The sequence below is a fragment of the Pseudomonas helleri genome, from assembly GCF_001043025.1.
GTDB lineage: Bacteria > Pseudomonadota > Gammaproteobacteria > Pseudomonadales > Pseudomonadaceae > Aquipseudomonas > Aquipseudomonas helleri.
Genome location: NZ_JYLD01000016.1, coordinates 1 through 57,671 on the forward strand (window position 1 = coordinate 1; position 57,671 = coordinate 57,671).

Annotated in this window: 50 protein-coding genes and 1 pseudogene (1 of these 51 running past the window's edge); 29 read left to right on the plus strand and 22 right to left on the minus strand. The window is 59.6% G+C overall.

Annotated features, from left to right (window positions below):
* Positions 1-2,496: RHS repeat-associated core domain-containing protein (locus tag TU84_RS21315; protein WP_048372623.1), on the plus strand; the 2,496-nt coding region annotated here is incomplete at its 5' end.
* Positions 2,497-2,552: 56 nt separating this feature from the next.
* Here TU84_RS21315 and ssuD read toward each other — a convergent pair.
* On the minus strand, positions 2,553-3,698 hold the full coding sequence (ssuD, locus tag TU84_RS21320) for an FMNH2-dependent alkanesulfonate monooxygenase (protein ID WP_048372625.1): 1,146 nt from the start codon (positions 3,696-3,698) through the stop codon (positions 2,553-2,555).
* Between the two features lie 10 nt (positions 3,699-3,708).
* Positions 3,709-4,272 carry an FMN reductase gene (msuE, locus tag TU84_RS21325; RefSeq protein ID WP_048372627.1) on the minus strand — a complete coding sequence of 188 codons (564 nt, stop codon included), beginning with the start codon at positions 4,270-4,272 and terminating at the stop codon, positions 3,709-3,711.
* A gap of 406 nt (positions 4,273-4,678) precedes the next feature.
* On the opposite strand from msuE, the gene TU84_RS21330 reads away from it, so the two are divergent.
* Positions 4,679-5,779, plus strand: coding sequence for a polyamine ABC transporter substrate-binding protein (locus TU84_RS21330; protein ID WP_048372629.1), 1,101 nt, complete (start codon positions 4,679-4,681; stop codon positions 5,777-5,779).
* A 108-nt stretch (positions 5,780-5,887) separates the two neighbouring features.
* Here TU84_RS21330 and alr read toward each other — a convergent pair whose 3' ends face one another.
* Both alr and TU84_RS21340 read right to left on the minus strand, forming a co-directional pair.
* Positions 5,888-7,120 carry an alanine racemase gene (gene alr, locus TU84_RS21335; RefSeq protein WP_048372631.1) on the minus strand — a complete coding sequence of 411 codons (1,233 nt, stop codon included), beginning with the start codon at positions 7,118-7,120 and terminating at the stop codon, positions 5,888-5,890.
* Between the two features lie 121 nt (positions 7,121-7,241).
* Positions 7,242-8,612, minus strand: a complete 1,371-nt coding sequence (locus TU84_RS21340; RefSeq protein ID WP_048372633.1) for an aminotransferase-like domain-containing protein — start codon at positions 8,610-8,612, stop codon at positions 7,242-7,244.
* Positions 8,613-8,744: 132 nt separating this feature from the next.
* Here TU84_RS21340 and TU84_RS21345 point away from each other — a divergent pair, with 132 nt between their 5' ends.
* The 14 genes from TU84_RS21345 to TU84_RS21410 all read left to right on the plus strand — a co-directional run bounded on the left by TU84_RS21345 (position 8,745) and on the right by TU84_RS21410 (position 25,187).
* Positions 8,745-10,031 carry a hydroxymethylglutaryl-CoA reductase, degradative gene (locus TU84_RS21345; protein ID WP_048372634.1) on the plus strand — a complete coding sequence of 429 codons (1,287 nt, stop codon included), beginning with the start codon at positions 8,745-8,747 and terminating at the stop codon, positions 10,029-10,031.
* 132 nt (positions 10,032-10,163) lie between these two features.
* Positions 10,164-10,628 carry a hypothetical protein gene (locus TU84_RS21350; RefSeq protein ID WP_048372636.1) on the plus strand — a complete coding sequence of 155 codons (465 nt, stop codon included), beginning with the start codon at positions 10,164-10,166 and terminating at the stop codon, positions 10,626-10,628.
* Complete coding sequence (locus tag TU84_RS21355) at positions 10,625-12,013, plus strand: tripartite tricarboxylate transporter permease (protein WP_048372638.1); 1,389 nt, start codon at positions 10,625-10,627, stop codon at positions 12,011-12,013. Before TU84_RS21350 ends, TU84_RS21355 begins: the two co-directional genes overlap by 4 nt.
* Before the next feature lie 68 nt (positions 12,014-12,081).
* Positions 12,082-13,032, plus strand: a complete 951-nt coding sequence (locus TU84_RS21360) for a LysR family transcriptional regulator (RefSeq protein WP_048372640.1) — start codon at positions 12,082-12,084, stop codon at positions 13,030-13,032.
* 300 nt (positions 13,033-13,332) lie between these two features.
* Entirely contained in the window at positions 13,333-15,831 is a 2,499-nt protein-coding gene (locus tag TU84_RS21365) for a TonB-dependent receptor plug domain-containing protein (RefSeq protein WP_053225287.1), read from the plus strand.
* A 95-nt stretch (positions 15,832-15,926) separates the two neighbouring features.
* Entirely contained in the window at positions 15,927-17,387 is a 1,461-nt protein-coding gene (locus TU84_RS21370) for an FAD-dependent oxidoreductase (RefSeq protein ID WP_048372644.1), read from the plus strand.
* Positions 17,384-18,358: an ABC transporter permease gene (locus TU84_RS21375; protein WP_048372645.1), complete on the plus strand. Its 975-nt coding sequence runs from the start codon at positions 17,384-17,386 to the stop codon at positions 18,356-18,358. The genes TU84_RS21370 and TU84_RS21375 overlap by 4 nt, the downstream gene beginning before the upstream one ends.
* Positions 18,355-19,266: an ABC transporter permease gene (locus TU84_RS21380; RefSeq protein WP_048372647.1), complete on the plus strand. Its 912-nt coding sequence runs from the start codon at positions 18,355-18,357 to the stop codon at positions 19,264-19,266. The genes TU84_RS21375 and TU84_RS21380 overlap by 4 nt, the downstream gene beginning before the upstream one ends.
* Positions 19,263-20,276, plus strand: coding sequence for an ABC transporter ATP-binding protein (locus TU84_RS21385; RefSeq protein ID WP_048372649.1), 1,014 nt, complete (start codon positions 19,263-19,265; stop codon positions 20,274-20,276). Before TU84_RS21380 ends, TU84_RS21385 begins: the two co-directional genes overlap by 4 nt.
* Positions 20,266-21,252, plus strand: coding sequence for an ABC transporter ATP-binding protein (locus tag TU84_RS21390; protein WP_048372650.1), 987 nt, complete (start codon positions 20,266-20,268; stop codon positions 21,250-21,252). The genes TU84_RS21385 and TU84_RS21390 overlap by 11 nt, the downstream gene beginning before the upstream one ends.
* 17 nt (positions 21,253-21,269) lie before the next feature.
* Positions 21,270-22,838, plus strand: coding sequence for an ABC transporter substrate-binding protein (locus tag TU84_RS21395; RefSeq protein WP_048372653.1), 1,569 nt, complete (start codon positions 21,270-21,272; stop codon positions 22,836-22,838).
* Positions 22,838-24,097 carry an acyl-CoA thioesterase/bile acid-CoA:amino acid N-acyltransferase family protein gene (locus TU84_RS21400; protein ID WP_048372654.1) on the plus strand — a complete coding sequence of 420 codons (1,260 nt, stop codon included), beginning with the start codon at positions 22,838-22,840 and terminating at the stop codon, positions 24,095-24,097. Before TU84_RS21395 ends, TU84_RS21400 begins: the two co-directional genes overlap by 1 nt.
* Positions 24,094-24,609, plus strand: coding sequence for a CMD domain protein (locus TU84_RS26385; RefSeq protein ID WP_048372657.1), 516 nt, complete (start codon positions 24,094-24,096; stop codon positions 24,607-24,609). Before TU84_RS21400 ends, TU84_RS26385 begins: the two co-directional genes overlap by 4 nt.
* Positions 24,606-25,187, plus strand: a complete 582-nt coding sequence (locus TU84_RS21410; RefSeq protein ID WP_048372659.1) for a peroxidase-related enzyme — start codon at positions 24,606-24,608, stop codon at positions 25,185-25,187. Before TU84_RS26385 ends, TU84_RS21410 begins: the two co-directional genes overlap by 4 nt.
* A 255-nt stretch (positions 25,188-25,442) precedes the next feature.
* On the opposite strand, the gene TU84_RS26685 is transcribed toward TU84_RS21410, so the two are convergent.
* The 3 genes from TU84_RS26685 to TU84_RS26330 all read right to left on the minus strand — a co-directional run bounded on the left by TU84_RS26685 (position 25,443) and on the right by TU84_RS26330 (position 26,980).
* A complete protein-coding gene (locus TU84_RS26685) occupies positions 25,443-25,964 on the minus strand; it encodes a hypothetical protein (RefSeq protein WP_048372661.1) in 522 nt (173 codons plus the stop codon).
* Positions 25,965-26,174: 210 nt separating this feature from the next.
* On the minus strand, positions 26,175-26,813 hold the full coding sequence (locus TU84_RS21420; protein WP_088500284.1) for a helix-turn-helix domain-containing protein: 639 nt from the start codon (positions 26,811-26,813) through the stop codon (positions 26,175-26,177).
* Positions 26,814-26,818: 5 nt separating this feature from the next.
* Entirely contained in the window at positions 26,819-26,980 is a 162-nt protein-coding gene (locus tag TU84_RS26330; protein WP_164488153.1) for a hypothetical protein, read from the minus strand.
* A 317-nt stretch (positions 26,981-27,297) separates the two neighbouring features.
* On the opposite strand from TU84_RS26330, the gene TU84_RS21425 reads away from it, so the two are divergent.
* The 7 genes from TU84_RS21425 to TU84_RS21460 all read left to right on the plus strand — a co-directional run bounded on the left by TU84_RS21425 (position 27,298) and on the right by TU84_RS21460 (position 34,433).
* Positions 27,298-28,335 carry an isopenicillin N synthase family dioxygenase gene (locus tag TU84_RS21425; RefSeq protein ID WP_048372663.1) on the plus strand — a complete coding sequence of 346 codons (1,038 nt, stop codon included), beginning with the start codon at positions 27,298-27,300 and terminating at the stop codon, positions 28,333-28,335.
* Between the two features lie 28 nt (positions 28,336-28,363).
* A complete protein-coding gene (locus tag TU84_RS21430) occupies positions 28,364-29,179 on the plus strand; it encodes a MetQ/NlpA family ABC transporter substrate-binding protein (RefSeq protein WP_048372665.1) in 816 nt (271 codons plus the stop codon).
* Positions 29,176-30,156 carry a methionine ABC transporter ATP-binding protein gene (locus tag TU84_RS21435; protein WP_048372667.1) on the plus strand — a complete coding sequence of 327 codons (981 nt, stop codon included), beginning with the start codon at positions 29,176-29,178 and terminating at the stop codon, positions 30,154-30,156. Before TU84_RS21430 ends, TU84_RS21435 begins: the two co-directional genes overlap by 4 nt.
* Entirely contained in the window at positions 30,153-30,824 is a 672-nt protein-coding gene (locus TU84_RS21440; protein WP_048372669.1) for a methionine ABC transporter permease, read from the plus strand. Before TU84_RS21435 ends, TU84_RS21440 begins: the two co-directional genes overlap by 4 nt.
* 124 nt (positions 30,825-30,948) lie before the next feature.
* On the plus strand, positions 30,949-31,974 hold the full coding sequence (locus TU84_RS21445; protein ID WP_048372671.1) for a GlxA family transcriptional regulator: 1,026 nt from the start codon (positions 30,949-30,951) through the stop codon (positions 31,972-31,974).
* Positions 31,975-32,549: 575 nt separating this feature from the next.
* Complete coding sequence (locus TU84_RS21455; protein WP_323370618.1) at positions 32,550-33,353, plus strand: porin family protein; 804 nt, start codon at positions 32,550-32,552, stop codon at positions 33,351-33,353.
* Between the two features lie 24 nt (positions 33,354-33,377).
* Positions 33,378-34,433, plus strand: a complete 1,056-nt coding sequence (locus tag TU84_RS21460; protein WP_048372675.1) for a linear amide C-N hydrolase — start codon at positions 33,378-33,380, stop codon at positions 34,431-34,433.
* A 23-nt stretch (positions 34,434-34,456) separates the two neighbouring features.
* Here the strand turns inward: TU84_RS21460 and TU84_RS21465 are convergent, their stop codons facing one another.
* Positions 34,457-35,305 (minus strand): LysR substrate-binding domain-containing protein, encoded by an 849-nt coding sequence (locus TU84_RS21465; RefSeq protein ID WP_048372677.1) that lies wholly within the window; start codon positions 35,303-35,305, stop codon positions 34,457-34,459.
* A 171-nt stretch (positions 35,306-35,476) separates the two neighbouring features.
* Here TU84_RS21465 and TU84_RS21470 point away from each other — a divergent pair, with 171 nt between their 5' ends.
* Positions 35,477-36,967 carry an MFS transporter gene (locus TU84_RS21470; protein WP_048372678.1) on the plus strand — a complete coding sequence of 497 codons (1,491 nt, stop codon included), beginning with the start codon at positions 35,477-35,479 and terminating at the stop codon, positions 36,965-36,967.
* A gap of 423 nt (positions 36,968-37,390) precedes the next feature.
* Here the strand turns inward: TU84_RS21470 and TU84_RS21475 are convergent, their stop codons facing one another.
* Positions 37,391-37,852, minus strand: coding sequence for a MarR family winged helix-turn-helix transcriptional regulator (locus TU84_RS21475; RefSeq protein WP_048372680.1), 462 nt, complete (start codon positions 37,850-37,852; stop codon positions 37,391-37,393).
* 62 nt (positions 37,853-37,914) lie between these two features.
* On the opposite strand from TU84_RS21475, the gene TU84_RS21480 reads away from it, so the two are divergent.
* Complete coding sequence (locus TU84_RS21480) at positions 37,915-39,051, plus strand: FAD-dependent oxidoreductase (protein ID WP_048372682.1); 1,137 nt, start codon at positions 37,915-37,917, stop codon at positions 39,049-39,051.
* Between the two features lie 108 nt (positions 39,052-39,159).
* Here the strand turns inward: TU84_RS21480 and TU84_RS21485 are convergent, their stop codons facing one another.
* Positions 39,160-41,601, minus strand: a complete 2,442-nt coding sequence (locus tag TU84_RS21485) for a TonB-dependent siderophore receptor (RefSeq protein ID WP_048372683.1) — start codon at positions 41,599-41,601, stop codon at positions 39,160-39,162.
* Between the two features lie 291 nt (positions 41,602-41,892).
* Between TU84_RS21485 and TU84_RS21490 the strand changes: the two genes are divergently transcribed.
* The 3 genes from TU84_RS21490 (at position 41,893) to TU84_RS21505 (ending at position 46,287) form a co-directional block, all read left to right on the plus strand.
* The gene (locus TU84_RS21490; RefSeq protein WP_048372685.1) at positions 41,893-42,930 is read left to right on the plus strand and encodes an ABC transporter substrate-binding protein; all 1,038 of its coding nucleotides are present in this window, start codon (positions 41,893-41,895) and stop codon (positions 42,928-42,930) included.
* 573 nt (positions 42,931-43,503) lie between these two features.
* The gene (locus TU84_RS21500; protein ID WP_048372689.1) at positions 43,504-44,283 is read left to right on the plus strand and encodes a hypothetical protein; all 780 of its coding nucleotides are present in this window, start codon (positions 43,504-43,506) and stop codon (positions 44,281-44,283) included.
* A gap of 174 nt (positions 44,284-44,457) precedes the next feature.
* Entirely contained in the window at positions 44,458-46,287 is a 1,830-nt protein-coding gene (locus tag TU84_RS21505; protein ID WP_048372690.1) for a hypothetical protein, read from the plus strand.
* 38 nt (positions 46,288-46,325) lie between these two features.
* On the opposite strand, the gene TU84_RS21510 is transcribed toward TU84_RS21505, so the two are convergent.
* The 3 genes and pseudogenes from TU84_RS21510 to TU84_RS21520 all read right to left on the minus strand — a co-directional run.
* Positions 46,326-47,291 carry a FecR family protein gene (locus TU84_RS21510; protein WP_048372693.1) on the minus strand — a complete coding sequence of 322 codons (966 nt, stop codon included), beginning with the start codon at positions 47,289-47,291 and terminating at the stop codon, positions 46,326-46,328.
* A complete protein-coding gene (locus TU84_RS21515; RefSeq protein ID WP_048372695.1) occupies positions 47,284-47,817 on the minus strand; it encodes an RNA polymerase sigma factor in 534 nt (177 codons plus the stop codon). The genes TU84_RS21510 and TU84_RS21515 overlap by 8 nt, the downstream gene beginning before the upstream one ends.
* A gap of 111 nt (positions 47,818-47,928) precedes the next feature.
* Positions 47,929-48,285 (minus strand): annotated as a pseudogene (locus tag TU84_RS21520) (glyoxalase superfamily protein); the annotation flags it as partial.
* 213 nt (positions 48,286-48,498) lie between these two features.
* On the opposite strand from TU84_RS21520, the gene TU84_RS21525 reads away from it, so the two are divergent.
* Positions 48,499-48,984, plus strand: coding sequence for an AAA family ATPase (locus tag TU84_RS21525; protein ID WP_048372698.1), 486 nt, complete (start codon positions 48,499-48,501; stop codon positions 48,982-48,984).
* Between the two features lie 218 nt (positions 48,985-49,202).
* Here the strand turns inward: TU84_RS21525 and TU84_RS21530 are convergent, their stop codons facing one another.
* From TU84_RS21530 to TU84_RS21570, 9 genes are all read right to left on the minus strand, one after another.
* Positions 49,203-49,781 carry a flavin reductase family protein gene (locus tag TU84_RS21530; protein WP_048372700.1) on the minus strand — a complete coding sequence of 193 codons (579 nt, stop codon included), beginning with the start codon at positions 49,779-49,781 and terminating at the stop codon, positions 49,203-49,205.
* A gap of 119 nt (positions 49,782-49,900) precedes the next feature.
* Complete coding sequence (locus tag TU84_RS21535; RefSeq protein ID WP_048372702.1) at positions 49,901-50,752, minus strand: urea carboxylase-associated family protein; 852 nt, start codon at positions 50,750-50,752, stop codon at positions 49,901-49,903.
* A 14-nt stretch (positions 50,753-50,766) separates the two neighbouring features.
* Positions 50,767-51,432, minus strand: a complete 666-nt coding sequence (locus TU84_RS21540; RefSeq protein ID WP_241486426.1) for a GntR family transcriptional regulator — start codon at positions 51,430-51,432, stop codon at positions 50,767-50,769.
* A gap of 17 nt (positions 51,433-51,449) precedes the next feature.
* Positions 51,450-52,958, minus strand: a complete 1,509-nt coding sequence (locus tag TU84_RS21545; protein WP_048372705.1) for an amino acid ABC transporter permease/ATP-binding protein — start codon at positions 52,956-52,958, stop codon at positions 51,450-51,452.
* Between the two features lie 83 nt (positions 52,959-53,041).
* The gene (locus tag TU84_RS21550) at positions 53,042-53,887 is read right to left on the minus strand and encodes an ABC transporter substrate-binding protein (RefSeq protein WP_048372708.1); all 846 of its coding nucleotides are present in this window, start codon (positions 53,885-53,887) and stop codon (positions 53,042-53,044) included.
* Between the two features lie 305 nt (positions 53,888-54,192).
* Positions 54,193-54,813, minus strand: coding sequence for a TetR/AcrR family transcriptional regulator (locus tag TU84_RS21555; protein ID WP_048372709.1), 621 nt, complete (start codon positions 54,811-54,813; stop codon positions 54,193-54,195).
* A 115-nt stretch (positions 54,814-54,928) separates the two neighbouring features.
* Positions 54,929-56,017, minus strand: coding sequence for an endonuclease/exonuclease/phosphatase family protein (locus TU84_RS21560; protein ID WP_048372713.1), 1,089 nt, complete (start codon positions 56,015-56,017; stop codon positions 54,929-54,931).
* 50 nt (positions 56,018-56,067) lie between these two features.
* Positions 56,068-56,778: a purine-nucleoside phosphorylase gene (gene deoD, locus TU84_RS21565; protein WP_048372714.1), complete on the minus strand. Its 711-nt coding sequence runs from the start codon at positions 56,776-56,778 to the stop codon at positions 56,068-56,070.
* Positions 56,779-56,780: 2 nt separating this feature from the next.
* On the minus strand, positions 56,781-57,671 hold the 3' portion of the coding sequence (locus tag TU84_RS21570) for a phosphopentomutase (protein ID WP_048372715.1). It continues 351 nt past the right edge of the window; 891 of the gene's 1,242 nt are visible here — the last part of the coding sequence; its start codon lies beyond the right edge, outside the window; its stop codon occupies positions 56,781-56,783.

Consider the following 57,671-nt stretch of genomic DNA (forward strand, 5'->3'; position numbering starts at 1 on the left):
CTGCTGACCACGAGCGTGGATGCCGGCTGGCGGCTTGCCTGTCATGACGCCGCCGGGCAGTTGCGTGATAGCTGGGACGGGCGCGACACCCATCGGCGCTTTACCTACGATGAACTGATGCGACCAGTGAATGTGTTCGAACACGAACCGCCGCTGTGCGTGGAGCGTTTTACCTACGCGGGTGCCGACGAAGAAGACGCCCGCCACAACCGCTGCGGACAACTGCTTCGCCACGATGATCAGGCGGGCAGCCTGTGGCATGACGCATTTGCCCTCAGCGGGCAGCCGCTGAGCGAAGCCCGGCAATTCTGCACCGCACTGACGCCGCCCGAGTGGCCCGAGTCTGAAGCCGATCTCGAAGACACGGCTTACACCACACGCTGGCGTCACGATGCGCTGGGCGCTGTTATCGAGCAGACCGACGCCCTTAAGCATGTGCAGCGTTTTGAATTTGATGTGGCCGGGCAACCTTTTGCATCCTGGCTGGACGACGTTGCCCTGCTCAAAAGCACGACCTACAGCGCTTTGGGTCGAGTAGAAACTGAGCAGGTAGGCAACGATGTGACGACCACGGCCTATTACTCGGCGCGGGACGGCCTGCTGTCCAGCCTCAAGGCCAAAAGATCAGACGGTAAGACGCTACAGGACCTGCACTACCAGTACGATCCGGTAGGCAACATCACCCGCATCGAAGACCTTGCGCAGCCGGTGCAATGGTTTGCCGGGCAGCGTATTCAGGCAGTCAGTACGTACGCCTATGACACGCTCTATCAATTGATCAGCGCCACCGGTCGCGAAAACGCCAGCCAAACCATCGGCCCGAACCTGCCGGGGCTGGAGATTTTCGGCCCGGTAGATGACAGCCGTTGGCGCACTTACAGTCAGACCTACAGCTACGATAGCGGCGGCAACCTGACCCGGCTCAAGCACGCTGCCGGGACTGGCAATAGCTACACCCGCGAAATGGTCGTCGACGCACGCAGCAACCGCAGCCTGTTCAAGGACGGCTCACCTATAGAATTTGCAAAAGCGTTTGATGCCAACGGCAATCTCCAGGCTTTGGCCCCAGGCCAACTTATGCAGTGGGACAGCCGCAACCAGTTGCAGCACGTAACGCAGGTGCAGCGCGAAGATCCCGATGGTCAGGACGACGATACGGAAACCTACATTTATGACGGCGGCGGCCAGCGCGTGCGTAAAGTGCGCCGTGCCAAAACCCGTGTCGGTGAACAGATCAGCGAAGTGCGCTACTTGCCGGGGCTGGAGATCCGCAGCCGCACATCGGGCGAGCAATTGCACGTGGTGCTTGCCCAAGCGGGGCGTAATGCCGTGCGTTTGTTGAACCGGGAAAATGGCCAGCATCAACACCGTTACAGCGTGAACGACCACTTGGGCAGCAGCACGCTGGAGCTGGATCAAAACGGCGAGTTGCTGAGTCAGGAAAGTTACTACCCCTACGGCGGGACGGCCTGGTGGGCGGCAAAAAGTTCACTGGAAGCCCGCTACAAGGTGATTCGTTATTCGGGTAAAGAGCGAGATGCGACCGGGTTGTATTACTACGGCTTCCGTTATTACGCACCGTGGTTGCAGCGCTGGATTAATCCGGACCCGATGGGCGAAGTCGATGGTTTGAATGTATTTCGATTTGTTCTCAATTCACCTTTGTCATGGATGGATTCTGCAGGGGCAATCTCCTTACCTGTCAACGATGCGATAGAACAAGGTGTTCGATTAAAACGCTCTTCAATAGCGTTTGTTGCAAGAGGGCTGCAAGAGTTTGAAGCGCTCGGCGAAACGGGGAGCGAATTGGCAGGAAAACTTCGTGACGCGCAAACGATGGCGGTCGATATTCTGAGCTCAGCGATTGAAAGTGTATCCAGTCCCCAGCAAAGCAAAGTTGCTCATGCAGCGATGTCGCTTTTTCTGGGCGGCACGGCTGTGAGTGGTCGGACTCAAACAGAGTTGCGTGAGGGCTTCGAAAAACTGAAAAGCATGCAACTATCACGGATCGAAAAGGGTAAAGATCGGATAGTGATCTATGAAGAAGACAGCAAAACTGATGCCTTTGTGGTTAAAGTCGACACTGAACGTCGAATCTTTATTAAACAATCCACTATCCAGACCAGTGATATAACGTCGCTGGCCAGGCAGTTAATTCATGAGGAGTCGCATCTTGAACTGGGAACTTATGACGCCTTTTATATGCCGGTAAAGAATTTTGGTTACCCGGATAGTGATGAAGCATTGTTTGATACGCTTAAAACAGCTATGGCTATAAGTCGTGACGTGGGCAGCAAAGGAGAAAATAGTAAAGCGGTACGCAATGTTGAAAAATACAGGGAGGTGATGGCTAAAATGCCGACACCTGTCGCAGGAAGTTGTACGGAAACTGCAGCAAATCATTGGGTATTTCTTAATAATGCGGATTCTTGGGCGCATCTCGCTATAGGCATGGCAAAGCCAAGTGTAATTTCTAAATATGGCCCTAAAAAATAACCGAGGCGCTTCGGGGTTGAACTAGCCGGATATTATCCGGCTAGATGCAGGTTCGATCAGGGTTTGGCCTGGCCTGGCAGCACATCATTGGCGATCATTTCGCCAAAGGGCCCGGTCAGGTTGGTGATGCCGCGACCCGCCAGGCTGGCGTAAGGTTCTGGCAGCAGCGGGAACACCAGTTCGGCAAAGCGATAGGCTTCTTCCAGGTGCGGATAACCCGAGAAGATAAAGCTTTCGATGCCCAGGTCGGCGTATTCCTTGATGCGTTCTGCCACCTGTTGCGGGTTGCCCACCAGCGCGGTGCCGGCGCCGCCGCGAACCAGGCCGACGCCTGCCCACAGGTTGGGTGAGATCTCCAAATTGTCGCGCCGCCCGTCGTGCAGCGCAGCCATGCGCCGCTGGCCTTCGGAATCAAAGCGCGAGAAGGACTTTTGCGCGGCGGCTATGGTTTCGTCGCTGATGTGTTCGATCAGGGTGTCGGCGGCTTTCCAGGCTTGCTCCTCGGTTTCACGGACAATCACGTGCAGACGAATGCCAAAGCGTACGGTGCGGCCCAAGCGTGCTGCGCGTTCACGCACATCGGCGATTTTCTCGGCCACGGCTGCAGGCGGTTCGCCCCAGGTCAGGTACACGTCAACCTGCTCGGCGGCCAGGTCATGAGCAGCGTCGGACGAACCGCCGAAATACAGCGGCGGATAGGGTTTTTGTACCGGCGGGTACAGCGCCTTGGCGTTCTGCACGTGCAAGTGCTTGCCTTCAAAGTCGACCGACTCGCCTTGCAGCACCCGGCGCCAGATTTTCAGAAACTCATCCGACACTTCGTAGCGTTCGCTGTGGCTGAGGAAGCTGCCATCACCGCGGTTTTCATCCGGGTCGCCGCCGGTCACCACGTTAATTAACAAGCGCCCGCCGGACAGCCGGTCCAGGGTGGCCGCCATGCGCGCCGACACGGTCGGCGAGATGATCCCCGGACGAATCGCCACCAGATAACGCAGGCGCTCGGTCAACGGTACCAATGCCGAGGCGATGACCCACGAGTCTTCGCAGGAGCGTCCCGTCGGGATCAAAACGCCGTAGTAGCCCAGGTCATCAGCCGCCTGGGCGACTTGTTTGAGGTAGTTGAGCGTGACCGGGCGAGCACCTTTGGTGGTGCCCAGAAAGTGGCCGTCACCGTGGGTGGGGAGGAACCAAAACACATTCATGAAGAAGTCCTTAAGCGATTTTCAGCAAAGGTGTGGCCGAGGCGCCAAACAGCGGCGCGGCACGTTCTGCAGCAAGGCGGATACGAGCCTGCAAGGGCTCGCTGATTATTTGGTAATTGGCGAAATCAGACTCGGTGGCATACACGCCGATCGGCAGCGTCAACGCCTGGAAAAAGCTGAACAGCGGACGCAACTGGTGTTCGAGCACCAGCGCATGGCGATCGCTGCCACCGGTGGCGGCCAGCAACACCGGGGTGTCGATCAGGCCGTTGATATCCACCAGATCGAACAGGTGCTTGAGCAGGCCGGGGTAGGAGCCGCGATACACCGGGGTGGCGATGATCAGCAGGTCAGCGTTTTCAATCGCCTGGATCTCGGCATCGACCTCAGGGCTCAGTTCCTGGCGTGACAAGGCGCCGCCCAGTTGCCGGGCAATAGTGCCCAGCTCAATCAAGCGGCTTTCGATAGTGAGCCGGGTTTGCAGTTCATCGAGAATGGCCTTGGCCAACACCAGAGTGCGCGAAGGGCTGTACGCCCCACCCGAAACGACGACGACTTGCAGCGCGTTAGACATGTTCGAATCCTTGGCTAGTGTTCAGCAGACTGTGGACAGGTACTCCCTGTCAGCAATCTCCGTACCAACAGGCAACCCCCTGTAATTCGGGGGGTTGGCCTGAGGCGGGCAAGGCGGGAGCTGTTGATTGAGTGGTTAAGTGCAGATTTGCTGTTTGATTTGCAACAGTTGCTGGATGAACACTTGGGCGATGCAAGAGGGCGATGGCGGACATAGATTCGGACACAAACAATGGCCGTAACGATCCCTTTTTGGCCTGCCTACCCCTGTGAACCGCTCCAGCGGTCGGCAAGAATCAAATCAACTTATAAGAGTTGTCTTCCTGACCCTTGCCCTTTTTGCGGGCTGCTGCCGTGTACAAAACATAACAACTATCGATCTCACGCCAAAGATGGGGAATACATTCATGAGCACGATCAAACGCTTACTGGGCGCCACGGTATGTGGGTTATCACTGTTGGCCAGCGCGGTGCAAGCCGATCAGCGCGAATTGCGGGTGTACAACTGGGCGGACTACATCTTGCCGTCAGTGCCCAAAGACTTTGCCAAGGACACCGGGATCAAAGTGACCTGGGACACCTTCGACACCAACGAATCGCTGGAAGCCAAGCTGCTGACCGGCAACTCGGGCTATGACCTGGTGGTGCCGTCCAACCAGTTCCTCGACACCCAGATCAAGGCCGGGGTGTTTCAGAAACTCGACAAATCCAAGCTGCCCAATTGGCAGCACCAAGACCCGCAATTGCTCAAGCTGCTGGAAACCAACGACCCCGGCAACCAGTACGCCGTGCCCTACATGGTTGGTACAGTGTTGATCGGTTTTAACCCGGCCAAGGTCAAGGCGGCCCTGGGCGACGACGCGCCGGTGGACAGTTGGGACCTGGTGTTCAAGCCCGAGAACATGGCCAAGCTGAAATCCTGTGGCGTCGCCATGCTGGATTCGCCATCGGAGATCTTGCCGCTAGCCTTGCATTACCTGGGCCTGGACCCGAACAGCCAGAACCCGGCCGACTATGAAAAAGCCAAAGAGCTGATGCTGAAGATTCGCCCGTATGTCACCTACTTCAACTCGGCCAAATACATGACCGATATCGCCAACGGCGACATCTGCGTGGCCATTGGGTACTCGGGCAGTTTTTACCAGTTTGGCAACCGGGCCAAAGAAGCGAAGAACGGGGTGGTAGTGGACTGGCGTTTGCCAAAAGAGGGCGCGCCGATCTGGTTTGACACCTTCGCTATCCCTAAAAGCGCCAAGAATGTCGAAGAAGCGCATGAATTCCTGAACACCTTGCTGGAGCCCAAGGTGATTGCGTCGATCAGTGACTTTTTGGGTTACCCGAACGCCAACAAAGACTCGCTGCCACTGATCAATAAAGACATCACCGGCAACCCGAACCTGACGCCGACGCCAGAAGCGTTGAAATCACTGTATGTGGTGCAACCACTGCCACAAAAGCTGGAGCGTGTACGGACCCGCACCTGGACCAGCATCAAATCGGATAAATAACCGCCCAAACCCTGTAGGAGCGAGCTTGCCTCGCGATCTCTTGATCTTTTAAAAGATCGCGAGACAAGCTCGCTCCTACAAGGTGTCATGCCCCAGATCGGGGGGGGCTTAGTCTTCGATCAAGACTTTAGGGTTGGAGTTGCCCCATACGGTGTACAGGTCAGCCAGCAATGCGCCGTTGATGTCTTCAACTTCGCTCTGGCTGATCTCTGCGTCGCCCTGTTTGCCGAACAGCACCACTTCATCGCCGCTTTTGACGTCCGGCGCATCGGTCACGTCAACCATCAAGGTGTTCATCGACACTTTGCCCACCACCGGCACGCGGTGGCCGTTGATCAGCACGATGCCCTTATTGGTGAACGCACGGCGATAGCCGTCGGAGTAACCGACCGTAATGTTCGCCAGCTTCGAATCACGCGCCAGGGTGTAGGTGCGGTCGTAGCCGACGGTATTGCCTTTCGGGTAGCTGTTGACCGAGGCCACGTGCGACTTAAACTGCATGACGCGCTTGTAGTCGGTGTGCGAAGGCACCGTGTCACCGAACAGCGCGCCGCCTGGGCGGACCATGTCCAGGTGCGACTCAGGCACTTCCAGGGTGGCGAATGAGTTGGCCGCATGCAGGGTGATTTTGCTGCGATCCAGCTTGGCCTCTTTGATCAGCCACTGTGCCTGTTCGTTGAAGGTCTTCAAGCCCGCGCGCACGTCATCGGCGTCTTCCACGGCGAAGTGGGTCATGATCGCCCGCACTTGCAGGTTCGGTATTTTGGTGATGGCTACGGCATCGCTGCGGCCTTGAGCGGTGCTCATTTCTACGCCGTTACGGCTCATGCCGCTGGAGTTCAAGCCCAGGTGCACGACGAGCGGACGGCCGTGTTTTTCGGCAATTTGCGCGGCTTTCTTAGCGAAATCGAGGTTGCCGACCAACTCTTCCATGTTGTACGGCAGCGCCGCTTCCAGCTCGCTGAGGGCGGCGGTGCGCACGCGAATCAATTGGCCTTTGTAACCGCTCTCGCGGACCACGCGGGCTTCTTCGTTGCTGGCAACGCCGACGCAAGGTACGCCGGTGGCGATGATCGAAGGCATCAACAAACCAATGCCGTGTCCGTAGGCATCAGCCTTGAGCACCGCACAGATTTTCGATTTGTCGCCGAGGGTGTCTTTCAGGACCTGAATATTGTGTTCAAACGCGGTTTTGTTTATTTCAACCCAGGCGTTGCTGTCTTGGGTGTTCACCTGCGCGACGCCATTGCTCATGGTCAATGGTGGAGCGGCGAAGGTCGGGGTTTGCAGCAATGTCATGCCCAAAGACAGGGCGAGCAGGGTGCGAGCGAAAGGGAGCATGCGAGTTTCCATACTTTATTGTTAGGGAAGGGATTTAAAACGCCGGCGATACTAGGGGCGGGCTGCTGGAAAGTCACGCCTTGGGCCGCGTATCTGTCAGGTTGTGTCGTTATACCGTCCGTCAGCCCTTGAACAGCGCTTTAAGCAGCGGGTCGTTCAGATACGCCACGTTGAGTCGGGTCCAGGGGTTGGTGCGTGATTGCTCGGGAGAAAAGATGTGCCCCGGCGCGATCATGAAGCCCTTGGGCTGCAATTGGCGGGTCAGTTCCTTGGCGTCGTCGATGTGGGCAAAGCGTGCCCACAGGTACAAGCTTTGTTGCGGGCGGCAAAACACCTCGGCGCCAATCTCATCGAGCATCGCCAGCCCGGCAGCGGTGGCGGCTTGCAGCCGTTCTTGCAGGCGAATCAAATGGCGCAGGAAATGCCCCTCGGTAAGGATCACGTCCATGGTTCGCTCACACAGTTCAGAAGAGCTGGTGTGCAACAACATTTTCAAGTCGCCCAGCTCATCAATCACGTCCTTGCTGCCGGCGATAAAGCCTACTCGCAGCGCCGCAGACACCGATTTGGAAAAACTGCCCACGTACAGTGAACGCTGCAGTTGATCGAGCGCAGACACCTTGATCGCAGACGCCGGTTTAAAGTCGGCCAGGGCATCGTCGTCAACCAGAATGAAGTTGTGTTGCTGCGCGAGCTGCACCAGCCGATGGGCCTTGCCCGGCGAGATATCCGAACCGGTCGGGTTGTGGCCCACCGACTGGATAAAAAACAGTTTCGGCTTGTGGCTGCGCAGGTGTTGCTCCAGCACCTGCATGTCCGGGCCATCAGCCAGGCGCGGTACGCAGAGCATGTGGGCGCCTTGCAGTTGCAGCTTGCCAAACAGCGGGTAATAGCCGGGGTCTTCAACCAGCACCGTATCGCCATGGGCAATAAAACGCCGGATGATCAGGTCCAGCGCATGGTTGGCGCCGTGAGTGGTGACGATCTGGCGGGGGCTGGCGGTGATCGAATAGCTGGCCAGTTTTTGCGCCAGATGCTGACGCAGGCTGGCATTGCCCAGGCGGTTGCCATAGCGAAACAGCGTGTTGACCTCGGTGCGCATGATCTGGCGGGTGAACTTGTCCAGGCGCATGTCCATCAGCCATTCCACCGGCGGGAAGCCTTCACCGAGCGGCGAATGCCCCGGTTCACGGACGAACTGCTGGCGCATCAGCCAGATTGTGTCCATGGCCCGCGCATAGGGCTGCGGTTCGTCCGGTTCGCTGTGGTTGGGGCTGCCCTGACGGACAAAAAAGCCCTGGCCATGGCGCGGTTCGACCAGCCCTTGGGACGCCAGGGCTTCATAGGCATTGATCACGGTATTTTTCGAATGGCCGAACAGGCGCATGCATTCACGCAGTGACGGCAGGCGGTCGCCCACCCGATAAGTGCCATTGCCGATCTGTTCGACCAGTGACGCGGTCAGTTGCTGAGCGAGTGTCAGACGCACCATGGTTGGCCATCCTGCTGTTTTTTAGCGAGGGTACAGCTTGGGTACTGTTTGTGCGAACTGTACCTTTCATGCGGGCACAGGGCGCTTTAGGGTGGCGCTCAAAGACAACAATAATGACCACAGGATTGAACCATGAGTATTGATTCGCGCCTTCCCAAGTTCCGTAGCCTGGCGCCCGCCGAGCGTTTGCAGCACCTGCAAGCGCTGCTCGACCTGCCCGCTGATGACGTCGCGCTGTTGCGTGAGCCGGGTGCCCTGGCGCTGGAGCGGGCTGACGGCATGATCGAGAACGTGATCGGCACCTTCGAGTTGCCCTATGCCGTCGCAAGCAACTTCCAGATCAATGGCCGCGACGTGATCGTGCCCATGGTGGTCGAGGAACCTTCGGTGGTGGCGGCGGCCTCCTTTATGGCCAAGCTGGCGCGGGAGGCAGGCGGGTTTCAGACCTCCAGTTCGTTGCCGTTGATGCGCGCGCAGGTACAGATCGTTGATGTCGCTGACCCGTTCAATGCGCGCCTGAGCCTTTTACGGCGCAAGGACGAAATCATCGAGCTGGCGAACCGCAAAGACCAACTCCTCAACTCGCTGGGCGGCGGCTGCCGGGACATTGAAGTCCACACCTTTGCGCAAAGCCCGCGTGGGCCGATGCTGGTCGCGCATTTGATCGTCGATGTGCGTGATGCCATGGGCGCCAACACGGTTAACACCATGGCCGAGGCGGTCGCGCCGCTGATCGAAGAAATCACCGGGGCCAAGGTGCGCCTGCGCATCCTTTCCAATCTGGCTGACTTGCGTCTGGCCCGTGCGCAAATCCGCATCGCCCCCGAGTTGCTCACCACGCCTGCATTCAAGGGTGAGGAGGTGATCGAAGGCATTCTCGACGCTTACAACTTCGCGGTGATTGACCCGTACCGCGCCGCCACCCACAACAAGGGCATCATGAACGGCATAGACCCGTTGATTGTCGCCACCGGCAATGACTGGCGGGCGGTGGAGGCGGGCGCACATGCTTACGCCTGTCGCAATGGCCATTACGGCTCGCTGACCACCTGGGAGAAAGACGGCCAGGGCAACTTGGTGGGCACCCTGGAAATGCCCATGCCGGTCGGGCTGGTGGGCGGCGCCACCAAAACTCACCCTCTGGCGCAGTTGTCGCTGCGCATATTACGTGTCGAGAGTGCTCAGGAACTGGCGGAAATTGCCGTAGCAGTCGGGCTGGCACAAAATCTCGGTGCGCTGCGGGCGCTGTCGACCGAAGGCATCCAGCGCGGGCACATGGCCTTGCATGCGCGCAACATTGCGCTGACGGCGGGCGCCAAGGGTGAAGAACTCGACTGGTTGGTCAAGCAGATGGTCGAAGCCCGCGACGTGCGCGCGGATCATGCGGCGGCACTGCTCAAGCAAAAACGCGGGCTGTGATGTAAAACACCACTTCATCTGTAGGAGCGAGCTTGCTCGCGAGCCTTTAAAAGATCGCGAGCAAGCTCGCTCCTACAGGTATTGGGGCATCTCTCTTCACCTCCATAACAATAAAAGCAGTGGGAGAATTCTTTGAAACCTGAACTCTATGAAGTCTGGGGTGACACGGTTGATGTGCGCCATCTGGTGTACGCCATTGTGATTGGCGCCATCGTCAGCCTCAGCGCGTTTTTTACCGCACAGCACTTTTTGCTTGAGTGGGTGGCCTCCGCACAGATGGCCCGGGCCTACGCCATGCTGGTGGGCATTGTGGGTTGTCTGGTGGGCGGGGCAATCAGTGCGAGCCTGTTCAAACCCAAGCGCCATGTAGTCGAGCACGAGGCAGACCCGGCCTGGCGCAGCCAGATCCTGAAGGACTTGCAAAACGAGTTTGGTGACCTTGGGCGTTTGGCTGACCTGCCCCCCGAAACCATTGCCGAACTCAAGGAGATGGACCTGTACGAGCTGTTCGTGGACTACGAGAAGGGCTTGCACAACGTCGGGGATGCCCCGGCACCAGCGGTCGATGGCCTGGCTGCCAATGGAGGCCGCTCATGATCGTCTCATTGTTCGATCAAGTGCTGATTGCCCTGGGCATGGGCATTCTGGGGGCGGTGATTTTTGCCGCCATCGGGCTGATTTCCGGCAGCGACGAAACCACCACCCTGGCACCGCTGACCTTGCTGGTGGTGCTGCTGGGCGTGCCTGCGCCGGGGGTGCTGACGTTCTTTCTGGCCGGTGCGGTGGCCAAGCACATGACCCACGCTGTGCCCACGGCGCTGCTGGGGATTCCCGGTGACACCATGGCCACGCCGTTGATGCGCGAGGCCAACTTTTTGCGCAACCTCGGGGTGCCGCACATTGCCTTGCGCAAGATGATTTCCGGGGCGGTGATTGCTGCGCTGATCGCCGTGCCCATGGCGGTCCTGTTTGCGGTCATGCTGGCGCCGTTTGGCGACACCATCAAGCGCTCGGCGCCGTGGATTTTCCTGGCGGCGGCGATTGCCATTGCGTGGTTTTCGAAAGGGCGGCTGGCGGCGGTACTGGCCTTGATCCCTTTTGTGCTGATCATTCTCGGCCTGCAAACCCTGACCGGCCAATACGGGGTCAAGCTCACCGTCAGTTACTTTCTGGGGATCGCCATCGGGCCTTTGATTGCAGCCCTGTTCGCGATGATGGCCCCGGCCGAGCGCGAGAACATGCGCCGCAGTGAAGTGCGCACGTTTTCACTGTCGCCTGATGTAAAAAGCGGCGGTGGCTTCTTTCCCAACCCGCTCAAGGTTCTGGACCGCAAACAAAGCCTGTGGACCGGGATCACCGCTGTAATCTCCAGTGCCACCTTCGTGTTCAGCCCGGTGGCCATGACCGTGATCATGGGTGAACTGGTCGGCTCGCGGGTCAAGCATGTTTACCACCGCCTGACCACAGTGATTACCGCGCGCAATGGCGTGACCGAGTCCACCTACATTGCCGAGGCGCTGATCCCGCTGATTGCCTTTGGCTTGCCACTGAGCCCGGTGGCGGCGGGCCCGGCAGCGCCGTTGTTCAACGCGCCGCCGCGCTTTAGCGTGGACTCGGCCTCGGGCGAGGTGCACAACCTGCACTCGTTGCTCAGCACCTGGGAGTTTCTCGGCTATGGCATGTTGGCAGTGGTGGTGGCCTTGTTGATCGCCTATCCATTCACCATGAACTACGCGTATCGCGCGGCGTCGTACGTGTCGCGCAAAATCAGCCACGAAGCGGTAATCGCGACGTTTGTCGGGTTGATTCTGGTGATCGGGATCTGGGAGGGCGGTTTGCTTGGCTTGCTGGTGATTGTCACCGTTGGCCTACTGGGCGGTTTTCTCTCGCGCTTTCTGGGCTTCAACATCGGCGTGCAGTTCATGGGGTATTACACCGCGGTGCTGACCGTACCGGCCCTGGTTGCGCTGTTGGCGGGCTGAGTGACCTGCCCCGAACCGGCGGTGCTGTGTACACTGCATCGCCTCAGGTCATGTCAAAGGAGATCTCGGTGGATCTACGCCAGTTGGAAGCGTTTGCTGCGGTCATGTCGGCGGGCAGTGTCACGGGGGCAGGGCAGATGCTCGGGCGCTCGCAGCCTACCGTGACCCGGCTGATACAGGAGTTGGAGCATGAACTGGGGTTTGCCCTGTTCGAACGCAGCGGGCCGAAAGTCACCCCGACGCAAAAGGCGTTCATGCTCTCGGCTGAGGTCGAGAATGCCCTGCAAGGGGTGCGTCACGTGCAGCAGCGGGCACTGAGCATTGCCCGTGACGAAAACCTCAGTTTGCGTCTGGTGGCCACCCCGGCCCTGGCCTCGGGCCTGTTGCCGCCTGCGCTGGCGCAGTTGCCACCGGGTTTGCAGCCGCAACAACTGCAAATCCAGAGCCTCAGCGCGCAAGAAGCGGTGCAGGCGGTATTGGCCAAAACCGTGGATCTGGGGGTGGTCAGCTTGCCGCTGGAACATCGCGGCCTTGAGTTGCACTGGATTGGCGAAGCCGCCTGCGTGGCGGTGCTGGCGGCCGACTCGCCGCTGGCGGCAGAGCCGGTGCTGAGCATGCAAACCCTGGCACAACAGACCTTGATCAGCATCTCCAACCCGTTCCGCTTCCGCCGACGCATCAACCGCGCGTTCGAAGCCGCCGGGGTTGAGCCGCAGCACATTCTTGACACCAACACCTCGCTGACCGCCATGCAAATGGCCCGCGTGGGGCTGGGCGTGGCGCTGGCCGACCCGTTTACGGCCTTTGGCGTGCCATTGAACGGCGTCGTGGTGCGACCGATTGAAAGCAACGTACCGTTCTTTTTTGGCTTGATCTCGGCCTACGCCACACCGTTATCGGAAGTGGCCAAGGCGTTGGTCGAAACCCTCAAGACCTCATCCCAGGCCTTGCTGCCAGGCATGATCGTGCACCCGGCCAGCAGCCATGATGCGTTGATGCAAAGCATCTACGCCGGTTAAACCCTTCCCGTGTAGGAGCGAGCTTGCCTCGCGATCTTTTAGAAGGTCAAAAGATCGCGAGGCAAGCTCGCTCCTACAATTTTTATTCTGAAAAGTAATATTCATATCCTTTTTTGCCAGTTGATGGAATAACCGCTGCTCCTTAGTATTCATTTACCGCATTCAATGCGCTAATGAATCATGAAAATGAATTGAAGGCTGCCAACACAGACCTTCAGCTTCGCGGGCATCCAGCCGACCTCGGCAAATCGCCGCAAGACGTGTTTTAACTTTTTTGGCGATTTATCGGGGAGTTTGCATATGCAATCCGGCGCTTCATCGGCTTCACTTTTTACCCCGGCAGCCCTCGCGCTGACCGGCCTGTGCCTGGTCAGTGGACCGGTAGCGGCACAAGAAGATGACGACAAGGCTCACGCTAAAACGGAGCCGGTCATGCAAACCGTGGTTTCGGTCGGTAACCGCGGTACTCAGCGCACGGTGGCTGAAAGTGCCGTGCCGATCGATGTGATCAGCGGCCAGGAACTGCTCAAGCAAGGTGCGAGTACCAGTTTGCGCGATGCCCTGGCGCAAACCCTGCCTTCGTTCAACGTGGCCAAGGTGACCGGCGGCGCCTACAGCAACGTGGCCCGTTCGGCCGGTTTGCGCGGCCTGGGTGGCGGCTATGTGCTGGTGCTGGTCAATGGCAAGCGCCGCCATGGCGGTTCAGTTGCCTCGGAAAACTCGGTGCTGTCCGAAGGCTGGAACCCGGCCGATCTGGATCTGATCCCCATCAGCGCCATCGACCGCGTGGAAGTGCTGCGCGACGGTGCGGCAGCGCAATACGGTTCGGATGCCATCGCCGGGGTGATCAATATCATCCTCAAGTCCAACAGCAGCGGCGGCAGCGCCAGCACCATGGCCGGGCGTCGTTCGCATTATCACAGCGGGGTGGGCTCCAACGGTGAGACCTATCAGCAGACCTTCGATATCGGTTTGCCGCTGCCCAATGACGGCTTTTTCAACTTCGCCCTGGATGCCAAAAAGCAGGACAGCACCAAGCGTTCCGGGGTGGCCACCGGCAGTTTTTACTACCCGGTGAATGGCCAGCCTGACCCGCGTGAAAACACCATCGACAAGCGCACCTATGGCGGTGGCCTGCCGGAGATCGAGCAGCTCAACGTGTCGTACAACGCCGAGTTGCCGCTTAACGATTCGATCTCGCTGTACTCCTTCAGCACGGTCGGCCAGCAGGATGCGCTGGTGTCTATCGCTTATCGTCGCCCCAACGGCAACACCATCATCAACGAGCTGTACCCGGACGGCGTGGCCCCGGATTTCACCTTTGACAGCTTTGACTACCAAAGCGTGTTCGGTGCCCGTGGCGATGATTTGGCGGGCTGGGGCTGGGACTTGAGCACCTCATACGGCTCGAACCGGCAGAAGCAAAGCACCAAAAACAACCTCAACCCGTCGTTGGGGCCGGACAGCCCGCGGCACTTTGACCTGCAGACCAACACGTTCACCCAGTGGACGACCAACCTGGACCTCAACCGCAAGCTGGACATCGGCACGCGCAACCCGCTGAACTTTGCCACCGGCCTCGAATACCGTTTCGAGCAGTACCGCACAGAGTCCGGGGACGCCGACTCTTATGCCAACGGCGGTTACCGTTACCCGCAAGGCCACCCGCGGGCGGGGCAGTTGTCGGCCATCGGTGCGCTGGGCAATTATTTGCTGCTGCCCGAGGACGAAGTCAATCTGCGTCGCAGCAACTCGGCCGCTTATGTCGACCTGGGGCTGGATGTGACGGACAAGTGGTTTGTCGGCGCCGCGGGGCGTTTTGAACATTACACCGACAGCTCGGGCAATACCTGGACCGGCAAGCTGTCGACCCGTTATGCCTTTACCCCGGAGCTGGCTGCACGAGGTGCCATCAGCACCGGTTTTGTTGCGCCGTCGATGGTGCAACAGGGCTACGCCAAGACCGGCTTGGGCCGTCGCACCGTGGGCAATGAAACCCAGGACATCATGATCAAGCGTGTGCAACCCAACTCGGCGATTGGCCGGGCGTTGGGCGCTGAAGACCTGGATCCGGTGAAGTCTGAAAGCATCTCGGCGGGCCTGACCTGGAGCCCGGTGCAGAACCTCAACATCGCATTGGATGCCTACCTGATTGACCTGCAAGACCGTATTGCACTGATCAGCCCGCTGTCGGGCCCGGCAGTCGACAAGATCCTCGCGGCCAATGGTTTTTCCCATGTGCAGCAGGTGCAGTACTACGCCAACGCCTTTGACACCCGCACCAAGGGCCTGGATCTGGTGGCCGACTACACCCAGCACCTGGACCGTTACGGACGTTTGCGCTGGAACCTGGGGGCGAACTGGAACAAAGCCACCATTACCGACCTCAAGGCCAATCCCGGCCAGTTGCAAAGCCTCGGCCTGTCGCGTTTTGAGCGCACGGAGCTGGGCGGTGTGACTGACCTGGTGCCCAAGAGCAAGTACATCGTCGGTGTGAACTGGCAAGTCAGCGACTGGGACATTGGCCTGCGCAGCACCCGTTACGGCAAGGTCAAGCGCCTGGGCAGCGGCACCAGCGGCATTGACGAAACCTTCAGCGCCAAGTGGATCACCGATGTCGACGTGAACTACGCCCTGACCGACAACATCACCGTGTCTGTGGGGGCCGACAACGTGTTCAACGTGTACCCGGACAAGCACCAGATCATTGATGTCTCCGGTGGCTCGTACTACTCGTCGATCTCGCCGTTTGGCTCTTACGGGGCGTTTTACTACGGCCGTCTGAACATCGATTTTTAAACCCGGGGCCAACGCCTGGCCCGCCCTTCGCAGGATCTGCCGCAGTCTGCGGCAGATCCTGCGAAGCGTTCATGACTTTAATAGAGATACCGACAATGCCCCACACCACAGCTCCCATTGGCCTGCCAGCCCTCGAAGCGCGCCTGCGCGAGGATTTGCAGTGGCTCGATTTACCGGCTCAGCCGTGGGTCAAACCTCGTCATCAAGAAGGCCAGTTGCTGCTTGAAGTGGCCGTGATTGGCGGGGGGATGGCCGGGTTGGCGCTGGCAACCGAGTTGCGTCATCTGGGGGTGAAGGCGGTGGTGTTCGACCAGTCCGAAGAAGGCTTTGAAGGGCCGTGGGCGACCACGGCACGCATGCAGACCCTGCGCTCGCCCAAGCAATTGAGCGGCCCTGCATTGGGTTTGCCAGCCTTGACCTTTCGGGCCTGGTTTGAAGCCCAGTTCGGCCTGGCCGCGTGGGAGCAACTGGACAAGATTCCGCGCCTGCAATGGGCTGAGTATTTGCGCTGGTATCGGCATGTGCTACGCCTGGATGTGCGTAACCGCCACCGCGTGACACGGGTGCAACCGAGGGCGGACGGCTGCGTCGAACTGAGTATTGATGCCGACGGGCAAGCCCTTAACGTCTCGGCCCGGCACGTGGTGCTAGCCACCGGTCGCGATGGTTTGGGCGGGCCTTGGGTACCAGAAGTGGCTGACGCGCTGCCCCGTGAATACTGGGCGCACTCGGCTGACGGTTTGCAGGACCACTGGTTTGTCGGCAAGCGCGTGGCGGTGATCGGCGGCGGCGCCTCGGCCATGGACGCTGCCGGTACTGCGCTGGAGGCGGGCGCCCGGTCGGTGGACGTGCTGGTCCGGCGTAAGGATTTACCCCGTATCAACAAGGGCAAAGGTGCCGGTAGCCCGGGCATGACCCACGGTTACTGGCGCCTGCCGGATGACTGGAAATGGAGCATCCGCCACTACCTCAACCTGCAACAAGTGCCGCCGCCGCAGGGCAGTACGTTGCGCGTGTCGCGGCACGCCAACGCGCGGTTCTTGCTGGGCAGCCCGGTTGAATCGGTGGCGGTGCACGCCGATGGCAGCCTTTTGCTACAGACGCCGACCGCCCATTTGCACTACGACTTTCTGGTGTTTGCCACCGGCTTTCGCAGCAACTGGGCTCTGCGCCCGGAGTTCTCGCCGTTTGCCCCGCACATCAAACTGTGGAGCGACCGTTACAGCGCACCGGCCGGGCAAGAAGATAATGAGTTGTCGCAGTTGCCCGACCTGGGGCCGTTATTCGAATTTCTCGAACGTGTGCCTGGCTCCTGCCCGGGGCTAGACCGCGTGCATTGCTTCAGTTACCCGGCAGCGCTGACTTACGGCGGTGTGTCCGGTGATATTCCGGCCATCAGCGAAGGCGCCAAGCGCATGGCTCAAGGGTTGGCCGGGCAATTGTTCAACGACGATATCGAACTGCATTTCGAGGCGATGCAAGCCTATGCCGAGCCGGAATTGAAGGGCGATGAATGGCAGCCGGGCATCCTGCGCGCCGAGGAGTTGCGCACATGACCGGATGGTTGTTGCGGCGGCTGGGGCAAGCCTTGCTGGTGATGCTGCTGATGACCCTGATTGTGTTCGTCGGGCTCAATGCCATCGGCAACCCGGTGGACATTCTGATCGGTGAAGACCTCAATCAGGCCGAGCGCTTGCAAGCGATTGCCCGGCTGGGCCTGGATCAGCCGCTGTGGCAGCAATACCTGAATTTTCTCAGCGGGATTGTGCACGGGCATCTGGGCAAGAGTTATGTCTATCACGAAGACGCCCTGCAACTGATTGTGCAGCGCCTGCCCGCGACCTTCGAACTGGCGTTCAGCGCCTTGTTGATGGCCATCGTCATCGGCGTGCCGCTGGGCCTGTTTGCCGGGTTGTACCCGGATAGCAAGGCGGCGCGGCTGATGATGGCGGGCAGCATTATCGGGTTTTCGCTGCCGGCTTTCTGGGTCGCCTTGATGCTGATTCTGCTGTTCTCGGTGCACCTGGGCTGGTTGCCCGCCAGTGGCCGTGGCGAGACGCGGGAATTGTTTGGCATTCAGTGGTCATGGCTGACCCTCAATGGCTGGCAGCATTTGTTGCTGCCCGCGTTGAACCTGGCGCTGTTCAAAGTCTCGCTGGTGCTGCGCCTGACCCGCGCCGGGGTGCGTGAAATCCTCCCCCAGGACTTCGTCAAATTCGCCCGGGCCAAAGGCTTGTCGCCCAAGCGGGTGATTGTGATGCACGTGCTGCGCAATACCTTGATCCCGCTGGTCACCGTGCTGGGGCTGGAGTTGGGCTCGACCATCGCCTATGCGGTGGTCACCGAAACCATCTTTGCCTGGCCCGGTGCCGGCAAGCTGATTCTGGACAGCATCAACAACCTCGACCGGCCGGTGGTGGTGGCGTACCTGCTGGTCGTAGTGGTGATTTTTGTGAGCCTCAATCTGCTGGTGGATGTGTTGTATCGCGTGCTGGACCCGCGTGTCCGTCTGGAAGGTGCGCAATGACCGCCCTGCAAAACCCGCCGCGCGTGTTGCGCGTCGAATCGTTGTGGCAACGCGGTGCGCTGGATTTTATCCGCTCGCCTTTGGCGATGGTCGGCCTGCTGATTTTGCTGTCGATCACCCTGGCCGCGCTGTTTGCGCCCTGGATCACCCCGCAAAACCCTTATGACCTGATGCAACTGGACGTTCTCGATGCGCGCTTGGCGCCCGGAGCGCACAGCGCCGAGGGGGCTTACACCTATTGGCTGGGCACGGACGGGCAGGGCCGCGACCTGTATTCGGCGATTGTTTATGGCTTGCGCATCAGCTTGCTGGTGGGCGTGGGCTCGGCCTTGATCGCGGCCGTGATCGGGACGTTGCTGGGGCTGATTTCGGCGTATGCAGGTGGTTGGGTCGACGGGTTAGTTATGCGTCTGGTGGACCTGCTGCTGTCGTTTCCGGGGATTCTCATGGCGCTGATGATCCTCGCCTGGCTGGGCAAGGGCGTGGGCAACGTGATGCTGACCCTGGTGCTGCTGGAGTGGGCCTATTACGCCCGCACGGCGCGGGGCCAGGCGCTGGTCGAAAGCCGCCGCGAATACGTCGAGGCCGCACGCGGGCAGGGCATCAGCCGCTGGCGGATTCTGGTGGGGCACATTCTGCCCAACTGCCTGCCGCCGCTGATTGTGATCGGCGCCTTGCAGATCGCCCGCGCCATCACCCTGGAAGCGACCCTGTCGTTTCTCGGCCTCGGTGTGCCGATCACCGAGCCGTCGCTGGGCTTGCTGATTGCCAACGGCTTTCAATTCATGCTCGGCGACGAATACTGGATCAGCGTGTTCCCCGGCCTTGCGCTGCTGTTGACCATCGTCGCGATCAATCTGGTGGGCGACCGTCTGCGTGATGTACTCAACCCGAGGCTGCAACGATGAATGCATTCCCGCAAGACGTACGGCCTGCGACCCTTGAAGTGCGCAACCTGTCGACCTCTTTCCATACCCGTGACGGCGTGCTGCCCGCCGTGCGTGAGGTCTCCTTGCGCTTGCAGCCGGGGCAGATTCTGGGCCTGGTGGGTGAGTCAGGTTCGGGCAAGTCGGTGACCGGTTTTTCGATCCTCGGGCTGGTGGATGCGCCGGGGCGAATCAGCGGCGGAGAGATTATCTTTCAGGGCCGCGACCTGACCCGGTTATCAGCCAAAGAGCTGCGCCATTTGCAGGGCAATCGGATCGCCATGATTTTTCAAGACCCGATGATGACCCTCAACCCGGTGCTGCGCATCGATGCACAAATGATCGAGGCGGTGCGCGCGCACAGCCCGATGAGCCGTCGCGAGGCGCGCCAGCACGCCTGTGACACCTTGGCGTCGATGGGCATCGCCAGCCCCGAAGAACGCCTGCGCGCCTACCCGCATCAGTTGTCTGGCGGCATGCGCCAGCGGGTCGCCATTGCGATTGCCTTGCTGCACCGCCCGGACCTGATCATCGCCGACGAGCCGACCACGGCGCTGGATGTCACCATTCAGGCGCAGATCCTGGGCGAGGTGCAGAAGCTGGTACGTGAGCAGGGCACGTCGCTGATCTGGATTACCCATGACCTGTCGGTGGTGGCTGGGCTGGCCGATCAAGTGGCGGTGATGTACGCCGGGCGCATTGTCGAGCAGGGCAGTGTCGATGCGGTGCTCGACCGCCCGCTGCACCCGTACACCCAAGGCCTGATCGACAGCCTGCCAAGCCGTAATCAGCGTGGGCAACGCCTGCGGCAGATCCCCGGCATGGCCCCCAACCTGTTGTCGATGCCCGCTGGTTGCGCCTTTGCCCAGCGTTGCAGCCGGGCCAGCAGCGCGTGCAGTGAATTGCCGCCCGCCGTTGAAATTGAACCGGGGCGCAGCCTGCGCTGCTTTCATCCCGCCGTCTATGAAGCTGGAGCTGCCCATGGCCAATGAATCCGTGCCTTTGATCGAACTTCGCCAGGTCAGCAAGCAATTTGGTCAGGCACCTGGTGGCCTGCTGCAACGCTTGGGCTTGAGCCAGCCACGGCCCTTGACCCGCGCCGTGGACAACGTCGACCTGCGCATCGCCCGTGGCGAAGTGGTGGGGCTGGTGGGTGAGTCCGGCTGCGGCAAGTCGACCTTGGGGCGCATGGTCGCGGGCCTGCTGCCAGCGTCCAGCGGCAGCGTCAATGTCGAGGGGCAGCCCTATGAGTCCTTGAGTGCAGGTGCGCGGCTCAAGGTGCAAATGATCTTTCAGGACCCTTACGCCAGCCTCAATCCACGCTTGCGGGTTGACCGCATTGTCGGTGAGGGCGCCTTGCGCCAGGGCCTGACCAGTCGCAGCGATTTTGACGACTACGTCAGTGCGCAACTGCGCCGTGCCGGGTTAAGCCCGGAGCTGCGTCAGCGCTATCCGCATCAATTCAGTGGCGGCCAGCGCCAGCGCATCGGCATTGCCCGGGCCCTGGCGGTGCAGCCTGAGTTGCTGGTGTGCGATGAGTCGGTGGCGGCGCTGGACGTGTCGATTCAGGCGCAGATCCTCAACCTGTTTATGGACCTGCGCGAGCAACTGGGCCTGACTTACCTGTTTATCAGCCATGACCTGGGCGTGGTCGAGCACCTGTGTGACCGGGTGGTGGTGATGTACCTGGGGCGGGTGGTGGAGTCGGCCACGGTGGATGAACTGTTCAGCCGCGCCAACCACCCGTACACCCAGGCATTGCTGGCGCAGATCCCGCGTTTCGAGCTGCGCCGCAGCCAGTACCAGGCCATTCGCGGCGAAATGCCCAGCCCGCTGAATCCGCCGTCCGGTTGCCACTTTCACCCGCGCTGCCCGCACGCCAGCCAACGTTGCCGCGAACAGGCGCCGACGCTGCGTGAAGTGTCGCCGGGGCACCTCAGCGCCTGCCATCTCAACCTTGTTTCTTGAACCTTCGGATACCTGCCATGAAACCGCTGCTGCTTACGTTACTGACCGCTGCACTGTTGACCGGCGCGGCGGGGGCCAATTCCCAATCCCTGCGCATCGCTTACGCCGATCCGGTGTCGTCGCTGGATCCGCAATTGAACAACCACGCCGGTGACCGTTCGCTGGCGCTGCATGTGTTTGAGTCGTTGCTGGAACGTCGCGATGACAAGACCCTGCCGGGGCTGGCTGAAAGCTGGAAAACCGTGGATGCCACCACGTGGGAGTTTTACCTGCGCAAGGACGTCAAATGGCAGGATGGCCAGCCGCTGACCGCCGATGACCTGGTGTATTCCCTGCAACGGGCGCGTAACGTTCCCGGCAGTGTGGCGCCGTATTCAAGTTCGCTGCGCACGGTCGAGTCGGTAAGCGCCCCTGACCCTTACACCTTGCGGGTCAAGACGTCTGAACCCAATCCATTGCTGTTGCAAAACATCGACTCGATTTACATCGTCAGCCGGCATGTCGGTGAACAGTCCAGCACAGCCGACTACAACAGCGGCAAGGCGATGGTCGGCACCGGGCCGTATCGGCTGGTCTCCAATGCCCAAGGCGACCGTACCCTGTTTGAACGCAACACCGGCTACTGGGGCAAGCCTGCAACGTGGGACACGGTTGATTACCGTTACATCGCCAACCCGGCCAGCCGCACGGCCGCCTTGCTGGCGGGGGACGTGGACGTGATCGACAAGGTGTCGCCCTCGGACGTGAAAAAACTCAGCGCCACCCCGAGTGTCAGCGTCTTTGCCTACCCCGGCTTGCGCGCGTTGCTGATTCAGCCGAGCTTCCGTCCGGGCCCCAACGAATTCATTCGCGACAATGCGGGCAAGCCGCTGGCGCAAAATCCGCTGCGTGATGTGCGGGTCCGCCAGGCGCTGTCGCTGGCCATCAACCGCAAGGCAATCGCTGAGCGCATCTTGCAAAACACCGTGACCCCGGCCAACCAGTGGATGCCGGCCAACACCTTCGGCTACAACCCGGCGGTCACAGACATCGCCAATGACCCGGCGCAGGCAAAAAAACTGCTGGCCGAGGCGGGCTACCCCGACGGCTTCCAACTGACCGTGCACGTGCCGGGTGATCGCTACCCGCTGGCCCCGGAAACCCTGCAAGCCGTGGCGCAGTTCTGGGCGCGCATCGGGGTCAAGGTTGATCTGCAAGTGGTGCCGTGGTCGGTCTACGCCAGCCGCGCCAACAAAAACGAATACGCCGTCACAGTGATCGCCTGGGGCAACGGCACCGGCGAGGCCAGTTACGGGCTGGCCAACGTGCTGGCCACGGCTGACGCCAACAAAGGCCTGGGCTCATCGAACTGGGGGCGCTACAGCAACCCGCTGGTGGATCAGGCGTTGCAACAGGCCTCGGCCGAGTTTGACGACAGCAAGCGCGAGGCCATTTTGCGCGAGTCAGTCAAGCTTGTGACCGACGACGTGGGCGTGTTGCCGCTGTTTCATTACCAGAACATCTGGGCGGCGCGTAAAGGGCTGCGGGTCGAGCCATGGCTCAGTGACCGGACCACGGCGATGATGGTTACCGAGGAAAAAAAGTAATGGCGCACCTGCATATCACCCCGGCCGACGGCTTGCTCGATGAGCCCCGGCAGATTGTCCTGGAAGGCTTGGCAGCGGGCGCACGGGTAACCTTGACCAGCCAGACCGTGCGCGGCAACGGGCTGCTCTGGCGCAGTTCGGCGACGTTTATCGCCAACGCCCAGGGCTGGGTTGACCTGACGCAGGACGCGCCGGTGGCAGGCGATTACGCCGGCGTTTCGGCCATGGGCCTGTTGTGGAGCCAGCGGCCCGAGCAGGGGCGAAGCTCGGCGGTGTTTGCGGACGCCGTGCTGGAGCCGCTGCTGACCCGCATCCAGCTGCAAGGCAGCGACCTGGAACACATCCTGATCCAGCGCTTGGCTGCCCCCGGCGTGACGCGCCGTGACATTCGTGAAGACGGTCTGGTCGGCACCTTGTTTGAGCCCGCAGGCGCAGGCCCGCACCCGGCCGTGATGGTGCTCAATGGTTCTGGCGGCGGGATCAACGAAGCCCGCGCCGCGCTGTATGCCTCGCGCGGCTACAGCGCCTTGGCGCTGGGTTACTTCAAGGCGCCGGGCCTGTCGGATTACATCTCCAATACGCCGCTGGAGTACTTCCAGCAGGGCTTGGCATGGATGCGCCGTGAACTGGCCCCGGCCCATGACTTTATCGCCCTCAGCGGGCAGTCGCGCGGCGGTGAACTGGTGCTCTTGCTGGGCAGCCTGTTCCCGGACGCGGTGAGCGCGGTGATCGGTTACGTGCCCAGTGCGCTGGTGCATGGCGGGCAAGCAGCGGCAGACCCGGCCGTTGGCCGCGATGGCCCGGCCTGGCTGTTAAACGGGCAGCCTTTGGTGCATCTGTGGAACCACAATCGGCATGCCTCATGGGCCGCCCGCGATGCCGGGCAGCGCAATGCCGTGTCGATGAATACCGCGCTGCAAGACGAAGAGGCCGTGGAGCGGGCACGGATCGCCGTTGAGCGCATCCGCGGGCCGGTGCTGTTGCTCACCGCAGGCGACGATGCCGCCTGGCCATCCAGCCATTTCGGGCAGATGGTCAGCCAGCGCCTTGCCCGGTTCGAACACCCGTGGCCGGTGGCTCAGCACGATTACCCGCAGGCCGGGCACAGCATTTTGCTGCCGTACATTCCCGCCACCTACAGCGACGACGGCGAACCTTCAGCCAATGCCCAGGCCAATGAGCAATCGTGGCAGGCCGTCAGGGATTTTCTGCATAACGCCGTGGCGGCACGCCGGGCGCAATCCAAGGAGTTGCAATGAACAGTTCTGCTACACCCGATCTGCTGGATCGGTTGTTACTCACGGCCGGTGGCCCGGTGCAACAGTTGCGTCAGGTCAGGGGCAAAGTGGTCAGCGCCACGCAAGGCAGTTACGAGGCGTTGTTCGATGCCGACTTGCCCGGCAACCTCAGCCTGGAAGAGCGCTTGCTGGTGGCCTGGTATGCCTGTCGATTGACCCCGCATGCACCCTTGGCCGCGCATTACCGCGAACCGCTGCACCTGTTGGCGACCGACCCGCAAACCCTGGCGGCTGTCGAGCAGGACACATTGACCCAACTGCAATCGCCGCGCTTGCAGGCGGTGCTGGGCTTTACCCGCACGTTGGTGCGCAACCCGGTTGAGGGTGACCGTGAGGCGCTCAATGCATTGCTGGCCGCAGGCCTTGAGACCATCGACGTGGTCACGTTGGGGCAGTTGATTGCCTTTATTTCCTACCAAGTGCGCCTGGCGGCGGGCCTTAGCGCACTGCAAGCACTGGAGCCTGCGCAATGAGCGAGTCATTGGATATTCAAGGCTTCACCAACCGCACCTTGGGCTGGAAGGCCTGGCTGCCGACTCTTGATCCGGCGCAAGCCAGCCCTGCGCAGCAGGCGGTGCTGGAAGAGAGTCACCCGCAGGCGAAAGTGTCGCAGTACTACCTGATGCTCATCCACCAGCCTGAGGTGCTGCGTCAGCGTTCATTGGCCTTCAACGCGATCATGTATGCGCCGGGCGGTTTGTCCCGTGCCGAGCGCGAACTGACCAGCGCCGTGGTGTCGCGAATCAACCAGTGTGTGTTTTGCGCTTCGGTGCACGCCCAGCGGTTCGAACAACTGGCCAAGCGCAACGACGCCATCGCCCAGGTGTTTGCCGACCCGCACACGGCGGGCACCACGCCACGGGAGCAGGCGATTGTCCAGTTTGCCATTGACCTGACCCTGGCCCCCGGTGACTTGCCGCCCGAGCGGCTCTTGGCATTGCGCGAACAGGGCCTGAATGACGGTGAAATACTCGACTTGATCCACGCTATTGCCATTTTTGCCTGGGCCAATCGCTTGATGCTCAACCTGGGCGAACCGGTCTGGCCTTGATTGATCATTGGTTAGACCGTTTATTTCTTTCAGGTCTTTAGATATTCCTCGAATGAATATCTATTGCGTCGGTATCGCTGTAGCAGCAGACAGATAATGCAGTTGCAACAAGTGTTTACCTGCAATGGCAGCGATAAAGGCTGTATTGCTTGGGTAAACAGGCGGTGCAACGGCTATTTCTGCTGCTCGGCCGTCACCTTGCGCGGGCCTCGGGGCGCTCTAAAATCGAACCCAGAATTTCTACATGACTGTCGATTACGGAGTTTCGAACATGATGAACGCCATGCAAATGCCAATGAACACCTCCATGCCAATGATGCCGATGATGGGCATGCCGATGATGATGGCCACCATGAAGTGCGAAATGACCGACAAGGGCATGAAGTGCACCATGAAGCCAGCTGCGGGCATGGACATGGCGATGTTCAAAAACAACGCCGAAATGATGGCGATGATGATGAATTGCGGCATGCCGATGATGATGCAGTGCGCCAACATGTCGATGATGTGCATGTCTGAAGAGGGCATGGCGATGATGAACAGCATGTCGAGCATGAACATGCCGATGATGATGCCAATGGGCATGCCTATGCCGATGATGAAATGCGTCATGGAATGCAAAATGGAAGCAGATTGCATGACCTGCATGATGATGCCGATGCCCGGCATGAGCATGGACATGATGAACAACTGCTGCATGTTGATGATGAAAATGATGAACGACTGCGCCATGCCGATGATGATGAGCTGCAATGGCATGCCAATGATGTGCTGCACCTGCTAACCCATCAACCCGTAACACCCCGCCCGTAGCAGTTGCCGAGCACCGCGAGGCTACGTCCGGCGACGCAGTCGTCGTAAATGGTCCAGAACGTCAGGCTTTGCAATCGCTGCGCAATTGGACGCAGCCTCGCCAAGCTCGTCAGCTGCTACGGGTGGTGCAAGCTTGTGAAAAACCCGGACGTTCCCCGTCCGGGTTTTTTGCATTTAATCCAGGCGCTCCGGGTAGGTAATCACCAGAAACGCCACGGCCTCGCTGTCTGCCGGGTTGCGATAGCGGTGGGGCTGGTCGGCATAGAACAGGATCGAGTCCCCGGTAGAGAGTAAATAACGTTCTTCGTTAACGCTGACTTCTACCACTCCCTGGGCCACCACCAGGTTCTCCTGAATGCCGGGGCCATGCCCCTCGGACACTTCTTCGCCCAATGGCTTGAGGCGAATCTCGTAAAACTCGGATTGGCGCGCCCTGTCGTAGGGGAACAACGCCCGGCTGGTGAACGCACCACTGGCACTGACCAGTCGTTTGCTCTGTTGCGCCGGCAGCAGCTCGACCCCTTCAAACGCGCGGTTTTCAAGAAACGCGGCCACCGAAACTTTCAGCCCCTTGGCGATTTTGCACAGCACCTTGATCGACGGCACGCTGCGCCCGGACTCAATCTGCGCCAGCATCGCCCGACTCACGCCGCTGGCGCGGGCCAGTGCATCCAGTGACAAATAGCGCTTGCTGCGCAGGCGTTGCAGGTTGAGGGCGACGCATTGGCCAATGGCGTCATCGTCGCCGTTATTACAGTCTTTGGCGGGGGGAGGGAGTTCTGGCAGATCAGGAACGGTGTGCAGGTAATTCATCCACGTTACGCCCGGCGGGTATCGCTGGACGAACTCACCGGCGGGGCAAAAAACACGGCGATCCCGGCTCGTGCTGCGTACGCAGTCCACATCAGCTCAGCCGCCGCACGTGCCTGACGGCGTTTTCGGTAAAGGGCGAAATCAATCACATTGGCAGATACGGACATGGGCAGTTCTCTTGGGCAGTGGCAACTCACTGGCTCCACAGTAATCCGTTGTTCTTATTTCTATAAATAATGAATTTTCATTTGTTAATTCGATTTTGGACTTAGCGTCACTACAAGTTCAGGCAAAAAAACCTCTGTAGGAGCGAGCTTGCCTCGCGATCTTTTGATCTTTTAAAAGATCGCAAGACAAGATGAGTTTTTACCTAAGCTAATTCTAAAAAGGTATTGGATGGTGATTTTTAAGATCGTTTAGCTTTAATGAAACGCAGGGCAGTTGCACCGCCCGCGATCTTCATTGATTCACATGGGAGTGAAGCATGCCGCATACAAGGGATATCACCGCCTTGCCAGTCCTCGACTTGTCGCTGCTTGAAGGCACCGTGGCGCAGCGTCAGGGCTTTTTTGAGGAGTTGCGTAACGCGGCACGGGACGTTGGCTTTTTCTATTTGACCGGGCACGGCATCGACAGCGAATTGTTGAGCCAAGTGCAACAGCATTCACGGCAATTCTTCGCCTTGCCCGACGCCGATAAAGCGGCCGTCGGGATGATCAACTCCCCGCACTTTCGCGGCTATAACCGCGCCGCTTCCGAGATCACCCGTGGCAAGCCCGATCTGCGCGAGCAGTTCGACCTTGGCGCTGAACGGGCGGTGCTGCCCACTGACCCAAACAGCCCGTTCTGGGCACGTCTGCAAGGCCCCAATCAGTGGCCCGAAGCGCTGCCCGAGCTGAAACCCTTGCTGCTGGAATGGCAGCAGGCGATGACCGCCATGTCCTTGCGTTTATTGCGCGCGTTTGCCCAGGCGCTGTCGCTGCCCGAGCACGCCTTTGATCAGTTGTACGGCGACACACCCAATGAGCACATCAAGTTGATTCGCTATCCGGGCCAGGCGGCAGATGCCAGCAACCAGGGGGTTGGGGCACACAAGGATTCAGGCTTTCTGAGTTTTCTGTTGCAGGACCAGCAAGCGGGTTTGCAGGTCGAGGTTGAAGAGGGCCGCTGGATTGACGCACTGCCGCGCGCCAACACCCTGGTGGTGAACATTGGCGAGTTATTGGAGCTGGCCACCAATGGCTATCTGCGCGCCACCGTGCACCGTGTGGTGTCACCGGCCCAGGGCAGCGAGCGTTTATCGATCGCGTTCTTCCTTGGGGCCCGACTGGATGCCGTGGTACCGCTGTATCCATTGCCTGCGGCGCTGTTGCGCGAGGCCCGCGGGCCTGCCAGCGACCCGGACAACCCGTTGTTTCGGGATGTGGGCTGGAACTACCTCAAGGGTCGCCTGCGCTCGCACCCCGATGTCGCCCAACGTTATTACGCCGATGCACTGATTCCCGACGCGCTGAGCGCTTGAGTTCCTCACCCGATCAAGGATTTTGACCATGTTCAAGCAAACAGGATTGACCCTGGCGGTGCTCGGCGGCTTGCTGACGTCTTACGATGCATTGGCACTGGAAACCCTGCGGATAGCGGCAGACCCGGTGCCCCATGCGCAGATTCTGGAGTACGTGCGCAAAATCGACCCGGAACTGAAGATCAAGGTGATCGAACTCACCAGCGGCATCAACGCCAACGAGCTGCTGGCCCACGGTGATGTTGATGCCAACTACACCCAGCACTTGCCGTATTTGAAGTCTCAGGAGCAGGCCCTAGGGCAAAAATTTGCCGTGGCCGCGACCGTGCACATCGAGCCACTGGGCATTTATTCCCAGCGCCATAAAAGCTTCGCCGATGTGCCGGTCAAGGGCACCGTCGCCGTGCCCAATAACGTGACCAACCTCAGCCGTGCCCTGTATCTGCTGCAAGACAACGGCCTGATCAAGCTCAAACCCGGTTTCAACGACCCCGCCGCAGAGCAGGCAACCCCCAAGGACATTGCTGAAAATCCCAAACAACTGAAAATCCTCGAAGTCGAGTCGGCGCAGATCCCACGGGCGCTGGGCGATCTTGATCTGGCGGTGATCAATGGCAACTACGCGCTGGAAGCCGGGCTGGTGCCGGCCAAGGACGCCTTGGGGCTTGAAAAGGTCGAGCACAACCCGTACGCCAATATCCTGGTGACCACCCCCAAGTTGCTGGATGACCCGCGCATCAAGCGCCTGGCCAAGGACCTGACGTCGCCCGAGGTGGCCACGTTTATTACCGATTCCTACACCGGCTCGGTGTTGCCCGTGACCCAGGTGGGTGCCCAACCATGATCAGCATCGAGCAGTTGAGCAAGACGTACCTACCGGGGCAGGCGCCTTCACTGGATCAAGTGTCATTGTGCATTCCAGACGGTGCCATCTACGGGATTCTTGGGCGTAGCGGGGCGGGTAAATCGACGCTGCTGCGCTGTCTCAACCTGCTCGAACGGCCCAGTGCCGGGCGTATTGTGCTGGACGGTGCAGACCTGACAGCGTTGTCAGATCGTGAATTGCGCCTGCAACGGCAACGCATCGGCATGATCTTTCAGGGCTTCAACCTGCTGCACTCGCGTAATGTTTTTGACAACATCGCCGTGCCTCTGGAAATAGCCAAGGTCAGTAAAGCGCAGCGTCAGGCGCGGGTGCTGGAGTTGTTGGAGCTGGTAGGCCTGAGCGACAAGGCACTGGCGTTCCCGTCGCAGTTGTCCGGCGGGCAAAAGCAGCGGGTGGGCATCGCCCGGGCCTTGGCCGCGCGGCCTGCTTACCTGCTTTCTGATGAAGCAACCAGCGCCCTCGACCCGGAAACCACAGCCTCGATTCTTGAACTGCTGCGCGACATCAATCGCCAGTTGGGGCTGACCATCGTTCTGATCACCCACGAGCTGGACGTGGTCAAGTCCATTTGTGACCACGCGGCTTCACTGGCCAATGGTCGTCTGGTCGAGGCGGGGCCGATTGCTCAGTTGTTGGCCAACCCCGACTCTGTACTCGGTCGCTCCTTGTTACCGGGCTACAGCACCGCGCTGGGCAGTGACGCCCAGGTACTGGAACTGAGCTTTTTTGACTCGCTGCTGGCCACGCCAGTACTCAGCGAATTGACTCGCCAGCACGGTGTCGCAGTGGACTTACTGGCCCAAGGGGTTGAGTCGGTTGGCGGGCAAAATGTGGGCCGTTTGCGCGTGGCCTTGCGTCAGCCGGGCAGCGAACTGAAGTTGACCCAGGTCGTGGACTTTCTTAAACAGCGCGGCGTCAGGGTAGAACGCACATGAACCGAACCATCGATTGGAACGAGATTTTGCAACTGGTGTTCAATGCCACCGGAGAGACCCTGTACATGGTGCTGCTGGCGGGGCTGTTTACCCTGCTGATCGGCTTGCCCTTGGGGGTATTGCTGTTTATCAGCCGCAGTGGCGGCATTTATCCGATGCCGCAATTGCATAAAAGCCTGGGCGGGCTGGTCAACCTCGGGCGTTCATTGCCGTTCGTGGTCATGCTCATCGCCTTGATCCCGCTGACCCGGCTTATCGTCGGTACCACGTTGGGCAGCACGGCGGCGGTGGTGCCCATCACCATTGGCGCGTTCCCGTTCTTTGCGCGAATTGTCGAAAACGCCCTGGACGAAGTCGACAAGGGCCGCATCGAAGCGATCCTCGCCATGGGCGGTGATCTGCGTGACGTGATCTTCAAAGTGCTGCTGCCCGAAGCCTTGCCGGCGTTAGTGGCGGGCGTGACCTTGACCCTGGTCATGCTGATTGGTTTTTCATCCATGGCCGGGGTTATTGGCGGCGGCGGGCTGGGTGATTTGGCCATTCGCTACGGCTATCAACGCTTCAACAACCAGGTGATGGTGTTCACCGTCATCGTGCTGGTGGTTCTGGTACAGAGCGTGCAAAGCCTGGGCGACCGGATGGTGCGTTCGTTGGCGCATCGGCGTTGAGGTGTGGTGCATTGGCGAATGCAGGCATTCACCCTTCACGGGTGAAGTCAGCATTGTTCTGATAATCGATACCTGTGCAGGTATGATCGGCCCGGTACATGCGGCTGTTCGTTAACTTGACCAGATGGATCGAATCGTGATTGAGCGTCGTCAATTCAGTGCCGGCCTGAAAGGCAAAAACCTGCGCTATCTAAGCGAAAATCCGGGTCTGGACCGGCCAACGGTGTGCGTGGGTTTTGTCCTGCTTGAGCACTTTTCTCTGCCTGCGTTTACCCAGGCGCTGGATGCCCTGATCACCGCCAACTTGTTGCGCCCAGGGTTGTTTGCCACCCAGACTTTCGGCCTGGCGCAAGGCGAGGTGGTCAGTGACCTGGGGCTGGTGATCCGGCCCGATTCGCAGCTTGATGCAGCGCAACTCAACGCGCTGGATGTGCTGGTGGTGTGCGGCGGCTACCGCACTGAACTGAACAGCGATGAGGCGTTTACTCACGTGCTTAAAACCGCTGCGCACCAGGGCATCACCCTGGCCGGGTTGTGGAATGGCGCCTGGTTTCTCGGCAGTGCAGGGTTGCTGGAGGGCTATCGGTGTGCGATTCACCCTGAGCATCGTCCGGCGTTAGCCGAAGTGTCCAAGGCGGCGCATGTGACCAGTGAGCCTTTTGTGATTGACCGCGACCGGCTCACGGCGTCCAGTCCCTCGGGGGCGATTCAGATGGCCCTTGCGTGGATCAAGAGCCTGCATGACAAAGCGCTGGTCGAAGGGGTCGAGGACATTCTGGCGTTTGAAGAGTCGCGTTACCGACGTATCAAACCCACCGAAAAAATCAGCGTCAGCGCGCCCTTGCGTGAAGTCTTGAAACTGATGGATGCCAATCTTGAAGAGCCGCTGGAGCTGGAGCAGTTGGCGGTGTACGCGGGCCGCTCACGTCGCCAGCTTGAGCGGTTGTTCAAGGAACAGCTGGGCACCACGCCACAGCGCTATTACATGGAGCTGCGCATTACCGAAGCGCGTCGCTTGTTGCAGCACACCGAATTGTCCCAGGTTGATGTGCTGGTGGCGTGCGGATTTGTCTCGCCCAGTCATTTCAGCAAATGCTACAGCGCCTACTTTGGCTATCGGCCGTCCAAGGAAAAACGCCTGGTTAAATAGCGGCTGGGCGATGATCAAAAGATCCAGAACGCGCCCGTTCTTATCAAACATAAAATAAGTGATTGATTCTAAAGGCTCTGTAGGAGCGAGCTTGTCTCGCGATCTGTTGATCTTGATCTGGTTTTTGATCTGAGAGGCCCCGTTAAACCACGCTGGCCGAACGCGGCGGGCCCACCTAGCAAGGCCTGTGGTGAGGGCATGCCGAGCCACAGCGAGGCACCGAGGGGTTGGGGCAAAAAGTGTTTGGTTACTTTGCGCTTTCAAAGTGACGCGGCGTAAGGCCGGAACCCTAAGTGGCCGTTGCCGCAGCAACGGATATGTACAAAAAATCAAGAGCCCCTCACCCTAGCCCTCTCCCGAAGGAGAGGGAACCGATTGGGGGATGCTGAAGATATTCGGTGGCCTGTTTGCTGCGCGACAGCGCGGCATCGAAGACGGGGTGGCGGGTCCTGCAGGTTTTCGCGGGCATGTATTAGCGGTTCAGGATGGCTGTGCTATACACAGTGGTCAGAAATTTAGAACTTGCAGTCAGGAAGACGAAAGCGATGACACTGAGGCTAGTTGCGGCTAAGCAGATGTTCAGAATGATGTGCATTGCCTGGCCTTTAATGGGCGTTTACACGACGGCAAATGCCGACGATTCTCAGGGCAAATCCAGTACTGATAAAGATGAATGGCTGGTATTGGTCAGCCCTTTTGTCTGGGCCCCGGCCATGAATGGTCAAGTGGCGTTGGGCGGGGTTGATGCCAAGGCGGATGTCGGCTTTCGCGAGATTTTCAATAATCTCAACCGGGTCTTTATGGGCAACCTGGAAGTCACCAACCGCAAACTGGGCTTTTACCTGGACGGGGTCTACGCCAAGACTAGCCAGTCTGAGCGTGCCTACGGCCAGAAAATCGGCCTGGACATCACCCAGAGCACCCTGGCCGGGGGCGTGTATTACCGGGTGTATGAATACGCTTTAGGCGGCAACAATGTGTTTGGCGAGCCACGTAGCTGGCGGGTCGAGCCCACGGCGGGGCTGCGCTGGACCAAGCTGTCGACCAAGGTCGAGATCGACCCGGTGGGCTACAGCACCAAGAAAAAATCCGAGTGGACCGACCCGTTTGTAGGGCTGCGCATGCAGGCTGACCTGACCGATCGCTGGACGCTGTCTGGCGCGGCGGACACCGGCGGGTTTGATACTTCATCGAAAAAGACCTACAACGCCCAGGCTTACCTCGGCTATCGCCTGTACCTGTTCGAAAACCCGACGATTGTGCGGGTCGGTTATCGGGTGCTGGCGCAGGAATACAAAAGCCGGGATTTTACCGGCAACACCTTTAAATACGATGTGACTCAGCGCGGCCCGGTGTTGGGCTTGTCCATGCGTTTCTAATCTGTTTTTGCAAGGATCAACGGAATGAAAAAGCCTGTTCTCAAAGCGCTGGTACTGGCGGTATCAGGGTTTGTTTTATCACTGCCATTGGCGCAGGCGTGCACCCGGCTGGTGTACTTGGGCGACGATCACAGCGTGATCACGGCCCGTTCCATGGACTGGAAAACTGACGTCGCGACCAACCTGTGGGTGTTTCCCAAGGGCATGCAGCGCACGGGTGAAGTGGGGCCTTCGTCTGTCAAGTGGACCTCCAAGTACGGCAGCCTGATTGCCAGCGGTTACGACATTTCCACCACTGACGGCGTCAACGAAGCCGGCCTCGCGGCCAACGTTTTGTGGCTGGTTGAGTCGGAGTATCCGCCGTTCAACAAGGACAAACCTGGCTTGAGCATTGCCGCTTGGGCGCAATACGTTCTGGACAACTTCAGCACCGTGGCTGAGGCCGTTGAAGTGCTCAAAACCGAGCCATTCAATGTAGTGACTGCGCAAGTGCCGGGCGAAAGCCGACTGGCCACGCTGCACCTGTCGATGTCTGATGCCTCGGGCGACAGCGCGATCATTGAATACATCGACGGCAAGCAAGTGATTCATCACAGCCGCAAGTATCAGGTGATGACCAACTCCCCGGCATTCGAGGCCCAGTTGGCGATGAACGCTTACTGGCAGGCGATTGGCGGCACGGTCATGTTGCCCGGCACCAACCGGTCTGCGGACCGCTTTGCCCGTGCGTCGTTTTACGTGAACGCGGTGCCCAAGGATCAAGATGCGCGTTTGTCATTGGCCAGCGTGTTTAGCGTGATCCGCAACGTGTCGGTGCCTTACGGCATCACCACCCCCGGCGAGCCGAATATCTCCTCGACTCGCTGGCGCTCGGTTATCGACCACAAGCAGGGGCTGTACTTTTTTGAGTCGGCCGTCACCCCGAATACATTCTGGGTGGACCTGAAAAAACTGGATCTGTCCCAGGCCACCGGCAAGGTCAAAAAGCTCGATCTGGGGCCGAATCAGAGCAACATCTTCTCTGGCGAAGTGTCGGACCGCTTCGAAGTGGCAGCGCCGTTCAAGTTTGAAGGCGCTTAATCAGGCTGTTTCTGCGAGGCCTGTCATTCACATTCACCGATCAGCAATTGCCCGAATGCGCAGGCCGCCGGAGTTTTGGTAGTGGTGCTCCAGATAAGCCGGAAGTCCGCTTCGGGCAACGCTGGCAGGCCGTAGTGGTCGTCAATCACGCGCATGCCGGGCTCCAGATCACCCAAGGGCAAAGCGGTCACGGCCAGCCCGGCCAGTACCGCTGCGCGCAAGCCTTGCTGGCTGGGTGAGGTGAACGCCACCCGCCATTGCACGTCGGAGTTTTGCAGCGCGTCGATGGCCACTTGCCGATGTACACAAGGCATGGGGGCAAAGGCCAGCGGTAGCGGGTTCTCCCCTGAGAACTCGAAGTCGTGCGCAGCCGCCCAGACAAAGTGAGTTTCACGCAAAACCGTGCCCCCCGGCGGGCTGCCCGGCAGTGCCAGCACCACGGCCAGATCAAGCTTGTCGGTGTCGACCTGTGCGCGCAGGTCAAGGTATGGGCAAACCGTGACGTCCAGGCGCACGGCCGGGAATTGGCGGGTAAAGCGCGTCAGCAACGGCGGCAAACCGTCACCGATAAAGTTCTCGGGCAGGCCAAAGCGCACGGCACCTGACACCGATGAGGTGGTAAAACGGCGGATCAACGCGTCCTGTGCCTTGAGGATGCATTCGGCGTGGCGCAGAAAATCCTCGCCATCTTCGGTCAGCGTCAAACTGCGGGTGGTGCGGCTCAGCAGTTTGGTTGCGGCCTGTTCTTCGAGACGCCGGATCTGATGGCTTATGGCCGATTGGCTGATGTGCATCCGCTCTGCGGCACGGGTGAAGCTGCCGGTTTCTTTGATTGCAATAAAGGCGCGCAACAGCGCCGGGTCGAAATCCATTTGGCCCACTCATGATAAAAGTTAATAAAACCTACGAAATTAAATCATTTTTGTCATTTTTTAATTGCTCGCAGAATGCGCGCGGTCGCCTGAAGACACCTCGGGTGATGCTGGCAGTAATACCTTATGGAGCCTTTGCCAGTAACTATCCCTTTGATCTGGAAGATCGCCATGCTGTTCTCCCCCGCACAAAAAGATGCTTTTACCCTGGCTGCCGTGTGCATTGCAGCCCTGATGTTTGGCCTCGAAATATCCAGCGTACCGGCCATCCTGCCTACCCTTGAGGCAGAGCTGCAGAGTAATTTCAGCGATTTGCAGTGGATCATGAATGCCTACACCATCGCCTGCACCATGGTGCTGATGGCCATCGGCACACTGGCGGATCGGTATGGGCGTAAACGCGTGTTTATGATCAGCCTGGTGCTGTTCGGCATCACCTCGTTGAGCTGCGGCCTGGCACCCGACAATGACGTGCTGATTGCCAGCCGTTTTCTGCAAGGCATGGCGGCAGGGGCGATGTTGATCTGCCAGGTGGCGGTGCTCTCCCACAGATTTCAGTCAGCGGCTGCACGGGGTAAAGCCTTCAGCGCCTGGGGCATTGTCTTCGGCATTGGCCTGGGCTTTGGTCCGATCATTGGCGCGGGCATTGTCGCCGTGTCGAGTTGGGAATGGGTGTTTCTGGTGCATGCGCCGATTGCAGTGCTCGCGCTGCTGCTTGTGATCGCCGGGGTCGACGAGTCCAAAGACCCACAACGTCGGCGTCTGGATGTGCTGGGCATTACGTCGCTGTCATTGGCGGTGCTGGGGCTTTCGTGGTTTTTGACCCAAGGCGCGGTCACCGGGTTTGGCACCCGCGAGGCCCTTTTCAGCTTGTTCGCGGCGGTGCTGAGTTTTGCGGTGTTTGTAGGGTCGCAGCGCCGTCGCAGCGATGCGATGTTCGACTTTTCGGTTCTGCGTATTCGGCGTTTCTCGGGCGCGTTGATTGGCGCTGCGGCGATGAACTTCAGTTTTTGGCCTTTTATGATCTACCTGCCGTTGTACTTTCAAAACAGTCTGGGCTACAGCAGCGTGGGTACCGGCTTGGCCCTGCTGGCGTATACCTTGCCGACGTTGGTGGTGCCGCCATTTGGCGAACGTCTGGCGCTGCGCTACCGCGCCGAAAGGGTGATCCCCGTGGGTTTGTTCACCATCGGCCTGGGCTTTTTGTTAATGAAATGGGGCAGCAGCGTCGAGCAGGCCAGTTGGCTGACCATGCTGGCCGGTTGCGTACTGGCCGGGACCGGGCTTGGCCTGACCAACACCCCGGTGACCAATACCACTACCGGTTCTGTACCCAGCGAGCGTTCAGGCATGGCCTCGGGCATCGACATCAGCGCGCGCATGATCAGCCTCGCGGTGAACATCGCGTTGATGGGTTTTATCCTCGTGCAAGGCACGCTGTCTTCGTTGCGTGGCAGCGTGACCGGCCTGGTCGATGAGGAGCAATTGCGCGTGCTGGCGCAGACCATTTCAGCGGGTAGCGTCAATGGCGCAGGGCAGGGCGCGGCATTGGCCCACGGCTTCGGCTGGGTGATGCTGTATGGCGCGATGGCGGCATGGTTGTTGATGGCGGCCAGTTTGTGGGTATTTCGAGACCGTACTGTAGTCGCTGCCCAAGCTTGAGGCTGCGATGGGGAGCGAAGCGCCCCCAAATGGCGGTCCTGCGGCCCGTATCGCAGCCTTCGTGCCTCGTCAGCGACTACAGGGAATTGCGGCGCGTGGGCATGGCTGTACTTGTAGTCGCTGTCGAAGCATGAGGCTGCGATGGGGAGCGAAGCGCCCCCAAGCGGCGGTCCTGCGGTCCGCATCGCAGCCTTCGTACCTCGTCAGCGACTACAGAGAATTGCGGCGCGTGGGCATGGCTGTACTTGTAGTCGCTGCCGAAGTATGAGGCTGCGATGGGGAGCGAAGCGCCCCCAAGCGGCGGTCCTGCGGCCCGCATCGCAGCCTTCGTGCCTCGTCAGCGACTACAGAGAATTGCGGCGCATGGGCATGGTTGTTGATGACGGCCAGTTTGTGGGTGTTTCGCACCGCCAGTGCCCGGCGCTAGAGCAGCGCTTCTTCAATCACCATCCGGTCCAGGTTTTGGTTGAGGCGACGCAGTAAAGCCAGCAGTGTTGCCGCCTCTGCGTCGCTAAAACCTTCCAGGGCGCGGCTGCTGTCCGCATCCAGCGCTTCGCGGGCAGCGGGCAGTTTTGCCAGTGCGGCGCCGGTCAATGAAATCAGTTGACTCCTGCGGTCATCCGGGGCCGGGGTGCGCTGGATCAGGCCTTCACGTTCCATTCTGACCAGGGTTTGCGCCATGGACGGCTGTTCGACCCGGGTCAATTGGGCGAGGCTTTTCTGTGACAGCGCCTCGCCATTGCGCAGCAGGTAGAGCACCGGGACCTGAGCAACATTGAGCCCCAGGCTTTTGAGGCGCCGCTCGCCCAAACGGGCAAAGCTGCGCGCTGCCATGTTGATCAGCGGGGCCGGTTTGGCGAACAAATCCCAATCTAGTGTGTTCATGTAAATGGCTACTCGAGCGTGCTATATAGGCGCCTATATAAATTGAATGAGGCGCCGTGTCCATGACTCAATTACTTCGCATTGCCATTATTGGCGCCGGTCCTGGCGGTTTGACCCTGGCGCGGATCCTCCAGCAGCACGGTGTGCAGGCGACGGTGTTCGAGCGTGAGGCGCATGCCCATGAGCGACCGCAGGGCGGCACGCTCGACCTGCATGTCGGTTCCGGGCAGCACGCCATCGAGTGCGCGGGGTTGTCCGAAGCGTTCATGGGCATTGCCCGTTATGAGGACCAGGGCGATCGCCTGTATGACAAGACCGGGCATTTGATTTACGCCACGGATGACACCGCAGCGCAGGGCGAGCGCCCGGAAGTTGACCGGACGGCGCTGCGCGAGATGCTCCTGCAATCACTGGCTGGGCCCTCCGTTCACTGGGGCAAGACCTTGCAGCGCGTGCAGCCCCGTGAGGAAGGTACATGGGAGCTGGTGTTCGAGGGCGAAACCGTCGGGCCTTTTGACTTGGTGGTGGGTGCAGATGGCACGTGGTCACGGGTGCGGCCGTTGCTGTCGCGTTATCAGCCAGCCTACACGGGGCTGACGCTGGTTGAGTTTGGCATCGATTCGGCTGACAGCCGCTACCCGGCGTTATCCGCGCTGGTGGGGCCTGGCAAAATGGATGTGCAAGGCGACGGTCGCGGGTTGATTGTGCAGCGCAATGCCCATGCGCATTTGCGCGGTTATGCGATGTTTCGGGTGCCGGCAGGCTGGGCCGATGCGACCTTTGCATTCAGCTCACCGGCAACAGCACGCGCCCGGCTTGAGCAGGAGTTCAGCGGGTGGGCGCCGGTGTTTACTGATTTGATCCGCGCCAGTAACGACCTGCTGGTTGCACGGCCATTGTATGCGCTGCCCGTGGGGCATCACTGGCCCAACCGGAACGGACTCACCCTGATAGGAGATGCAGCGCACGTGATGTCGCCATTTGGTGGGGAAGGGGTGAATGCGGCGATGCTTGATGCGGCCGAGCTTGCGCGCCATTTGGTAAACAGTGATGACTGGCGCGAAGCGGTAAGGGCGGCTGAAACCGCAATGTTTGAGCGGGTGATCGAGCCGGCGACCCACGCTGCAGAGGCAGTGGCCACCGCGTTGTCTCATGTGGGGCTGGAGCTTTCGCTGGAGCACTTTAAACAACGCCTGTAGTCGCTGTCGAAGCATGAGGCTGCGATGGGGAGCGAAGCGCCCCCATACGGCGGTCCTGCGGCCCGCATCGCAGCCTTCGTACCTCGTCAGCGACTACAGAGAACTGCGTTAGAAATCCCAGCGCGTGGTCACCATGAAGTTGCGCGGTTCGCCGTACACCGCCGAGTTATAGAAGCCAATGTTGGTGAAGTAGTATTTGTCGAACAGGTTGTTGACGTTCACCGTGGCCGAGAGGTTTTTGCTGATCTGGTAACGGGTCATCAGGTCAACCACCCAGTAGTCCGGCTGTTCAAACTTCTCGTACTGGCCGTGCGGGGAGTTCCAGATGTTTTGCCACGCGGTGTTCTGCCAGCGTGCGCCGCCACCCACGGTGAATTTGTCCAGCTGGCCTTGCAGTTTGTAGCTGGTGTACACCTTGAACTGGTCCTGCGGTTCGAAGGTGGAGATTTTCTCGCCGTTGTCGTCGCGCACGATCTTGTGGGTGTAGCCGCCTTGTACCTGCCAGCCAGGGCTCAGTTCGCCCGACAGTTCAAATTCAAAGCCTTTGGTCCGGGCTTTTGTACCGACGAACGCATAGTTGGAAGGGGTCGGCTTGAGGTTGTTGTAGGCATCATCGGGTACTGAACGGTTGCTTTCTTTGATCTCGAAGTAAGCCAGGCTAGCGTTCAGGCGGCCTTCAAGGAATTCGGCCTTAAGCCCCACTTCGTAGTTCTCGCCTTTATCCGGATCAATCAGGCGATCATTGCGGTCGCGGTTGTAGTTTTCCTGCGGAATGAAAATATCGGTGTAGCTGGCGTACACGGAGTAGGTGTCATTCAGGTCGTAAATGGCCCCGACATAGGGTATGAAGCGCCCGGATTCACGGTACGACGGCGTGTTGCCAGTCATGTGGTAGTCCACCACGCGGCCACCGACCAGCACTTTCAAGTCATCAGTAACATTGAAGCGGGTGGTCATGTAGGTGCCGGTCTGGCGAATCACGTCGTCGGTATATTGGCCAACAGGCCCCCAGGCCGGTTTTTCGGCGTGGCCGTCCCAGTTGTTGAAGTCCACCAGATTGGTGCCCTGGTAGATGGGGTTCCAGTAGCCTTGACCCTTCCAGTGGGCCGAGCTGATCGAGCCGCCAAGGACCATTTCATGTTCGCGACCAAACAGCTGGAAGGGGCCGCTCACATACAGGTCGGCCGAGTTGCTGCGCGTGTTGCCAACGTAGCGTTGGGCGTTGATCGGGGTGGTGCCGTCTTCATACGGGTAGTCACCCTGAATCGAGCCCATTTGCGCATCGTAGCCATTGAGCTTGTGGTCCAGTTGCAGCTTGGTCACCCAGCCTTCGCCCAGGTCATGCTCAAGCGTGGCGAACACGGTGCGGGTGTATTGCTTCCAGTTGCTCCAGTCGGTGCCGTTGTTGAACGAGCGCTTGACGCTGTTGAGGTCGCCCTTGGAATTGATCAGCGGGTAGCTGCCGGACCAGCTCGACCCCATGGGTTTGTTGTCCTGATAGTCGCCGCCCACGGTCAGTAGTGTGTCGGGCGTCAGGTCAAATTCGAGAATCCCGTAGAACACCGAGGTTTTGCGCGAGTAGTGGTCCTGGTACGAGTTTTTGTCCTGATAGGCCGCGACTGCGCGGCCACGCACGTTACCGGTTTCGGTCAGGGGGCCGCTTACGTCTACTTCGCTGCGGTAGTCGTCCCACGAGCCCGCACCGAGCGTGGCATGGCCTTTGAACTCGGAGGTGGGCTTTTTACGCACCAGGTTGATCACCGCGCCCAACGAACCAGCCCCGGTGAGCAGGCCGGTGGAACCCTTGATCACTTCAATACGGTCATAAATGGCCGTGTCGCTCAAGGTGTTGCCCGATGAATAGCCGACGTTGGTGGTGGCCGAAGGGATGCCGTCGTACTGGAAGTTGCTGATCGAGAACCCGCGTGCGTAGTAGTTGCTGCGGTCGCTGTCATAGGCCGACACGGTGATGCCGGGGGTGTGGCGCATCACGTCGTCGACGTTGTTGAGGCCGAAGTCGTCCATGTGCTGACGGGTGACGACGGTGACCGTTTGCGGTGTTTCACGCGGTGTCAGCACCAACCGGGTGGCGGTGGCGATGGTGCCTGGCGTGTAGGACCCCGAGCCTTCGGTCACGGTACCCAACAGGTTGGTAGTGACCGCTGTCGCGCCCAGCTCCAGTGCCGAACCGGTTTGCGGCACCGGCGCCAGCACCACGGCATTTTCGCCACTCGACTGGGCTTCAAGGCCGCTGCCGCTCAGCAGTTGAGTCAAGGCCTGGCGGGTGGTCATGGTGCCGTTGACGCCCGGCGAGGTAATGCCTTGGGCCATGTCTGCGGAGTAGGCGATTTGCAGCCCGCTCTGGGTGCTCAGCTGGTCCAGCGCGTTGGCCAGCGGCTGGCGCGCAATCGCGAAACTGTGGGTGTCCAGCGCTGTATTGATGACGGAGGTGGTTGCGGGCTCGACGGCCTGAACGTTGCTGTATGCGAGGAAAACAGCGAGCGCCAATGCGCTGCGTGCATAGGTGGTGTTGAGGGTAGGAAAGTACATGCGAGCCCCGAGTGAATAGGAAGTATTTGCAATAACAAACACCTTGACGGGTTGAGTTCGCGAAAGCCGTAAAACTTTTTGAAAATTTTTTTCGCGGGGCCCGCTTCTGCCTGCAATGAACTGCGTGGAAGCCTGCGATTGTTTAGTCAAAACCGATCCAAGCATCAGGAAAGCAGACTTTTACCCTCAATAGCACCGTGCCACCTTACGACGTTCATTCAGCCCGCAACAGGAGAGCAAGACCCATTCGAGTGATGTGCAATCACCCTTGAACAGTAGGAGATAACAATAATGATCAAAGCTCTGAAATTCGCAGTTCTGGCAACGGGGATCGTCACTGCCAGCCACGGCCTCGCGGCCGACCTCACCATCGTTTCGTTTGGCGGCGCCAACAAGGACGCCCAGGTAAAAGCCTTCTACAAGCCTTGGCAAAAGGCCGATGGTAGCAAGGTGATTTCCGGTGAATACAACGGGGAAATGGCCAAGGTCAAAGCCATGGTCGACACCGGCAGTGTGTCCTGGAACACCGTGGAAGTTGAGTCTGCCGAACTGGCCCGCGGCTGCGACGAGGGCATGTTTGAAACCCTCGACCCGGCGCAAATCGGCCTCGACACCAAAGACTTCGTGCCGGGCGCCATCCAGCCATGTGGCATCGGCTTTCTCGTCTACTCGACGGTACTGGCCTACAACACCAAGAAGCTGAAAGAGGCGCCTACCGGCTGGCAGGACTTCTGGGATGTCGAGAAATTCCCGGGCAAACGTGGTCTGCGCAAACTGGCCAAGTCGACCCTGGAGTTTGCCTTGATCGCTGACGGCGTTGCGCCTGCCGACGTCTACACCACCTTGGCGACCAAGGCCGGTCAGGACCGTGCCTTTGCCAAACTGGACCAGATTAAACCGCACATTCAATGGTGGGAGGCCGGTGCCCAGCCGCCGCAGTTTTTGGCTGCCGGGGACGTGGTGATGAGTTCCGTCTACAACGGACGGCTCTCGGCCGAGCAAAAGAAAAAGTATGACTTGGACCTGGTCTGGAACGGCGGGCTCTACGAGTTCGATTCCTGGGCCATCCCCAAAGGCGCCAAGCACCAAGACAAGACCCGCGAGTTCATCGCTTTTACGTTAGAGCCTGAGCAGCAGAAAAACTTCGCCGAAAACATCGACTACGGCGCCGCCAACATGCGCGCCATGGACCTGCTCGACAAGGCCCGGATCGCCGAACTGCCCACCGCGCCTGCCAACCTGGCGCAGCAGATTCCGGTAGATGCGCTGTTCTGGGCCGATCACGGCGAACAACTGGAACAGCGGTTCAACGCCTGGGCTTCGCGCTGACCTGAATGACACCGCCATGGTGGGTGCGCCATGGCGGTTGTCCTAATCGTATGCGGCTTTGTTTTTCAGGATTCGTCAACTCGGCAATCACGACCACTCAATACGAAGTCCGCACAGTCCCCAGTAAAGTCAGGCCGCGACAGTTTTTAATTTTCAAGCGGGGGATGTGTTTTTGCCTCGCAAAATTAATTTTCGCCCTCTTGTAGGACGCTTCCCAAAGTTACTCCTTGCGCCTTTTTAGCGTTGCGGGTGCCTTTTCGGTTATCTAGTGTTGGTATGTCGCTGCCGTGTCCCCTCGTTCGACCTGGAGACTCATTCCCTGCATCGCAGCGTGTGGTTCGACATCGTGTCCTTGAGCCGCTTCCTGGGAGCGGACCCGGAGTTCTCGTGGGATCTGGAGGAGTGGGTGGCCCATTACTGTGCATGCCGTGAGATTCCCGCCCACTATTACGATCTGCAGAAAATCCGCGACTGCCTGCAACGTGTACAGGCCTTGGGGCCTGGTCGGATGTATTACGAGCAGGCGCTGCCATGAGGTGGATGTACTGCTTTACACCGGCATTGTGCTATCGGATGGCCGCTCCCTCTGAAGGACGATCCTTTGCCGATGGTATTTTCGGCTTGGTCTTTAGCGTTGCGCCCTGGGCGGTCGGCGCTTATGTGCTGGTGTCGTTATTGCAATACAGCGTGCCGTTGTTGTTCATCTATAGGCTGAGCACTCTGGTGACGGCCCAGGGAAGTGCCGATGTCACGCTCCTGCTGTTCTTGGCCATCAGCGGTTTTTTGCTGGTGGTGAGCGAGCTCAATCTGGAACGCTACATCTCCTTGAGGTTATGCCGCGAGTTCGAGCGCCTTTTGGCGCGTAAAATGCACCTCCGGGTAGAGGTCTCGGTGCTGGAACGGGTAGTTTCGCGGGATTTCAGCATCATTCTCGACGGAATCGGTGCCTGCGTTAACCTGTTGGCGATTCCGGTTTTCCTGCTGCTTTCAATCCTGCTGGCGTTGTTGGTCTTTGGCCCCGCAGGGTTCTGGGCGGTTGCGGTGATCGGTGCATTCCTGCCGCTTTCCTATCTGTTGGCCAGGCTCTCGGACCATAATTACAAGCGGATCATGGACAGGGTGGCACAGCGTATCGAACAGTGTTCGGTATGGTTACGCGAAGGACCGTGGCTCAAGCAGTTCGCTGACCGCACAGCCTTGCAGAGTATTGAGCGGACGCTGGCGGGCGAACGCTTCCTGCGAAACGTGGATACGCTCCTGCGCGGTGCCGACAGCTATATCATCGGTTTCGGCCGCCTGATTCCTTTTGTCTTGCTGGGGCTGCTGGGCACCTCTGAATCGGCTATGGTCTGAGACGGGGCGATTTTCTGGCTGAGCATTCCGTTGCTGGCGGCGGTGCTCGCGTTACCCCGTTCCTATGTGAGTTACAAGGCTGTCGGCCGCTCTCTGAAAGAGCTCAATGGCCTGTATCAGAATTCCTCCAGGCATTCGCTATTACCCCCAGCTGCAGCCGATAAGGCGTGCGGTTTGATCGTGTTCGATGCCGACTGGCCGATCTGGCCCGGGTCTCTGATCGAGCTGATTCCTGGCCCGCTGGAGAGCCAACGCGAAGATCTGCACGCGTTGCTGGGTGCTTTGCGGCTGATACCCGAGCTAGGACAGGACCCACATCAGGTCCTGCAACTGCCTGTCGAGCTGAACGGGAGCAACCTCTCTGCCGGGCAGCGCTTGCGTTTGCAACTGCTGCGTGGGGTATTTATGGCTCGTGCCCAGGATGGGACCCTAAGTATTGATCACGACTTGTCGGCGTTGGATGCTACGGCTGCGTTGGCAGTGAAAGACGCTTTGGAGCGCCTGCCTTGGGTAAGCTTCAGCCCATCGGCCACAAGGGCGATAGCGCTGCGCGAAGGCCCGCTGGCCCAAGTCGGCGAGCGGATGGCTTCGCCAGTGCCTGCCAGAGACCCGCCGTCCGCCCGCTTCAGTCTCGCCGATCTGTTCAAGTACTGTGGCTGGGGTGTGTTGATGTTGTGGGTGCCGGCACTGATGATGAGCTATGCGGCCAACCTGACGCTGCCAGAGGCCGGTTATTCGCCGTGGCAGGTTCTGTTGTATGTCGTGGCCGGGGTAGGAGCAGGAATCGCGGGCGGGCTATTTATCGAGAATCTGTTGCGCAGCCGCTTTTCCCGCTTGTTCATCGTTGGCCTGCGAGACATCCGGGTCACCGGCCTGGCTGATGCGTTGCAGGTGGTTTCTCGCGATATCACCACTACATTCGAACGCATTGCCTGGTATGCCCACGACATTGCCTGGATCATCGCGTTGTTGCTGTGCAATGGCGTGGCCTTGTGGATGGGATTTGGCCTGTTCGGCATCGCCGTGGCGCTACTGTTCAGCGGTCTGCTGGCGGTGTTGTATCGTCTTTCGATCAACGAGCTGTATCGAACTCGAGTCGAGAGCGTGAAGGGATTCGACTCCCTTCTATGCTCGGCCCATGTGGCGTTTGCCATTTCCCGGATCGCTGGCGTGGGTTTCGAACGCTTGGGCGACTGGCTGGCGCTGACCCAGCGGGACGCGATAGCTGATGGGCTGCAGCATTTCTACACTACCCGCATGCGCAGCGTGATCGCCCGCACCATCACTGCGGCCAGTTGCACCTTGCTCAGCGATCTGGTGATTGTCCTGGTGGCCCTGATGGGCAGTTTTTATCAGACCCGCGAATCGGCTTTTGTGCTCGCGGTCACGGCCTTGCTGCTGGTGCGTTCCGACCTGGCCAATGTGTTTCTAGCCATCACGGGGTTCAAATCGCAGTCGGTGTCGGTGGAGCGCCTGCAACATTTTGCCCGGCCTAAAAGCTCGGTGGCTGTTGTGATCGCCGGGCAGAGCCTGCGCATCGCGCCCTTTATCGCTCAACGTGCCTATCGCGCTCTGCATCTGGAACTGGGCCGGTTATATTCGCTGTCTGGCCACTCCGGATCCGGCAAGAGCGAGTATCTCAAGGGCGTGGCGGGTATCACCGATGTGGTCATAGAAGAACCGGGCGCGACGCCGGACCTGACATCAACCCGCTATTACCTGGACAGCAATACCCTGGCGTTGCTCAGCGGTGCGCCCGGGGCAAGCAGATGGCTGGATACCTGGCTGAGCACATTGCCGAAGGAACGCCACCATCTTTTATTGCTGGATGAGCCGTTCAGCGCTTTGCCCTCCGAACAACTGGCCGAGCGTGTGCAGGCGCTGCATCGTTTCGTCGAGCGTAGCGGCAACACCTTGGTGTTGGTGGATCATCGTTGCCGACTGGAACATGACATCGAGCTCGGCGAGCTGGTCAGCGGCGACCGGCTCAGGAACGCGGTCTAAGTGACAGTTGCTCGTCGGGCCGTGACGATACTCAACTCTTAATGAATCACCAGCACGCCACCGGGCAAACGCGTCAGTCGGGTTGAAGTGACTTTATTCAGCGCCTCAACGATTGCCACGGGGTTGTTCAGTTGGTAATTGCCGCTGACACGGTGTTTGGCCGCTGTTTCGTTGAACAACAGGATAGGCTGCGGGTAGTAACGCCCGAGGGTGTTCAGCACCTGCGCCAGCGGCTGGTCCTGAAATGACAGTCGGCCTTGTACCCAGGCCATTTGCCGTTCAGCCCCGTCGCTGTTGAGGTCTTGCAAATGACCGTTTTCGAACTGTTGCCAGTTGCCGGCTTGCAACAGGCTTTGCTCACCGGCCTTGTCGGTAAAGCGCACCTTGCCTTCACGTACTGCGACGGTAACGTTCTCGCCTTGCAGGGCCACGCTGAATTGGGTGCCGACCACGGTGACGCGGGCGTCGGCGGCGTCGATTTCCAGCGGGCGCGATGGGTCATGGGAGGCTTCGATAAAAAACTCACCCCGCAATAAGCGGATGCGCCGGTGATCGGCGTTGATGTCGGTGCTGATGGCGCTGTTGCTGCCCAGCACAATCTGCGAGCCATCGCCCAGGGTGAGGTGTCTGACCTCTGCCACGGCAGTCATTTGATCGGCGCGCAGGTGCATCGGCAGGTCTGACAACCAGGCGCTGGTGAGCATGAGCAGCAGCATCGCAGCAGTGGCAAACGCCCACGCCTTGCGTGGCTTGTGGGCCGGGGCGGCGGGCAGGTCGAGATCCAGGTCAAGGCTGTGCAGCGCTTGCTCGAACGCATGGCTTTGCCACAGGTTTTCCAGGGTCTGGTAGGCGGCGCTGTGTTCGGGGTTTGCCGTACGCCATTGTTCAAAGCGTTGACGCAAGGCGGGTTGCCGGGCCATTTCTTCGCGCTGGGCGAACCAGTCGGTTGCCTGACGTTGCACGTGCTCGCTGGGCACAACAGGGGCGGTGGGTGAGTCAGTCATGGGCGGCTTGCTTCTGGATGGCTTTGGCGCAGGCATTAAGCGCAGTACGCAAATCTTTTTCAACCGTACTGATCGAAACATCCAGGCGCTGGGCGATTTCTCCTTTGGACAGGTCCTGTAATCGGCTCAGCACCAGAATCTGTTGCTGGCGCTTGGGCAAGGTCTTGAGGGCAGCCTGAAACTGCTTCAGGGACTGCTGGCCTTGCAGCTGACTGTCCGGGCCGGGGGCGGTGGTGGCGATTTCGGTCAAATGGCGCTCATCGCTGACCTGGCATTCGAAGCGCCTTTTGCTGCGTAAGCTGCGCAGGTGATCGAAGGCCAGGTAGCGGGCAGTCTGATACAAAAAAGGGTGCAGAAACTCCACTGGCCGGGTTTTCAGCGCATTGGCCACTTTTACATAGGTTTCCTGCGCCAGGTCTTCTGCCAGGCTGGCGCAGCCCACCACCCGCGAGAGCATCCGCACCAGCGAAACCCGCTGGTTGATGAAAAGCTCGCTCAGTTTTTGCTGACTGTCCTCTGTACTCATGCTGAACCGCTCCCGCCATTCCCACGCAAATCCAGCGTGCTCGGGGAGCATTCTAATGAGAACCAGTATCATTACCACATAATTTTTTATCAGCCCGCGCGGGTGGGCCTATCAGCGTTGGCAGAACCGAATGCGGTTGCCGAAAGGGTCGTGCACTTCCAGCACTTGGCCCCAGTCCTGTTGAACGATTTGCGGGCGCGCATAACCATAGTGTTTGGCCGCTAACTCAGCGTGAAACAGCTCGATATTGTGCATCGGGACAAACAGCGTCGAACCCGGGCTGGCATCGCCATGATGTTCCGACAAATGCAGTTCAAGCCCGTTACGGCTGATGCCCAGGTACAACGGCATGCCAGGTTCGAAGCGATGCTCGAACTCCACGTCAAAGCCCAGAAACTCGAGATAAAACTCCCGCGCCTTGGCCTCGTCAAACATTCGCAAGATGGGAATGGGTTTTTCAAATTCGATTGAAAACATGCTGCCTCCTGTCACCGACATGTCTGGATGCTCGCGCTGCCAAGCCTTGATGCTCAAGAGAGACAAAAGGGCGGGCAGCATCAGCCAGCGCCGAGCATAACCAAGCGGGCGCAAAGGTGAAAGTTGCGTGTTTCGGCTGGGCATTGCTTGCTGGCCCGATACCGGTTGGGCATGATCTTTGGCTCACCTTCAGGAAGGCTGCTTATGACCACCCCCGTTCTGCATTTGATGTGCGGCAAGATCGCTTCGGGCAAATCGACCCTGGCAAAGGCGTTGGTCGAAGAGCATGCGGCGATTTTGATGAGCGAAGATCGCTGGCTGGCGGCGCTTTACCCTGAGGAGATTCGCTCGGTAACCGATTACCTGCGCTGCGCCCGGCGCCTGCGTGACGTGTTGCAGCCCTTGGTGATCGACTTGCTGGGTTCCGGTGTCAACGTGGTGCTGGATTTTCCGGCCAACACCGTCGCCGACCGCCAATGGCTGCGGGCCTTGGCTGATCAGGCACAGGTTGCGCATTGTCTGCATTACCTGGACGTCGATGACGATACCTGCCGCGCCCGATTGCGCGCGCGCAACGCCAAGGGCGAGCATGACTTCGCCGCCACCGATGCAGAGTTCGACTTGATCACCCGTTACTTCAAGGCCCCGGATGAGCAAGAAGGATTGACCATAGTCTGCGAGACGCAATAAATCTGTAGGAGCGAGCTTGTCTCGCGATCTTTTGATCTTAAAACGTAAAAGATCGCAGCCTTCGGCAACTCCTACGCTTTTATTGCGTGCACCTGTAGTCGCTGACGAGGGACGAAGGCTGCGATCGGTCGAGCATCGGCCGTAAAAAGAGCCAAAGTTAAAAGATCGCGAGACAAGCTCGCTCCTACAGTTGGATCGCGTACAACCCGTAGCGAGGGTCAGGCCTCGTCAATATCCAGCGCTTCGCCGGTTGCGTAGTAATGGCCACCGGCAATGTAGTGCAGGCTGCGCCAGGCCGGGTTGGCGGTTTCGAAGTGCCAATGGCCGTCACTGAAAACGCGGGTGTCTGCCCAGGCACCGACCACTTCACCTATAAACAGGTCGTAGGCCGTCTGGTTGTGCGGTTCGGGGATCAGTTTGCAGGCCAGCCATGCCGAACACCCGGCTACGAACGGCTGGTCATGCCCTTCAATAGCAAACAGTTCAACACCGCTGTCGCTGAGTTTGTTCGGGTCGGTGTTGAGGCTCAAACTGCCGACTTTGCTGGTGAGTTCAATTTGCGCCACGGTCGGCACCTGAATCACGAACAAGCCGCTGTGCTCCACCAGTTCGCGGGTTTTTACGCTCTTGTCCAGCACCACGGTGAGCTTGGGCGGGGCAAAGTCCAGCGCACAGGCCCAGGAGGCCGCCATGACGTTTTGCACGCCAGCATGGCGCGCCGACACCAGAATGGTCGGCCCGTGGTTGATCAGTCGATAGGCTTTGTCCAGCGGGACGGCGGCAGTGTGCTTGTCCATTCTTGCTCCTGAATAGAGGGCCGGGTAGGGAGCAGATAATGACTGATTTGTGCAAACCCGTCAGCGGGCCGGCGTTGACGGTGCCGCTGCGGGTTACACGTGCACGGTTGCAGCGGGGATTACTTTTCCCACTCAGCCTTGGCAATCAGCAAGCCGTGATTGCCGTTATAGGCGGCGCGTTCGGGTTGCTTCCAGCCTTCGAGCAGCGACTCGTCGAGCTTGTAGATTTCAACGCCCAGCGGGCGGCAGACCTTGAGCGGGTCTTCTGCGTCCGGGCCCCACATGGGCAATGACAGGTCGCCCCCAGGGCAGGTCGACAGGGCGCACAGCACGTCAATTTCGGCGAAAAACTCCAGGTAATCACCCTGTTTTGCCGGGCATGCCTTCATAAAGTACATGTCATCGTGGTTCAGACCGGTGCACTGGAAGATGTTCAGCACGTCATGCACGTCGAACTCGGTCAGGCCGTGGGGCAGGACTGCGCGGGTCAGGTTGGAGTGGCAGTGATGATGAAAGTCTTCGCCGGTGAGCATCTTGTTGACGTAAGGGTCGCAGCGGGTGCCGAGCAAGTCGTGCAGGCGGCCGCCGTGTTCATCAATGCCGTAATCGGCCAGGCTGTCGTCCGTGATGGTTACCAAAGGCCGCAAAAACGGCAGGTTCGACCACAGGCGGTCATAAGTAGTGACGTGCGCGCCCTGTAGTTGGCGGGTACGGGCGGCCCACATGCGCTCACGCGGGTCGTTGGCGTTCCAGATGTTGAAGTCGCCGACTTGCGGGCCTACCGGCGTGGTCACGCGAAACACATGGCCTGCGGGCACTTTCCAGGCGCGGCCGGTACGGATCGGTACTTCGAACTGTTCGATCAGGGTGCGTTTGCCGGCAGATTCACGCACGCGGTCATAGAAAGGCTTGTCGACTTGTAGCGCGGTACCTTTGCTGACTTGGTAGGCCGCTGGATAGTCCTTGTACATAGTGGGTCCTCTTCTCAGGGTTTGGGCGTGCTGGCCAGAATGTCCAACAGCACGGTTTCGGAATCATTGAGGTAGCTGCTCATGGCTTCCTCGGCGGCTTTCTTGTTGCCTTCGGCGAGCAGGTCGTGGATCTGGCGGTCGCGTTCGAGCCAGGGTTTCTGAAAGTTTTCTTCACTGGGGGCGCTGGAAAACACCAGACGCATTTGCGCCGCGACCTGGGTAAAAAACTCATCGAACAGCGGGCTGCGCAGCAAGCCGACGATGTGTTGGTGAAAACGCAAGCTGTGGGTACCGAAGGCTTGCCAGTTTTCTCGATCCTGGGCCAGTTGCGCGGCTTCGATGGCTTCGAGCATCAGGTCGGACTGGTACTCGCGCAGCGGTTTGCTGGCGGCAATGGCCTGTAATTCGAGGGTGCGGCGCACATTGAAAATGTCGCGCACGTCGTCGATGCCCATGCGCCGTACCATCACGCCTTTGTTGCGTACGTAGCTGGTCAGGCCTTCACGGCCCAGTTGGTGCAGGGCCTCGCGCACGGTGTTGCGCGAGGCGTTGTAGGCATTCACCAGTTCGCTTTCTGTCAGCGGCATACCCGGCAGCAGGCGCCCGCCAATGATGTCTTCACGCAATTCGATGGCGACCTGATCCGACAGGGACAGGCTTTTTTCCTTGGGTTGATTCACGCTGAGACTCCTTGGGCTCATGCAAGCTGTACGTCTTTGAGGAACTTGGTCATGCGTTCGCTGCGTTGTTCGAGCATCTCGCGCGGCGCCGCGTCCTGAATGATCTGGCCGCCTTCCATAAACACCACGCGGTCCGAAAGCTTGAAGGCGAAGTTCATTTCGTGGGTGACGATGACCATGGTCATGCCTTCGCGGGCCAACTCTTCGATGACCGCCAGCACATCACCGACCAGTTCCGGGTCGAGGGCCGAGGTGGGTTCGTCAAACAGCATCACCGAAGGGCGCATGGCCAATGCCCGGGCGATGGCCACCCGCTGTTGCTGGCCGCCAGAAAGTTGATGCGGGTATTTGCCGGCGTGGTCGAGCATACCGACCTTTTTCAGCAGGGCCAGGCTCAGCAGGCGCAGTTCTTCATCCGCGCCGTGGGCGTGATAGACCGGGGCGAGCATCACGTTCTCCAGCACGGTCTTGTGGGCAAACAGGTTGAAGCCCTGGAACACCATGCCCACATGCACGATGTTTTGCATGTGCACTTTGTGGCTGAGCGGGCCTTCGGGGTCTTGTGTGCCGCGTAGAAATGGCTGGCCTTGCAGGGTGATCTGACCGTGGTCGAGGCTTTCGAGGCCATTCATGGTGCGGATCAGCGTGGTTTTACCCGAGCCGGAAGGGCCGATGATCGACACCACTTCGCCCCAGCGCACATTCAGGTCCACGCCTTTGAGCACTTCCAGCTCGCCATACGACTTGCGCACGCTTTGCGCTTGCAGGGCGAATTCGCCGGGCGCAGCCTGATCGCTGTTACGCCGGGTAACCACTTGGCCCAGTTCAGCCGGGGCGATGGTTTTGGGTTTGCGGCGGGTTACGTCCAGATGGTTTTCCAGCAGGTGCAGCAGGCGGCTGAACACCGTGACGATGAGCACGTAATAGAACGCCACGGCCAGCATGGTCTCCATCACGAGGAAGTTCTGGGTGTAAAGCTGTTGGCCCACCAGAAGGATTTCTGACAGCGAAATCACTGACACCAGCGAGGTCAGTTTGACGATCGTGATGTATTCATTGGCCAGGGTGGGCAGCGCGACACGCAAGGCTTGGGGCACCACGATCAGGCGTTGAATGCCTTTATAGCCGACGCCCAGCGCCTTGCCGGCCTCCAGTTGCCCTTTGACCACGGCCAGCAGCCCGCCACGGTGGATCTCGGCGATATACGCCGCTTCACTGAGCACCAGCGCGATAAGCCCGGCGCTGTAGGGGTTGGACAACACCACGCTGGTGGACGGAAACACCTGCGGCAGGTTGTAGACAAAAATCAGCAGGACCAGCAGCGGCAGGCTGCGAAAGAACCAGATATACAGGCCTGCGGCATTACGCAGCCAGCGGCGTTGCGACTGTCTGGCCAGGGCCAGAAAGAAGCCGAAGATGATCCCCAGCACCCAGGTTTCCAGGCTCAGTTCAACCACCGTCGCGACGGCCCGCCAGAAGTCACCGTTCCACAACAGTCCCAGGGTGTAGTGCCAATCGAATTGCATGTGCTTGCTCCGAATGTCTGTGATCGTTGCGCCGGTAGGGAAGCACCGGGGAATCCGCTACCGGTTACGCCTCACGGGGTGTTTCAGTTGCCCAATGCCGTGCTGATTTCCTGAGCCGTGGGTTCAGCCAGGTTGTAGCGGGCGAGCAGTTGGCCGTAGCTGCCGTTCTGCTTGATTTGCGCGAGGGCTTCGGTCAGTTCTTCCAGCAGCGGCTGGTTGCCCTTGCGCACGGCCAGGCCGATGACCACCGGGTAAATCAGTTCGTTGGAACTGATAACGGTTTTGCCCTGAAGTTTTTCGACGGTGATCTTGGCCACGGCCGGGTCTTCCATTTGCACGTCGACCGCGCGTGACAGCAGGGCCTGGGTGGCTTCCGGCGATGTCGGGAACTCGCGGGACTCAATCGCGGGCTTGCCATTGGGCAGGCAGTACTCGGCGGAAACCTGATTCAGCTTGGGGACCCACGAGGCGCCTTTGATCGAGCCGACGCGCTTGCCGCACAAGTCTTGGGGTTGCTGGGGCTTGAAGTCGCTGCCGCTGAGCACCATCAGCGATGAGCCGGTTTTCAGGTAGCTGACAAAGTCGACCTGCTTGGCGCGCTCCGGGGTGACGTAAAGCGCCGAGGCCACCACGTCGAAGCGCTGGGCGTTGACCCCGAGAATCAGGTTGGCGAAGCGAGTATCGAGAAAGCGCGGCTTCAGCCCCAATTGCTGGCCGAGCAACTGGATGAACTCCGGGTCGAACCCGGCAGGTTGTTTTTGATCCAGGTAGGTGTAAGGCGGGTAGGTCAGGTCGGAGCCGACCGACAGTTCCCCTTGTTTGAGCGTGCCTTTAACCTCTGCCGCCGATACCAGCGGGGCTAAACATGCAAGGGCGACTGTCAGCGCCAGGGTGTGCTTGGTGGTTTTGCTCATCAGACCTTTACGCATCTTCGTATCCTCGGTGGGTGACAGCAGTGCGGCAATGATTGTTCAACAATCTGTTATTAGTTAGTAAGCGTGTTTCGTGCCAACTATTATTTTTGACGTGCGAAAGAGCGCTTTAGAGTCAGATAAATGATTTTTTGAGGAGGAAAGGTGCGCCTAAGCGGTGCGATTTGTTACCGGGCGCCACGTTTTGGGGCGTGGTGTGGGTTTTTATGTGTAGGAGCGAGCTTGCCTCGCGATCTTTTCAAAGATCAAAAGATCGCGAGGCAAGCTCGCTCCTACAAGGGGGGCAAGGGCAGCCCAGCGATCTACGGCTCCAGCCCGATGCCGCGCAGGATGACCGTGGTGATGGTTTGTACCGCTTGGTCGAACTGTTGGTCTGACAGCGGCTGGTGGCCGTTGAGCACGTTGACCTGGTAGTCGAAGTCCGCGTAGTGCTGGGTCGAGGCCCAGATCATGTACAGCAGGGCAGAGGGCTCGACCGGGTTGATGCGTTTTTCTTCAACCCACTGGCGGATCTTCTCTTCCATGAATTTGGCGCCCTTGGACATGTGTTCTTCAAGCATGTCCTGAAACAGTGGCGCACCGCGCATGATCTCGTTGGCCCAGAGTTTTGAACCGTGGGGGCGCAAACGCGAGTGGGTCATTTTTTTCATCACGTAGCTGGTCAGTACCACGCGCGGGTCGTCGAACTGCACAAAGCAGTCGCCTTCCAGATCCCAAGTGCCGAGCAGGTTAACCAGCACCTCGCGGTAGAGGTCTTCCTTGGTGGTGAAGTAGTAATGCAGGTTGGAGCGTGGCAGTTCGGCATGCAGGGCAATGTCGGCCATTTTGGTCCCGGCATAGCCTTGTTCGGCAAAAATTTTCTCCGCGGCTAAAAGGATTTTTTCGACGTTTTTTCGGCGGATTTTAACTTTAGGATTGGTCATCGAATTCCATATTCGGGCGAAGGAGCAGCTCGGGCCTATGCGTGCGTAGCATAGTTCAAATCATTTACAAAAATCAGGTCGGCCGCCTGAACAGACGGCCGACCGGCCCGCTTTTTCAAGGCGCAGGGCGGAAGATTTCTGCGTACAGCGGCCAGTGGTCAGACACGCCTTCGGCATGCCGGGCACTGTCAAAACGTGCCGGGCTGCCCCAGCGATTGACCTGGTACGGGCTATGGTTGGCCAACCGGATGCTTGCCGGGTCAACCTGCCAGCCATTGAAGCCGCCCGCCGTGGTCATTTGCTTGGGAAACAGCAGCATGTCGAAGAACGACCACTCGCGCTTGGTGTGGTAGTAGTAGCTGCCTTTGCAGTCATTGCAGCCAATGAATTGCGAGACTGCCCAGGTGCTGGCCAGGTCTTTGGCGATGTAGCCGTTCTGTTTTTCTTCCCCGGCATTGATGTTGAAGTCACCGCCGACAATGGGCAGGACATCGCTTGGCAGTTCGCTTTTCAGGTGTGCCAGATACGCCACGGCTTGCTGGCGCAGGTAGCCCGGAGCGCCGCCAGATGGCAGGTGCACGGCGAACACGGCGGCTTTTTGGCCACCCGGCAGCAACAAGCGCACTTCAAGGATGCCGCGGGTTTTGCTCACGCGTTCCTGGTCTTCGTTGCCCACGGCTTTGTACGGCACGCGGTGCAGGCGGGCCTTGTCCCATTGCGGTAGACGGCTGAGCACAGCGGTGTCGATACCCCGCGCATCCCAACCTTCGATCAGCACACGGGTTTTGTAGTCCGACTTGCCGAGGTGGCTGTTGAGCTGCTCAATCACGTTGATGTTTTCAACTTCGTCGAGCATCAGGATGTCCGGGCCGCGGCCCTGGTTGATCTGCTGGATGACGGCGCTCAGGCGTTTGAGTTTTTCGTTGAGCAGGGCGTCGGTCCAGTCGTTTTCTTCACATTCCTTGCGCCACGCCGCCACGTCAATTTTGGTGCAGGTGGCGAGGTATTCCGGGTGGGCCTGTTTGACGCTCAGGGGCAGGTAGGCGTAGTCGTCCTTGCCCTCGTCGTGCACGGTATCGAAGAGGTTTTCGACGTTATAGGTCATCAGCGACACCCGCGCCGTGTCGGCGCTGTGATGGGGGGTGCAGGCGCTCAGGCACAGGACGCTCAGCGCAATGGCGATAGGGGCACGGAGGAATTTCATGGTGGATCGATCCAGGCAAGTAGGGGAATTTTGGTCTTAAGCGTCAGGGGTTACGGAGTGGTCAGCGCCTCCAGGCTCAATTGCATCATGGCGTGGAAGTCGTCCTGGCGTTGTTGGGCGCTGAGCCTGTCGCCGGTGAGGATGTGGTCGCTGACGGTGAGTACGGTCAGGGCTTTTTTCCCCAGTTCGGCGGCAACGCCATACAGCCCGGCGGCTTCCATTTCAACGGCCAGCAAGCCCATTTTTTGCATGCGTTCAAACAGCCCGGTCTCAGGTTCGTAGAACAGGTCGGCGGAAAAAATATTGCCGATGTGTACCGGCAATTTTTGCCTGTCGGCCTGACGCACCACGCGCTCAAGCAGGCGGTAATCGCAGATGGCGGCAAAATCATGGCCGGCCAGACGTTTGCGGTTGACGTTGGAGTCGGTGCAGGCGCCCATGGCGATGATCAGCTCGCTGAGCTGGACGTGGGGCTGCACCGAGCCGCAGCTGCCGACGCGGATGATCTGCTCCACGCCAAACTGGCTGAACAGTTCATGGGCATAGATGGACACCGAAGGGATGCCCATGCCGGAGCCCATCACCGAAATCCGCTGGCCGTTAAAGCGGCCGGTGTAAGCCAGCATGTTGCGCACGCCGTTAACCTGCACCACGTCGCTCAGGTAGGTGTCAGCGAGCATCTTGGCGCGCAGCGGGTCGCCGGGCATCAGCACGGTGTCTGCAAAGGCGCCAGGTTCGGCGTTGATGTGCACAGTGGCCATGATCAGTTGCCTCGCGCCGGTGTTTTGTGAAGAAAAGACCGCCCATGGGAGCATGGCGGTAGCCTGAAGAAATCAGCCAGGGTCTGGCCAAAATCGGCAAAACTGTCGCGTTCGCCGAGGCTGCCAGGCGTAATGCCTGCGCCCCAGGCCAACACGGGAATGTGTTCGCGGGTGTGATCGCTGCCGGCAAAGCTGGGGTCGCAGCCATGGTCGGCACCAAGCAGCAGCAGATCGTCAGGGCGCATCTGCGCGAGCAACTCGGGCAGGCGCCGGTCGAAGGCCTCCAGCGCTGCGGCATAGCCGGGAATGTCACGGCGATGGCCGTAGAGCATGTCGAAGTCGACAAAGTTGCTGAAAATCAACGTGTGGTCCGGGGCTTCGTCCAGCGCGCTGAGGGTGGCGTCGAACAGCGCATCGTTACCGTCGGCCTTGTACAAGCGGCTGATGCCACGGTGGGCAAAAATATCGCCGATCTTGCCCACGGCAAAAACCTGGCCACCGGCTTCGCACATGCGGTCAAGTACGGTCGGGGCGGGCGGCGGCACGGTGTAGTCATGGCGGTTGCCCGTGCGCACGTAGGTGCTCGGGCTATCACCTTTGAAGGGCCGGGCGATGACCCGGCCGATGGTGTACGCATCGCACAATTCACGGGCGATTTCGCACAGGGCCAGCAACCGCTCAAGACCAAAGTCGTCCTCGTGGGCGGCGATTTGCAACACGCTGTCGGCCGAGGTGTAGAGAATCGGTTTGCCGCTGCGCCGATGCTCGTCGCCCAATTGCTCAAGGATAGTGGTGCCGGAGGCGTGGCAGTTGCCGAGAATGCCCGGCAGATTGCCCCGTGCGATCAAAGCCTCCAGCAATTCGGGCGGGAAGCTGTTTTGCTGTTCGGAAAA

Bases quoted from the DNA above. Each gene is read 5' to 3' on its own strand.
- ssuD (WP_048372625.1), bottom strand. From the start codon at position 3,698: ATGAATGTGTTTTGGTTCCTCCCCACCCACGGTGACGGCCACTTTCTG.
- msuE (WP_048372627.1), bottom strand. From the start codon at position 4,272: ATGTCTAACGCGCTGCAAGTCGTCGTCGTTTCGGGTGGGGCGTACAGC.
- TU84_RS21330 (WP_048372629.1), top strand. From the start codon at position 4,679: ATGAGCACGATCAAACGCTTACTGGGCGCCACGGTATGTGGGTTATCA.
- alr (WP_048372631.1), bottom strand. From the start codon at position 7,120: ATGCTCCCTTTCGCTCGCACCCTGCTCGCCCTGTCTTTGGGCATGACA.
- TU84_RS21340 (WP_048372633.1), bottom strand. From the start codon at position 8,612: ATGGTGCGTCTGACACTCGCTCAGCAACTGACCGCGTCACTGGTCGAA.
- TU84_RS21345 (WP_048372634.1), top strand. From the start codon at position 8,745: ATGAGTATTGATTCGCGCCTTCCCAAGTTCCGTAGCCTGGCGCCCGCC.
- TU84_RS21355 (WP_048372638.1), top strand. From the start codon at position 10,625: ATGATCGTCTCATTGTTCGATCAAGTGCTGATTGCCCTGGGCATGGGC.
- TU84_RS21365 (WP_053225287.1), top strand. From the start codon at position 13,333: ATGCAATCCGGCGCTTCATCGGCTTCACTTTTTACCCCGGCAGCCCTC.
- TU84_RS21370 (WP_048372644.1), top strand. From the start codon at position 15,927: ATGCCCCACACCACAGCTCCCATTGGCCTGCCAGCCCTCGAAGCGCGC.
- TU84_RS21375 (WP_048372645.1), top strand. From the start codon at position 17,384: ATGACCGGATGGTTGTTGCGGCGGCTGGGGCAAGCCTTGCTGGTGATG.
- TU84_RS21380 (WP_048372647.1), top strand. From the start codon at position 18,355: ATGACCGCCCTGCAAAACCCGCCGCGCGTGTTGCGCGTCGAATCGTTG.
- TU84_RS21385 (WP_048372649.1), top strand. From the start codon at position 19,263: ATGAATGCATTCCCGCAAGACGTACGGCCTGCGACCCTTGAAGTGCGC.
- TU84_RS21390 (WP_048372650.1), top strand. From the start codon at position 20,266: ATGGCCAATGAATCCGTGCCTTTGATCGAACTTCGCCAGGTCAGCAAG.
- TU84_RS21395 (WP_048372653.1), top strand. From the start codon at position 21,270: ATGAAACCGCTGCTGCTTACGTTACTGACCGCTGCACTGTTGACCGGC.
- TU84_RS21400 (WP_048372654.1), top strand. From the start codon at position 22,838: ATGGCGCACCTGCATATCACCCCGGCCGACGGCTTGCTCGATGAGCCC.
- TU84_RS26385 (WP_048372657.1), top strand. From the start codon at position 24,094: ATGAACAGTTCTGCTACACCCGATCTGCTGGATCGGTTGTTACTCACG.
- TU84_RS21410 (WP_048372659.1), top strand. From the start codon at position 24,606: ATGAGCGAGTCATTGGATATTCAAGGCTTCACCAACCGCACCTTGGGC.
- TU84_RS21420 (WP_088500284.1), bottom strand. From the start codon at position 26,813: ATGAATTACCTGCACACCGTTCCTGATCTGCCAGAACTCCCTCCCCCC.
- TU84_RS26330 (WP_164488153.1), bottom strand. From the start codon at position 26,980: ATGTCCGTATCTGCCAATGTGATTGATTTCGCCCTTTACCGAAAACGC.
- TU84_RS21425 (WP_048372663.1), top strand. From the start codon at position 27,298: ATGCCGCATACAAGGGATATCACCGCCTTGCCAGTCCTCGACTTGTCG.
- TU84_RS21430 (WP_048372665.1), top strand. From the start codon at position 28,364: ATGTTCAAGCAAACAGGATTGACCCTGGCGGTGCTCGGCGGCTTGCTG.
- TU84_RS21435 (WP_048372667.1), top strand. From the start codon at position 29,176: ATGATCAGCATCGAGCAGTTGAGCAAGACGTACCTACCGGGGCAGGCG.
- TU84_RS21440 (WP_048372669.1), top strand. From the start codon at position 30,153: ATGAACCGAACCATCGATTGGAACGAGATTTTGCAACTGGTGTTCAAT.
- TU84_RS21445 (WP_048372671.1), top strand. From the start codon at position 30,949: ATGGATCGAATCGTGATTGAGCGTCGTCAATTCAGTGCCGGCCTGAAA.
- TU84_RS21455 (WP_323370618.1), top strand. From the start codon at position 32,550: ATGTTCAGAATGATGTGCATTGCCTGGCCTTTAATGGGCGTTTACACG.
- TU84_RS21460 (WP_048372675.1), top strand. From the start codon at position 33,378: ATGAAAAAGCCTGTTCTCAAAGCGCTGGTACTGGCGGTATCAGGGTTT.
- TU84_RS21465 (WP_048372677.1), bottom strand. From the start codon at position 35,305: ATGGATTTCGACCCGGCGCTGTTGCGCGCCTTTATTGCAATCAAAGAA.
- TU84_RS21470 (WP_048372678.1), top strand. From the start codon at position 35,477: ATGCTGTTCTCCCCCGCACAAAAAGATGCTTTTACCCTGGCTGCCGTG.
- TU84_RS21475 (WP_048372680.1), bottom strand. From the start codon at position 37,852: ATGAACACACTAGATTGGGATTTGTTCGCCAAACCGGCCCCGCTGATC.
- TU84_RS21480 (WP_048372682.1), top strand. From the start codon at position 37,915: ATGACTCAATTACTTCGCATTGCCATTATTGGCGCCGGTCCTGGCGGT.
- TU84_RS21485 (WP_048372683.1), bottom strand. From the start codon at position 41,601: ATGTACTTTCCTACCCTCAACACCACCTATGCACGCAGCGCATTGGCG.
- TU84_RS21490 (WP_048372685.1), top strand. From the start codon at position 41,893: ATGATCAAAGCTCTGAAATTCGCAGTTCTGGCAACGGGGATCGTCACT.
- TU84_RS21500 (WP_048372689.1), top strand. From the start codon at position 43,504: ATGGCCGCTCCCTCTGAAGGACGATCCTTTGCCGATGGTATTTTCGGC.
- TU84_RS21510 (WP_048372693.1), bottom strand. From the start codon at position 47,291: ATGACTGACTCACCCACCGCCCCTGTTGTGCCCAGCGAGCACGTGCAA.
- TU84_RS21515 (WP_048372695.1), bottom strand. From the start codon at position 47,817: ATGAGTACAGAGGACAGTCAGCAAAAACTGAGCGAGCTTTTCATCAAC.
- TU84_RS21525 (WP_048372698.1), top strand. From the start codon at position 48,499: ATGACCACCCCCGTTCTGCATTTGATGTGCGGCAAGATCGCTTCGGGC.
- TU84_RS21530 (WP_048372700.1), bottom strand. From the start codon at position 49,781: ATGGACAAGCACACTGCCGCCGTCCCGCTGGACAAAGCCTATCGACTG.
- TU84_RS21535 (WP_048372702.1), bottom strand. From the start codon at position 50,752: ATGTACAAGGACTATCCAGCGGCCTACCAAGTCAGCAAAGGTACCGCG.
- TU84_RS21545 (WP_048372705.1), bottom strand. From the start codon at position 52,958: ATGCAATTCGATTGGCACTACACCCTGGGACTGTTGTGGAACGGTGAC.
- TU84_RS21550 (WP_048372708.1), bottom strand. From the start codon at position 53,887: ATGCGTAAAGGTCTGATGAGCAAAACCACCAAGCACACCCTGGCGCTG.
- TU84_RS21555 (WP_048372709.1), bottom strand. From the start codon at position 54,813: ATGACCAATCCTAAAGTTAAAATCCGCCGAAAAAACGTCGAAAAAATC.
- TU84_RS21560 (WP_048372713.1), bottom strand. From the start codon at position 56,017: ATGAAATTCCTCCGTGCCCCTATCGCCATTGCGCTGAGCGTCCTGTGC.
- deoD (WP_048372714.1), bottom strand. From the start codon at position 56,778: ATGGCCACTGTGCACATCAACGCCGAACCTGGCGCCTTTGCAGACACC.